This window comes from Bacteroides caecigallinarum, assembly GCF_016902295.1.
In the GTDB taxonomy this organism is placed as follows: domain Bacteria; phylum Bacteroidota; class Bacteroidia; order Bacteroidales; family Bacteroidaceae; genus Phocaeicola; species Phocaeicola caecigallinarum_A.
Map to the genome: position 1 here is coordinate 1 of NZ_JACJLQ010000029.1, position 47,795 is coordinate 47,795.

The window sequence follows — 47,795 nt, forward strand, 5'->3', positions numbered from 1 at the left end:
GGACATTGATGCTTTTGCAAAGAAGCACATGTCCATAAACTGGGTTACAGAACGTACCAAACAGCTTAAAAATGTAGGCTAAATTGGGAACGTTAAACTGGACACCCTAGCAAATAATTCCTTTACGATATCACAGAAGCCAAAGATATCAGCTAATCTAATGCTTTTCTACAGGACACCTACTATACAGGGGATTTGGGATCTGGAAAGCAACTGGGGGGCTAATGTTGGTGTTCGCTACTCATTCTTAAAGGACAATGCTATATTAAGTTTACAATGCAATGATGTTTTTGAGTCAATATATCCTAATACTAAGGTTCGCTTTGAAATCCAAAATCAGGATGTAAATCAGAATGCATATAAACGTAATATCACATTAAGTTTTACATATAAATTCAAGGGATATAAGGATAAAGGTCATAAAGAAGTTGATACATCCCGTTTTGGTATTCAATAATATATCATTCTTGATAGAACTTTTCAATATTCTAAATCAGCCTCATATTGGCTGCGATGCCCACGGCCTCAGTGATGTTTTCTGCGTGTAGTTTCTCAAAGAGTTTCTTCTTGTGAAACTTTACGGTATTGGCATCAATGAAGAGAGTTTCTCCAATCTCCGTGTTCGACATTCCTTTGACGGAGAGCTGGAGAATCTCTTTTTCACGGTCGGAAAGAATCAGTTCCGGCTGTTTTCTCCATCTTCTGCCCTCGAACGAGTAGAAATACCTGTCACTACATGTATGGTCTGAAATAACTACATCTCCGATATTTTTTTCAGGTGAAAGTGAAACTGTACATAGAGCCAGCCATATATCCCCCTTGTCACTCAGCAAGGCAGGTGTCAGTTTGTGGTGGATAAGGTGCGAATGCTTTTCTGATGTGCGGATATGAAAGTTATACTCGATAGACAAGTCAAGTCTTTTTTCTACCGGCTGGTCATAGTAAAACCGGAATCCGGCTTCGTTGATTTCCATAAGACGGTTTATCTCGTCAGACGGAACGACATCAAAATAAAAGGCATAACCTTTCTGTTGCACATCTTCCGGTGAATGACCGCAGAGGAAAAGCGGGTTGGACGATACGTAAAGGAAGTTCTTGCGGTTATAGTCTATGATATACAGACTGTGGTTTGTATTGCGTGCCAGAGCGTTGGCCATGGCAATACATACATCGGTTTTTGAATAATCACTGTCTGGTATTTGTATGTCTGTATTTATAGGGCGAAAGAAATTGTTTATAATATTCTGTTGCATTTGATTCTTTGAGCAAAATAATAAAAATAGATATAATGAAAATACAAAAATAGGAACCAATCCCCTTTATAAAGAAATAGGTTCCTGTTTTTTTTGTGTTCAAATTATTCAGAATGCTTCTTTACGCTTTCCGCTTGTAATAATCAGATATATACCGAGTAGAATGAGCGGTACACTGAGCCACTGACCTATGTTTAGTGTCATGCCTACTTCTTCTGCTACTTGCGGATTTTTGATGAATTCAAGTCCGAGACGTGCTCCAAAGAATATCAGAAGCGAAACTCCTGTTATGAGTCCGATTCGTTTCTGAAGACCGAACTTGTGATATGCCAGCCATGAGAATATAAAGGCTACCGCACAATACAGCATTTCGTATATCTGTGTAGGATGGCATGCTTGTGCCACTCCGTTCTGGTTGTAGAGCTCTTGCCATTCGCGTGAACGTACAAATTCAAATCCCCATGGAAGGTCGGTTGGATAGCCGAATATTTCGGAGTTCATCAGATTGCCGAAACGGATACATGCACAGACCACTGCCACTGCAGGTATCAGACGGTCGAACAACCACCATACGCTTTTGTGTGTAACCTTTTTGGAATACCATATCAGGGCAAGTATCAATGCGAATACTCCTCCGTGACTGGCAAGTCCACCTTTCCATATTTTAAGTATCTCTAATGGATGTGAGCCATAGTAATCCCATTCGTAGAACAGACAGTGTCCCAAGCGTGCTCCTACAACGGCACTTACTATACAGTAAACAAACAGTTTGTCTGCCCAGTCGTCTGGGTGACCTTCTTTCTTGAACAGGCGTGAGCCCATTTCGTATGCCAGGATAAATCCCAAGCCCCACATTAGTCCGTACCATCTCAGTTCTATGGAACCAAGACGTAGAAGTATGGGATCAACGTCCCAAACGATGCTTCCTAAAATCATGTTTCTGAGTTTTTTTGATTTATATGTGCAAAGGAAATAAAAAAATCTCTCTCCCAAAACGAATAGGGAAAGAGATTTTATGGAAAGATTGATAAATAGTCTGATTATACCAGATGAGCGATAAGTTCTTCGCGGTCGCCTTCAAGAAGGTCGATTACCGGAACTTCAATCATTGTGTAGCAGCCTGGCTGCTGACGCATAGAAGCACGTGCCACGCAAACAAGTACCTGAGCAGTAAGAGCTGGGTTGTTGATCTTCATATCAAATTCGAACAGCTGGTTGTGTGTCTTACCGGAAACACCTTTGCGTACAAGGTTTACACCGTGGCCAACATCGTTGAGGTCGTCAACACAAGGAACCTGGATAACGTGTGTTTCGTCGTTTATGAAATATGCGTCCGACTTGATGGATGCTTCTACTGTCTTGAAGTCTGCACCTTCTTCAAGTTCTACATATACCATACGGCGGTGGATACCTGTACCTACAGGGATTGTCATTGACAATGCATCTTTAACACCTGCGATGGCGCGTACGGCAACAGAGTGTCCCATGCTGCGGCCCGGACCGAAGTTAGTGTATGTGATACCTTTTGGAGCGATAGCTTCAAGAAGTGTACGTACTACAGAGTCGCTTCCCGGGTCCCATCCTGCAGCGATGATTGAAACTGCGTTGTGTGCTTTTGCTGTTTCGCCCAATGTGCGGCGCAAAGATGTGATTTGTGTGTGTATGTCGAAACTGTCAACTGTATTGATACCCAATGCAAGGATTTCCTTTGCGTACTGCTCTACGCTGCGTGTAGGAGTTGCAAGAATTGCTACGTCAACGTCTTCAAGTTCTTTGATGTCTTTTACAACTTTATATGGTGCAAGTTCTGCTGGTTTGTTGGCATCACCATTACGGCGAACTACACCTGCAATCTCAAAATCAGAAGCAGCTTCAAGTGCTTCGATTGTAAACTTTCCAATGTTTCCGTAACCTACTACGGCAGCTCTAATTTTTTTCATAATTTTATTGGTGTTTAATTGTTTATTCTTTTCTGTTTTGTTACAAGAAATATATCCTGTATTTTTGACGCTGCAAAAATAAAAAATTAGAATTGTTCTAAAGAGAAAAAGGAGGAGGTTTTTTGAAATATTTCGAGAGTAACTTACAATTTATAACTTTGTTATGCTTATTTTTGCCGTTAAATTATAATTTATAATCAAAATATGATTGAATATATAAAAGGAAAACTTGATGATGTTACTCCTACGATGGCGGTAGTTGACTGCAACGGAGTGGGGTATGGCGTGAATATCTCGTTGAACACATTCTCTGCCATACAGGGGAAAAGTGATGTTAAGCTATATATATACGAAGCTATAAGGGAAGATGCTTATGTACTTTACGGTTTTGCAACCAAACAGGAAAGGGAGCTTTTCCTTATGCTGATAACTGTGTCGGGAATTGGCGGTAATACGGCAAGAATGATTTTATCGGCTTTAAGTCCTTCCGAGTTATGCAATGTGATAAGCTCTGGAAATGAAAAGCTGCTGAAGATGGTCAAGGGTATCGGTCTGAAGACTGCACAGCGTATAATAGTGGAACTTAAGGACAAGATACAAAATATAGGTGTAGAAAGCACCGGAAATGTTTCTACACCTATATCTGCTGCCAATAATGAAATATATGAAGAGGCAGTTGCGGCTTTGACTATGTTGGGATTTGCACAGGCACCGTCGCAGAAGGTTGTCGGACAGATTCTTCATGAAGAACCGGATGCTCCTGTACAGAAAGTCATCAAGATTGCCCTTACAAGACTAAGGTGACGGTGGATTATTCCACAGTCACTGATTTTGCAAGATTTCGTGGACGGTCGACATCCAGTCCCCTGCATACTGCTATATGGTATGCCATGAGTTGTAGCGGAATGGATGTTACCAGAGCGTCCAGACACTCAGGTACCGCAGGCACCGGGATGCTGAAATCGGCAAGAGAGCTGATTACCGTGTCGCCCTCTGTAACAATGGCAACCACTCTTCCGCCACGTGCCTTTATCTCCTGAATGTTGCTCAGAACCTTGTCGTAGAGAGGTGAGTTGGTCGCGATGACCACTACCGGCATTTCGGCATCAATCAGCGCAATCGGTCCATGTTTCATTTCTGCTGCCGGATATCCTTCGGCATGGATATATGAGATTTCCTTAAGCTTCAGTGCGCCTTCCAGTGCTATCGGGAACGAATAACCGCGTCCTAAATAAATGAAATTGCGTGCGTATGTAAACATTCTTGACAGACCGGCTATGTAGTCATTCTGTTTTAGTACCTGACGCATCTTATCCGGTATATCATTTAGTGAAGATACTATTTCTTTGTATTCATCCGGTGAAATAGTTCCCATTTCCTGTGCCAGAGACAGTGCAAACATCAGAAGTACGGTAACCTGACCGGTGAATGCTTTTGTTGATGCCACACCGATTTCTGGCCCTACGTGTATATAAGAACCTGAGTCGGTTGCACGTGCAATGGATGAACCAACCACATTACATATTCCATAAACAAAAGCTCCGCTGTTATGGGCAAGTTCAATCGCGGCAAGTGTGTCGGCTGTCTCTCCGCTTTGCGAAATAGCCATTACTACGTCGTCCGGCAAAATGACAGGATTACGGTAACGGAATTCCGAAGCGTATTCCACTTCTACTGGTATGCGGCACATTGTTTCGATGAGTTGTTTCCCTATCAGCCCGGCATGCCATGATGTACCGCATGCCACGATTATGAAGCGTCGTGCTTTTATGAACTTTTCCCTATGTTCTTTTACGGCCGAAAGCAATATTGACATTGTTTCCGGGTTAAGACGGCCACGCATACAGTCGGCTATACATTCAGGCTGATCGAATATTTCCTTTATCATGAAATGAGGATAGCCTCCTTTTTGCAGCTGTCCGATGTTCAATGCGATAGTCTGTGCCTCATGCGAACATTCCACATTGTCAAGGTCGACAATTTTGATAGGTTCGCCATTTTTAAGAACGGCGATTTCACCATCGGAAAGATATATTACCTTATTTGTATATTCTACTATCGGAGTAGCATCCGATGCAAGAAAATACTCGTCTTCTCCAATTCCAACCACTAATGGACTACTTTTCCTGGCAGCAATGATAGTTTCTGGATGATTGTTGTCTATTACTGCTATGGCGTATGCTCCAATCACCTCTTTTAATGCCAACTGAACAGATGTCAGAAGATCCAGATTTCCTTCTGTTTGGATATAATCAATCAGTTGCACCAATACTTCTGTGTCAGTACTGCTTTTGAATACATATCCTTTATCTATAAGTTTCTGTTTAAGCAGAGCATAATTTTCGATAATTCCATTATGTACTAATGCCAGACGACCACTCATTGAAGTATGAGGATGTGAATTAATTGTACTTGGTTCACCATGAGTTGCCCAACGTGTGTGAGCAATGCCGGTTGATGCTGATATATCTTTTCCTGCTACTGTTTGTTCTAAATCTGCTACTTTTCCTACTGATTTATAAACTTTCAGATCTCCTTTAGTATTTATAAGTGCTACTCCAGCACTATCGTATCCCCTGTACTCCAATTTACGGAGACCTTCTACAAGCACAGGCCATGCCTGACGCTTGCCAATGTATCCTACGATTCCACACATATTTATATACTTGTTTCCATTCATTACAAAAATAAGTATTTCCTGTTTAAAGAATATGTTTTATAATATGTGTATTTTGATTTATTCAAACAGCTTATTATAAATTATAATATAAATACATGCTTTTGATTATAATTTAATTTTATTGTATATGGTATATCTTCGTTTTGTAATCATTGAATGAAGGCTACTATCTTTTTTTAAAGAAACTGAGGCTGAAAGTAATCACAAAAAACATAAATATATATTTTTGCGGTACAAAATAATACATACAAACGAGATTTTAGTACATAAAGAAACCAAAACACAATGAAAGAGAATCATTTTATCAGAGAAAACGCTCCTCAGGGATTGTATAGTCCGGCAAATGAGCATGACGCTTGTGGTGTAGGAATGATAGTCAACCTACACGGCGCAAAGTCGCATGAACTGATAGACTCTGCCTTGAAGGTGTTGGAGAACATGAAGCACCGTGGAGCAGAAGGAGCCGACAGCAAGACGGGTGATGGTGCAGGTATCATGATTCAGATACCGCATGAATTTATTCTTCTACAGGGTATTCCGGTTCCGGAAAAAGGTAAATATGGCACGGGTCTTGTGTTTATGCCTAAGGACAAAGATGTCCAGCAAGACATAATGAGTGTGATGATAGAGGAAATTGAAAGGGAAGGCATGACACTGATGCATGTTCGTACAGTCCCTGTAAATTCAGATATTTTAGGTAAGGACGCGCAAGCTACAGAACCTGACGTGAAGCAGATTTTCGTAACAGCCGGAGCAGATGAACCGGAATTGGAGAAGAAGCTGTATATCATCAGGAAAAAGATAGAGAATAGAATACAACACAAAGACTTCTATATAGTGTCACTTTCCAGTAAGAATATGGTGTATAAGGGTATGCTTACTTCTACACAACTTCGTGAATATTATGCAGACCTTACACAGCCATACTTTACCAGTGCGCTGGCTTTGGTACATTCACGCTTCAGTACGAATACGTTTCCTACATGGAGTCTGGCACAGCCTTTCCGTATGATGGCTCATAACGGTGAGATTAACACAATACGTGGTAATCGTGCTTGGATGGAAGCCAGAGAAAGTGTTCTTTCGTCTGAAAAATTGGGTGATATATCAAAGATACGTCCGATAATTCAGCCTGGAATGAGCGACAGTGCTTCAATGGACAATGTCCTTGAATTTTTCGTTATGTCCGGACTTAGTCTGCCTCATGCGCTGGCGATGATGGTGCCTGAGTCTATAAATGAGAAGAACCCTATCAGCCAGAAGCTTAAAGACTTCTATGAATATCATTCCATACTTATGGAACCGTGGGACGGTCCTGCCGCACTGCTTTTCAGCGATGGAAGATATGCCGGAGGAATGCTTGACAGAAACGGATTGCGTCCTGCCAGATGGCTGGTTACGAAGAACGGAACAATGGTAGTTGCCAGCGAGACAGGTACCATTGGTTTCAACCCTGATGAAATAGAGGCTAAAGGAAGATTGCAGCCTGGAAAGATATTATTGATAGATACACAGGAAGGTAAAATATATTACGATAAAGAAGTTAAGGAAGATCTGGCATCGGCTTTGCCTTATACAGAATGGTTGGCAGCCAACAGAATTGAGCTCGATACTTTGCGTAGTGGACGTAAGGTGGAAAACTCTGTGAAAGATGCAGGAAGAAAACTCCGTATCTTCGGATATACCCGCGAAGACATTGAGCGTACTCTTACTCCGATGTGTGCGGCTGGAGCAGAACCTACAGCATCTATGGGTAATGACACTCCTTTGGCGGTATTGAGTGAAAAGCCTCAGTCGGTGTTCAATTATTTCCGTCAGCAGTTCGCACAGGTAACCAATCCGGCTATCGACCCTATTCGCGAAGAGTTGGTTATGTCGCTCACAGAATATATCGGTGCCGTTGGAAATAACATTCTCAGTCCTAGTGCGGGACACTGCAAGATGGTGCGTCTGCCGCATCCTGTTCTTACAAATACACAGCTTGATATTCTTTGCAATATCAGATACAAGGGGTTCAGCACTGTCAAGCTGAAAATGGTATTCAAGGCTTCGGATGGTGAGGACGGACTTCGCCGGGCGATAGAAAGTCTGTGCAAGAGTGCGGAAGAAGCAGTTGATGCCGGTGCAAACTATATTGTGCTTTCGGACAGGGATGTAGATGCCGAATATGCTCCTGTGCCGTCGCTTGTGGCTGTAAGCGCGGTTCATCATCATTTGATTTCGGTACAGAAACGTGTACAGACTGCGTTGATAGTGGAAAGTGGCGAAGCGCGCGAGGTGATGCATGCAGCATTGCTCCTGGGATATGGAGCGAGTGCCATCTGTCCGTATATGGCCTTTGCAGTGATAGACGGACTGGTGAAGAAGGGCGACGTGCAGCTTGATTACGCTACTGCTGAGAAGAACTATATAAAGGCTCTCTGCAAAGGATTATATAAGGTGATGAGTAAGATGGGTATCAGTACTATACGTTCATACCGTGGAGCTAAGCTGTTTGAGGCTGTAGGTTTGAATTCCGAGGTTATGAGAAGATATTTCGGTACTGACGTGTCTACAATAGGTGGAGCAAGTATCGGCGATATAGCTCATGACTACCTCAGATTCCATCGTTCGGGTGTCGCTATATCTGAAGATGAGGCAGGAGGATTGCTTGATCATATCGGTCTGTTCTCATTCAGAAAAGACGGTGAGCAGCACGCATGGAATCCTGATACAATAAGTCTGCTGCAGCTTGCTACACGCACGGGCAGTTATAAAAAGTTCAAGGAATTTACTGCCAAGTCCGATAAAAAGGAAAATCCTATTTTCCTTCGCGACTTTTTCGGTTTCCGCAGAAATCCTATCAGCATAGATCAGGTAGAGCCTGTAGAAGAAATTGTTAAACATTTTGTTACCGGTGCGATGTCGTTCGGTGCAATCAGCAAGGAAGCTCATGAGGCTCTTGCATTGGCAATGAACAGTCTTGGAACGAGAAGTAATACCGGTGAAGGTGGTGAGGACAGCAGCCGATTCTCTGATATCTATCATGCCGAAGACGGGGATATCAGTCTGTGCAGCAAGACCAAGCAGATTGCTTCGGGACGTTTCGGTGTGACAACTGAATATTTGGTGAATGCCGAAGAAATTCAGATTAAGGTGGCACAGGGAGCAAAGCCTGGCGAGGGTGGTCAGTTGCCGGGATTCAAGGTGGACGAGGTTATTGCCCGTACGCGTCATTCCATCCCGGGTATATCTCTTATCTCGCCTCCACCTCATCACGATATATATTCTATAGAAGACCTTGCACAGTTGATTTACGACCTTAAGAACGTCAATCCGCGTGCGGCAATAAGCGTTAAGCTGGTGGCTGAAAGTGGTGTTGGTACCATCGCTGCCGGTGTGGCAAAGGCTAAGGCTGACCTGATAGTGATTTCAGGAGCCGAAGGTGGTACAGGTGCTTCTCCTGCTTCATCAATGAGATATGCCGGTATTCCGCCTGAGATAGGTCTGAGCGAGACACAGCAGACTCTTGTGCTGAACGGACTGAGAGGACAGGTACGTTTGCAGACCGACGGACAGCTGAAAACCGGACGCGACATTATCAGCATGGCGCTGCTGGGAGCAGAGGAATTTGCTTTTGGTACTGCGGTTCTGATAGTATTGGGATGTGTGATGATGAGAAAATGTCATACCAACCTGTGCCCTGTGGGTGTGGCTACTCAGGATGAAAAGTTGCGTGAACATTTCCGCGGACACTATAAATATGTTGTCAACTATTGCCGCTTCCTGGCCGAGGAAGTAAGAGAATATCTGGCTGAAATGGGATTCACCAGACTGGAGGATATAGTGGGACGTACAGACCTTATCGAAATTGAAGCTTCTGACAAGAAAGGAAAGATGGCAGGACTGGATTTCAGCAGAATCCTGTATATGGTGGACGGCAGTGCGGATATACATCACACTGCAGACAAGCCTCTGGATCTGCTTGGCATAAAGGACAGAGCCATGATAGCCGCAGCAAAAGACGCGTTGGAAGGTGGCAAGCCTGTGGAATTGGAATATACTATTTCGAATACAGACCGCTCGGCAGGCGCAATGCTTTCGGGCGAAGTGGCAAGAAGATACGGTCATGCCGGATTGCCGGACGGCACTATCAACGTGAAGTTCAAAGGTTCGGCAGGACAGAGCTTCGGAGCGTTCCTTACTTCGGGAGTGACATTCCGTCTGGAAGGTGAGGCTAACGACTACGTTGGAAAAGGACTTAGTGGCGGACGTATCTGCCTGTTGCCTCCGTCAGGTTCGCTGTTCGATGCATCGAAGAATACTATTGCGGGTAATACCCTGATGTATGGTGCCACTAAAGGTGAGGTTTATATCAACGGACGTGTGGGCGAGAGATTTGCGGTGAGAAACTCGGGTGCAATAGCCGTAGTGGAAGGAGTTGGCGACCACTGCTGTGAATATATGACAGGTGGACGTGTGGTTGTACTTGGCGATACAGGAAGAAACTTTGCTGCCGGTATGAGTGGTGGTATAGCGTATGTGTGGGATCCTGAGCATAATTTCGACTATTTCTGCAATATGGAGATGGTGGAACTTAATCTTCTTGATGATTCTGCATCACGCAAGGAGTTGAAGGAACTTATCGAACGTCACTGGAGATTTACCGGTTCGAAACTGGCCCGCACTCTGCTTGACGAATGGCCGAGTCATATAGATGAATTCATTCAGGTGACTCCGATAGAATACAAGCGCGTTCTGGCTGAGGAACAGATGAAGAAACTGCAGCAGAAGATTGCGGAGGTACAGAGAGACTATTAATCCTCAGCTCTTAATTTTTAATTATTAATTATTAATTGCCATCATGGGAAATCCAAAAGCATTTCTAAATATACCTCGACAAGAGGCCGGCTACCGTCCTGTTCACGAACGTGTGGCCGATTACAGTGAAGTGGAACAGACACTTAACACAAGCGAACGTAAATTGCAGGCCAGCCGTTGCATGGACTGTGGAGTACCATTCTGCCATTGGGCATGTCCTCTGGGCAATCGTCCTCCTGAATTTCAGGATGCATTGTGCAAGGGCGACTGGCGCAAGGCATACGAGATATTGAGCGCTACAAACGACTTTCCTGAGTTTACAGGACGTATCTGTCCGGCGCTGTGTGAGAAATCGTGTGTACTGAAACTCAGTATCGACTCTCCTGTAACTATCCGCGAGGACGAGGCTGCCGTAATCGAGGCGGCATTCCGCGAAGGATATATCGCGCCGAAGAAATACGAAAGAAACGGAAAGAAGGTAGCCGTAATCGGTTCGGGACCTGCCGGACTGGCGGCTGCAAACCAGCTGAACCGTCGTGGCTACGAGGTTACGGTGTTCGAACGTGACGAAATGGCGGGCGGTCTGCTCCGATATGGAATACCGAACTTTAAGCTTGGAAAGAACATCATAGACCGCCGTATCAGGATAATGGAGGCGGAAGGTATCGTCTTCAAGACAAATTCAGAGATTGACCTTACAAAATTGCCTGAAGGTTTCGATGCATACGCCGTATGTACAGGAACTCCACAGGCCAGAGATCTGGCAATACCCGGACGCGAACTCTCCGGTATTCATTTTGCCATGGAGATGCTGGCTCAGCAGAACAGAGTGCTTGCCGGACAGGAAATTGCGGAGAAGGAGAGAATCTCTGCCCGCGGAAAGCATGTACTGGTTATCGGTGGTGGTGATACTGGTAGCGACTGTATCGGTACTTCACACCGCCAGGGGGCTCTGAGTGTGACTCAGATTGAAATCATGCCTAAACCTCCTGTAGGACATAATCCTGCTACTCCTTGGCCACAGTGGCCAGTAGTGCTGAAAACAAGCTCAAGCCACGAGGAAGGCTGTACACGCCGCTGGTGTCTGAACTCGAATAAGTTTGTAGGCAAAAACGGAAAGGTGACAGCTGTGGAAGTGGAAGAAGTGGAATGGATTCCGGCAGCAGATGGCGGACGTCCTACAATGAAACCTACCGGCAAGAAAGATACTATCAAAGCAGACCTTGTTCTGTTGGCAATGGGATTCCTGAAACCGCAGATGCCGGAACTTCCTAAGAATGCGGTTGTAGCCGGTGATGCCGCTACAGGTCCGTCGCTCGTAGTGAAGTGTATTGCTGCCGGACGAAAGGCAGCTGCAGAGATAGATAAGATGTTTTAAGTTTTTTTAGTTTATAAGTTTTTTAGTTGGTTGATGAACTCACAAACTTAAACCCCAAACCAACGGTCAACGAAGTTAAACTCACAAACTTAAAAACTCACAAACTCACAAACTCAAAAACTCAAAAAATTATGTGTGGTATAGCATGTATCTTCAATATAAAACAGCAATCGCCTGAGCTGAGACAGAAAGCTCTCGCTATGGCGAAACGCATACGCCACCGCGGACCGGACTGGAGCGGAATATATTGCGGTGGTTCGGCCATTCTGGCACACGAACGTCTGTCGATAGTCGATCCTCAGAGTGGGGGACAGCCATTGTTCTCGCCGGACAGAAAACAGATTCTGGCTGTTAATGGTGAAATCTACAATCATCGCGACATACGTGCCGATTTTGCCGGAAAGTATGAGTTCCAGACCGGAAGTGACTGCGAGGTTATCCTTGCGCTGTATCGCGAGTATGGAATTGATTTTATAGAGAAACTTAGTGGAATATTCGCCTTTGCGCTTTATGACGAAGAACGCGATGAGTTTCTTATAGCGCGCGACCCTATAGGCGTGATACCTCTCTATATAGGACGTGATGCAGACGGTAAAGTGTATTGTGCAAGTGAATTGAAAGCTTTGGAAGGAATGTGCGACGAATATGAGCCATTCCTGCCGGGACATTATTACTGGAGCCGTGAAGGCAAGATGCAGAAATGGTATAAACGCGACTGGACAGAATATGAGGCCGTTAAGGACAGATATTGCGAATCTGAAAATTCTTATCAGTCACAGGTGGACGATGTCCGCACTGCCCTTGAGGACGCGGTGAAAAGACAGCTGATGAGTGACGTCCCATACGGTGTATTGCTTTCGGGCGGACTTGACTCGTCTGTTATCTCTGCCGTAGCGAAACAGTTTGCCGACAAACGTGTGGAAACAGACGGAAAACAGGACGCATGGTGGCCACAGCTTCATTCATTTGCTGTAGGACTTAAGGGAGCACCCGACCTGGAGAAGGCCCGTCTTGTGGCAGAACATATCGGAACAGTGCATCACGAAATAAACTATACCATTCAGGAAGGTCTAGACGCTATCCGCGATGTGATTTATTATATCGAGACTTACGATGTCACAACAGTGCGTGCGTCCACTCCGATGTATCTTCTGGCAAGAGTCATCAAGTCGATGGGTATAAAGATGGTGTTGAGCGGCGAAGGTGCCGACGAGGTGTTCGGAGGATATCTGTATTTCCACAAGGCGCCGGATGCGCGTGCGTTCCATGAAGAGACAGTCCGCAAACTTTCAAAACTACACCTTTATGACTGTCTGCGTGCTAACAAGTCACTTTCTGCATGGGGAGTGGAAGGAAGAGTTCCTTTCCTAGACAAAGAGTTCCTTGATGTGGCAATGCGTCTGAATCCGGCTGTCAAGATGTGTCCTGGTAAGGAGATAGAAAAGAAGGTAGTGCGCGACGCGTTCTCATCACTTCTTCCTCAGGAAGTGGCATGGCGACAGAAGGAACAGTTCTCCGACGGTGTGGGTTATTCATGGATTGATACTCTGAAGGCAATAACTTCCGAAGCAGTATCAGACGAACAGATGGCACACGCGGCAGAGCGTTTCCCTATCAATCCGCCTCAGAATAAAGAAGAATATTATTATCGCAGCATATTCGAGGAACATTTCCCAAGCGAGTCTGCAGCAAAATCAGTTCCGAGTGTTCCGAGTGTAGCCTGCTCTACAGCAGAGGCTTTAGCTTGGGACGCATCGTTCAAGGGAATGAACGACCCTAGCGGACGCGCTGTGGCTGGAGTACACGAAGCAGCGTATTGATTTCTTTCTAACAACTCTAAAAAAAATGAACATCAGATTTACAAAAATGCATGGTGCCGGCAATGATTATATCTATGTCAACACCATTCAATATCCGATAGATAATCCGGAAGAAGTGGCTGTGGAGTGGAGCAGATTTCACACCGGAATTGGTAGCGACGGACTTGTGCTGATTGGGGCATCGCAGATAGCGGATTTCAGCATGCGCATATTCAATGCGGACGGTTCGGAAGCCATGATGTGCGGTAATGCAAGCCGCTGCATAGGCAAATATCTGTACGAGGAAGGACTGACTGCAAAGACAGAAGTGACGCTGGAAACCCTTTCAGGAATCAAGATTCTGAGACTCCATCTCTCGAAAGATAATCATGTGGATGCCGTAACAGTCGATATGAATGTTCCTGAAGTTAAAGGAAAAGTTCAGTTAGGCGACGGCTATGGCTATAAGGAAGGAATCTCCGTATCAATGGGAAACCCACATCTTGTGATATTTGTTGATAAAATATCTGATGTGGACATCAACACTGTAGGACCGGCACTGGAGAAACATCCTTTGTTCCCTAATCGCGTGAATGTGGAATTTGCACAAATCCTTTCAAATGGCGATATACGCATGAGAGTATGGGAACGCGGTTCCGGAATTACAATGGCATGCGGCACAGGAGCATGTGCTACGGCTGTGGCTGCGGCATATACCGGCAAGTGTGGCAGAGAATCATCAGTTATAATGGATGGTGGAACACTTAAGATTAAATGGGACGAAACAGACGGACATGTATATATGACCGGACCGGCTGTAAAAGTCTTTGATGGAGAAATAAACATATTATAAGTTTTTTAGTTTTTAAGTTTGTCAGTTGGTTGATGCAGACAAACTCATAACCAACGGTCAACGAAGTTAAACTCATAAACTCACATGGCACAAATAAACGATAATTTTTTAAAACTGCCAGGCAGTTATCTTTTTTCGGACATAGCACGAAAGGTCAGCAGTTTCAAGGTTGCAAACCCGGATATCGATCTTATCCGACTTGGGATAGGCGACGTCACACGTCCGCTTCCCGAAGCATGTATCAAGGCTATGCACCGTGCCGCTGATGAACTGGCTTCATCGGCAACATTCCACGGATATGGTCCGGAGCAGGGTTATGACTTCCTGATAGAAGCTATAATCAAAAACGATTTCGAACCACGCGGAATAAAACTTTCCAATCATGAAGTGTTCGTCAACGACGGAGCAAAGAGTGATACCGGAAATATAGGCGACATTTTCAGTCGTGAGAACAGTATTGCCGTTACCGACCCTATATATCCTGTCTATATCGACAGTAATGTTATGGCCGGCAGGGCAGGAGTACTGGGCAGTGACGGATGCTGGAGTGACATTACATATATGCCTTGTAACGAGGAAAACAATTTTGTTCCGTCTCTTCCGGGAAAACGTACAGATATCATATATCTGTGCTATCCGAATAATCCTACCGGTACAACACTTACCAGAGACGAGTTAAAGCAATGGGTTGACTATGCCCTTGCAAATGATTCGATAATATTTTTCGATGCGGCATACGAGGCGTTCATTCGCGAGGAGAATGTTCCGCATTCAATATATGAGATAGAAGGAGCCAGACAATGTGCTATAGAATTTAGAAGCTTTTCTAAGACTGCCGGGTTTACAGGAGTACGTTGCGGATATACCGTAATTCCTGACGAGGTTACAGCCACTGCTGCCGACGGAACGAAAGTCCAGCTCAACAAATTGTGGCTGAGACGTCAGTGTACAAAATTCAATGGCACCAGCTATATCACCCAGCGTGCTGCCGAAGCAATTTATTCGCCTGAGGGCAAGGAACAGGTAAAAGCCAATATAGACTATTATCTGGAAAACGCACGTATAATGCGCGAAGGTCTGAAGAAATCCGGAATGACAGTTTTTGGAGGAATAAATTCTCCGTATTTATGGCTCAAGACTCCTGAAGGAACCGGATCGTGGAAATTCTTTGATACTTTGCTTGAGAAAGCCCATGTAGTAGGAACACCGGGTGTAGGCTTCGGTCCGTCTGGTGAAGGTTTCCTTCGTCTCACAGCATTCGGAAAACGTGAGGACTGTATAGAGGCTATGCAACGTATTGAGAAATATATATAAACATTCCACTTAATGTTCTTCTCTTGATGGGAGAACGTCAATTACAATCTGTTTTGGTTTTATATGTATTTAGTAGGAGGCGGGACTGCAGCGATGTAGTTCCGCTTTTTTTATATACGGATTGCTCCTGTTTCATCCTTTTATATATTTTCCTGTTTCATCCTTATTCGTACCGATAAAAAAACGTGGGCAAATTTAAAATAAAACGTGGGCAAGTTTTAACTCGAATGTGGGCAAGTTTTAGTTCGAATGTGGGTACGTTCCCGGATTGAATGTCCCCGTGTCATCTGACGCATTGATTTGCGTTGTAAAAAATGTTTCATCTTGATGCAAAAATGTTGCATGAAACATTTATTATTGCGTATGAAACATTTGTTGCAAGCTTCTTTGTTATACCATTATATATTTGCAAAAGAATTTTAAAACAATTATTAATAATCTAATTAATTTAATGCGTATGGAAAGCATAAAGAGAAAATTTCTTATTGCGCTCTTCTTATTTATATGCATAGTCATGCATGCGCAAGATTTGGTGGTTCAGGGAACGGTCATTTCTGCCGTTGATAATTTCCCTGTAATTGGAGCAACTGTAGTGGAGAATGGTAATAATACCAACGGTACTATTACTGATTTTGACGGTAAATTTACGTTGAATGTTGCTTCCGGAAGTTCAATCACTGTTTCTTTTGTCGGTTTCAAGACAGTTACTCTTAAAGCTGAAAGCATGATGAACATTGTGCTTAATGAAGATTCAGAGGTACTTGAAGAAGTTGTGGTAACGGGTTATACCACTCAACGTAAGGCAGACCTTACCGGTGCTGTTTCTGTTGTCAGTATGGACGAAATCTCAAAACAGAACGAAAACAATCCCATGAAAGCTCTTCAGGGAAGAGTTCCTGGTATGAATATTACAGCTGACGGTAACCCAAGCGGTTCAACAACAATCCGTATCCGTGGTATCGGAACTTTGAACAACAATGACCCTTTATACATTATTGATGGTGTGCCTACAAAGGGTGGTATGCATGAGTTGAATGGTAACGATATTGAGTCTATTCAGGTGTTGAAAGATGCCGCTTCTGCTTCAATCTATGGTTCGCGTGCAGCAAACGGTGTTATCATCGTAACAACAAAGAAAGGTAAGGAAGGTCAGATTAAAGTTAATTTCGACGCTTCGGTATCTGCTTCTATGTACACAAACAAGATGGAAGTCCTCAATGCCAGAGAATATGGTCAGGCTATGTGGCAAGCTTATGTAAACGATGGTCAGGATCCGAATACAAATGCTTTGGGATATTCTTATAATTGGGGATACGACCAGAATGGTATTCCTGTATTGCATGGAATCAGCATGTCACGTTTCTTGGATTCTGCGAATACTGTTCCTTCTGCTGATACAGATTGGTTTGACGAAATCAGCCGTACCGGTGTAATACAGCAATACAATCTTTCTGTAAGCAATGGTTCTGAGAAAGGCTCGTCTTATTTCTCTTTAGGATACTATAAGAACAATGGTATTATAAAGACTTCTGATTTCGAACGCTTTTCAGCTCGTATGAATTCAGATTATAACTTGATTGAAAACATCCTTACTATAGGAGAGCATTTTACTGTCAACAGAACTTCTGAAGTAGTAGCACCTGGTGGTTTCTTGCAGAATGTGTTGCAGGCCAATCCGTCTTTGCCTGTATATACTACCGAAGGAGAATATGCAGGTCCGGTAGGTGGTTATCCTGACCGTGAAAATCCGGTAGCTCGCCTTGAGAGAAATTCTGATACAAAATATTATTATTGGAGAATGTTTGGTGATGCATACATCAACCTTAATCTATTCAAAGGATTTAATGTTCGTTCTACTTTTGGTATCGATTATTCTCAGAAACAACAGAGAATATTCACATATCCTATCACTGAAGGTAACGTAGCCAATGACAAGAATGCTGTTGAGGCAAAACAGGAACATTGGATGAGATGGATGTGGAATGCCGTTGCTACTTATAACTTCGAAAAAGGCAAGCACAGAGGTGATGCTATGATTGGTGTTGAGTTGAATAACGAAGACAATACATGGTTCTCTGGTTATAAAGAAGATTTCTCAATTCTGAATCCTGATTTCATGTGGCCTGATGCCGGAGTAGGTACAGCACAGGCTTACGGTTCTGGTGATGGTTATTCATTGGTATCATTCTTTGGTAAATTCAACTATACATTCGATGACAAATATCTGGCTTCATTGACAGTACGTAGGGATGGTTCTTCAAGATTCGGTAAGAATAATCGTTTTGCAACTTTCCCTTCTGTATCTTTGGGATGGCGTATGAGTCAGGAAGAATTCATGAAAGATATTGAATGGCTTGATGACCTTAAAGTGAGAGCATCTTGGGGACAGACTGGTAACCAGGAAATTTCTAATACTGCACGTTATACTCTTTATGTTCCTAACTATGGTGTTACAGAATCTGGAGGACAGAGCTACGGTACTTCTTATGATATTGAAGGTACAAACGGCGGAAAGACTCTTCAGTCAGGATTCAAACGTAATCAGTTGGGTAATGATGATATAAAATGGGAAACTACTACTCAGACTAATATCGGTATTGACTTCTCATTATTCAATCAGCAGGTATATGGATCTTTGGACTGGTTCTATAAGAAAACTACTGATATCCTTGTTCAGATGGCGGGTATCGCTTCTATGGGAGAAGGTACTACTCAGTGGATTAATGCCGGAGAAATGGAAAATAAAGGTTTCGAATTCAATATCGGTCATAGAAAAACATTCGACAACGGATTCAAATATGATTTCAATGCTAATATCTCTACTTATAGAAACAAAATTACTGCTTTGCCTATCACTGTAGCAGCTAACGGTACATTCGGTGGTAACGGTGTAGAAAGTGTCATCGGTCATGCAAATGGTTCGCAAGTGGGTTATGTGGCAGACGGAATATTCAAATCACAGGAAGAAGTTGATAATCATGCAGTACAGGAAGGTGCCGGAGTAGGACGTATCCGCTGGCGTGACTTGGACGGTAACGGTGTAATCAATGAAAAAGACCAGCAGTGGATCTATGATCCGACACCTGCATTCAGCTACGGTTTGAATATGTACTTCGAATATAAGGATTTTGATTTCACAATGTTCTGGCAGGGTGTACAGGGTGTTGATATCATCAGTGACCTGAAGAAGGAAACAGACTTGTGGAGCGGTTTGAATATCGGTTTCCTGAATAAGGGTAAACGTCTTCTTGATGCATGGACTCCATATAATTCTTCATCAGATATTCCTGCATTGACAAGAAGTGACGTTAATAATGAAAAGAGAGTATCAACATACTTCGTTGAAAACGGTTCTTTCCTTAAATTAAGAAATATACAATTAGGTTATAACTTGCCAAAATCAATATCTCAGAAGTTTAAGGTAGACAGATTGAGATTGTACCTTAGTGCACAGAATGTGCTTACTATCACAAGCAAGGAATTTACAGGTGTAGATCCGGAAAACCCTAACTACGGTTACCCTATCCCTATGAACTTGACATTCGGTATCAACGTTGGTTTCTGATTCTGAGGAATAATTTTTATAAAACATAATAATTTACAAACATACACTTATGAAAACATATATAAATATATTCATTATAAGTTTAATGTTACTATCATCAGGTTGCTCTGATTTCCTTGACCGTCACACCCCTCAAGGTACGATAGATAATGAACAGCTTAATAACCCAGAATATGTAGACAATCTGGTGATTTCTGCATACGCTATATGGATTTCAGCCGAGGATATAAATTCATCATTCTCAATGTGGAACTATGATGTTCGTTCAGACGACGCTTATAAAGGCGGAAACGGTACAGAGGATGGTGACGTGTTCCATAACCTTGAAGTTTCACAGGGTATTATGACTACTGCATGGAACATCAGCGATATGTGGCAAAGACTTTATAACTGTATCTCTCGTTCAAATGCCGCATTGCAGTTGCTCGATCAGATGGATGAAAACACTTATCCTCTCAAACAGCAGAGAATAGCGGAAATGAGGTTCTTGCGCGGACACGGACATTTCCTCTTGAAACAGCTTTTCAAGAAGATTGTAATTGCTAACGATGAAAATCTTTCTCCTGAGGAATATAATAATCTGTCTAATACTGTTTATACTAATGATGAAGGCTGGCAGCAGATAGCTAACGATTTCCAGTTTGCATACGAAAATCTTCCTGATACTCAAGCAGATAAAGGAAGACCTACAAGAGGTGCAGCAGCTGCTTATCTTGCAAAGACTTATCTGTATAAGGCATACAGACAGGATAATCCGGAAACAAATGAAGTTACAAGCATTAATGCTGAGGACCTGAAAAAGGTCGTGGAATATACTGAGGCTTCAATCATGAATGCAGGTGGTTATGACTTGGAAAGTGATTTCCATAATAATTTCCGTCCAGAACCTCAGTATGAGAACGGCAAGGAATCTTTGTGGGCAATGCAGTATTCTATCAATGATGGTACTACAAACGGTAACTGTAACTGGTCTACAGGTCTTATTGTACCTAATATTCCTGGCGTAACTGATGGAGGTTGTGATTTTTACAAACCAAGTCAGAATTTGGTAAATGCTTTCAAGACAGACAATAACGGTCATCCGCTGTTTGATAATTTCAACGATGATGATTATGACATGAGTGTAGACAATGCGGACCCTCGTCTGTTCCTTACTGTAGGTATACCAGGACTTCCTTATGAGTTTAATCCTGAATTTATGATGGATAAATCATCAACATGGAGCAGAAGTAATGGACTTTACGGTTACTATGTAACACTTAAACAGAATGTTGATCCAGAAAGTGAATATCTGGTAAAAGGTTCTTGGTGGGGAACTCCTATGAATCACATAGTATTGAGATATGCAGATGTATTGCTTATGAGAGCCGAGGCTTTAATCCAGCTTAATGACGGAAGAATTCAGGAAGCTATTGATCTGATTAATCGTGTAAGAAATAGAGCTAAGGCTTCCACTGCGATGATAGCTAATTATCCTTCTGAGTACGGAGTGAAGTATGATGTAGAACCATATTATGGTACATTCACACAGGAAGAGGCTTTGGAGAGACTTAAATTTGAGCGTCGTGTTGAATTGGCCATGGAGTCTGATAGATTTTTCGACCTGGTTCGTTGGGGTGAAGCTGAAAGAGTTCTTAACGCATATTATGCAGCGGAAGCAGAGGTTTGTACAATATATTCAAATGCTCATTTTACTAAAAACAAGAATGAGTATCTTCCTATACCTTTTGCTCAGATAAGTGCCAGCAACGGTATTTATGATCAGAATTGCGGAGGTTGGTAATAAATATTTTAAAAAGAGAATGATTATGAAAACATATATAAATAAACTGTATCTATTGTCCTTGGCATTGTTCATGATTGTTGTGTCTGGGTGCGATAATAATGAGAATAAAAGTCTTTCATTGGATGGAGACACATTTATCAATAAAATTGTTCTTGACGACCAGTATGAAGGGGTTATAGACAATAAGAACGCCAGTATAACCATAGGTGTTCCTTATGCATACGATACAGAAGCTATGACTGTCAGTCAGTTGGAATTGTCGGAAGGAGCAGAAGCTACAATAAAGACTGGTGATATAGTGAATTTCTCTTTTTCACAAAGCGTACGTGTTGTTAATGGGGATGCTTTTTTTGATTATACAATAAATGTAAAGCATGATGAGGCAAAAATATTATCATTTAAGCTGAATGGATATATTGGAGTTATAAATCATGAAACAAATGTTATAACAGTAAGAATTCCTACTTCCGAAAATATTTCTTCCCTTACTGCAAATATTGAGATGAATGAAGGAACTGTAATTGTTTCCCCGGAAAACTACAGCAATTTGGACTATTCCTCTCCTGTGGAATTTGTGGTTGAGAACAACACAGCTAGAACTACTTATACGGTTTCTGTAATACAATCAGATGCTGCAGAAGTCCTTTATGTAGGTTTGGCAGAGAATGTTGAATCTTTAAATTCTGAAGAAAAAGAGGCTGCAAACTGGATGCTTTTAAATGTTCCTTCCTCACAGTATGTTTCGTTTGATGATATTGCTAAAGGAGTTGTAGATTTAAGTTCATGTAAAGTTATGTGGTGGCATCTTCATATTGACGGCGGAATAGACAATATGGATAAATTTGATCAGAATGCAGCTTCTTCACTGACTGCCATACAGAAAATAAAGGATTTCTACGAAGCTGGCGGTAGTTTGTTGCTGACTAGGTTTGCTTCCTATTATGCCGTAAAATTAGGTGCTACATTAGATGGAAATAATCCTAATAATTGCTGGGGACAGGTTGAAGAAAGTGGTGAAATAACTTCCGGACCTTGGAGTTTCTTCATTCAAGGTAATACGGAACATGCTCTTTATCAGAATCTTGTAATGAATTCTGGAGAAAGTGATAAAGTGTATACTTGTGATGCAGGATATAGAATAACTAACAGTACCGCACAATGGCACATTGGTTCCGATTGGGGTGGTTATCCTACAGAAGCTGATTGGGAAATTCTACACGGAGCAAAAGCTATTGGAAATGGAGGTGACGGTGCTGTTGTTGCTTGGGAATATCTTCCAAATAATGGTAGAGGCGGTATCGTATGTATAGGCTCAGGATGTTATGACTGGTATTCTTATGGAGTTGATGCTTCGGGCGATAGATATCACGGTAATGTGGCTAAATTAACAGAAAATGCAATCAATTATTTAAAGGGTGAATAATCAAATCTAAAAGGTTATGAAAAATATGATATATGCTTTACTATTGGCTTCTATGGCAATGTCATTTGCAAGCTGTGACGATGAATCTCCAGTCCTTACACAAAAGGACTGGGATGGTACAACAAATTACTTCTCTTCAACCGATGAGAAAACTTTCGGAACGTACTATCAGCCTTATGTAGGTTATGTAGGTGACCCGATGCCTTTCTACGATCCGGTTGCGGGAGACTTCAAAATTCTGTATCTTCAGGATTTTCGTCCTAATCCTGAATATACTTATCATCCAATATGGGCTGTTTCGACATCTGATATGTCTTCTTATACATCAATGGGTGAATTAATACCATACGGCTCAAGAACAGATGCTGATGCAGCAATAGGTACTGGTTCAACTATTTATAATGAAGGAAATAAGCAGTATTATACTTTTTATACAGGTCATACATCTGCACAAGAAGTTATAATGCTTGCTACATCATCTGATTTTAAGACATGGATCAAAGATAAGACTTTTTATCTTCAGGGGGGACAATATGGATATGATGTAAAAAACTTCCGTGATCCTTTTGTGTTTAAAGGTGATGACGGAAAGTATCACATGATAGTATCAACAATGAAAAACGGTAAAGGGTCTTTAGTTGAGTTTTTGTCTGAAGATTTGATAAATTGGCAGGATAACGGAGTTTTCATGACTATGATGTGGGACAGATTCTATGAATGTCCGGATATCTTCAAAATGGGTGATTGGTGGTACATGATATATTCTGAGAAACACTCTGCTATAAGAAGAGTACAATATTTCAAAGGACGTACTCTTGATGAATTAAAGAATTCTACACTTAATGACAATGCTGTTTGGCCTGATGCTCATGAAGGCTTTCTTGATTCAAGAGGGTTTTATGCAGGGAAAACAGCTTCTAATGGTACTGAAAGGTATATTTGGGGATGGTGTCCCACTAGAGAGGGTAATAATAACACAGCTGTAGGTGCTGCACCTGCGGAACCGCAGTGGGCAGGGGCTTTGGTTGCTCATAAACTGATCCAACATGAGGATGGAACCATTACACTTGGTGCTATTGACGGTATATCTGATAAATATGCTAAAACATCAGAAATTAAAGTTATGGCTCAATCAGAAGAAGGTGTTCAGATTAATAATGAAACATATTCATTATCCTCTGGCGGTTATGTATTGTTTAACAGACTTAATGTACACAACAAGATAACATTTAAGGTTTCGGTCTCTGATGCCTCAGACAAGTTCGGATTTTCTTTATGCCGTGGTACTGATTCAGACAAATTCTACAGCATGGTTATAAATCCGGAAGGAGAAAGTAAGAAAAAACTGAATTTTGAGGAAGAAGGAAATTTGGGAATGGGATTTATAGCTGGTGCAGACAGCTATACGTTCGAATCACCTGCCGACAATACATATAATGTTACAGTCTTTACGGATAATTCAGTGTGTGTAGTATATATCAATGATGTTCTGGCATATACTAACAGAGTATATGGCATACAGAAAAATTGTTGGTCTATCAACTGTTATGATGGAAATATTTCTGTCAGTGATTTGAAAGTAATGTATTATTAAATAGACTATAATTAATTATTGCTGTTCGTTCCGTGCTGTTTATCTTTATTATGTTTAGGTTTTTTTTAGATAAACAGCCGCAGACGGCAGTTGTAGCTTGTTTCAAAGTCTAAAACTTATTAATCTAAAGGACATGAGAATAATATTTGCACTATTGGCTTTTTCGCTTTTTTCTTCAGTCTCATATTCTCAGTATAATGAAAGTTACAGGTCTGTTTATCATTTTGCTCCCAAGAAAGGTGGAATTGGTGACCCGTGCGGATTGATTTATAATAAAGGAAAGTTTAATTTGTTTTGGTGGGGTAGAGCTTACACTGAAGATTTTACGACTTATAATGAAACTGCTTCCAGAGCAGTAGTAGGCGATGACAACAGTTTTATGTATTACACCGGCTCCTGTGTAGTCGACAAGAACAATACAGCGTCGTTTGGCAAAGACAAGGTGATTGCTGTCTATACCATGGCAAATAAGAAAAATAAAATCCAGTCGCAGGGACTTTCAGTAGAAGGTGATGACGGATTGATGCATTATTATGAAGGCAATCCTGTGCTTGATATAAATTATGAGGATTTTCGCGATCCTACGGTCTTCTGGTATGAGCCGGAGCAGAAATGGGTAATGGTGATAGCTTTGCCTATAGAGAGAAAAATCAGATTCTATTCTTCAGCAGATTTGAAGCAGTGGGATTGGATGAGTGATTTCGGACAGTTGGGGTCGTGCGAGAATATATGGGAATGTCCTGATATCTATGAGTTGCCTTTGGATGGAGATTCCAGCAATAGGAAATGGGTACTGATGACATCTGTTGGTCCTAATAAAGGACAGTATTTTATTGGTACTTTCAACGGTAAATCTTTCGAGTTGGACGAAGATTGCAGAGAATTTCTGCTTGAAGGTAAAGGACTCAAAGGTGATGTCTTTGCAGATTTCGATGCGAATGACTATGGAGATTGGAAATACAAAGGTGAGGCATTCTGGATGTCGCCCCGCAGAAATAACACTTCTGCTCATCTTGGCTCGGGTATGGCTTCGTCATACGGTGGAGGTGATAGAATGAAAGGAACATTGCTTTCTCCGGAGTTTGTAATATCATCGACGGCAATTAACTTTCTTATTGCCGGCGGAAATCATCCCGGAAAGACATGTATTGATTTGCTTGTCAATGATTCTGTAGTAAGAACAGCTACCGGCGGCAATTCTTCATATCTGAAATGGAATGGATGGAATGTTTCAGACTATATTGGAAGTAAGGCCAGAATAAGGATAAATGACGATTATGACGGCGAGGATTTCGGTTTTATCAGTGTTGACCATATAATGTTCTCTGACGAGCTGATGACTAACAATATGGAGCATGCCTTATGGGTGGACGAAGGAAGTGACTTCTATGCTGCCAGAGCTTTTAAAGATTATGACGGTACACTTGATGAAACTGTATGGATGGGGTGGATGAATAATTGGGATTATGCCAGGGGCGAAATACCTGCCTCCAGAGGCTTGGGATTTTGGTCTATTCCGCGCACTATATCTTTAAAGACATATCCTGATGGAGTACGCATGGTTCAGAAACCGTTTGACAAACTGAAGAAACTGCGTACAAATAAAAAAGAATACAGTGGAGTAGTCCGAAAAGGCAGTATGGCAATACCGTCTTTCGTTCCTGAACAGAATGTATACGAGATGGATGTGACATTTACTCTCACTGAGCCCGATGTGATAGGTCTGAATCTTTGTACAGGCGACGGTCGCAGCCTTCCTGTAAGATATGACTCAAGGGTTTCATTATTGACTGTCGACAGAACCAGCTGTACTTCGGAGGATATCCCGAGATTCAGTCGTAAGATGAACGGACATATTCCGCTTGCCGACGGCAAACTCAGACTGCATATTTTTGTAGATAAGTCTAGTGTAGAGATTTTTGCCGGTGACGGAAAATTGGTTTTCTCTTTACTGACTTTCCCCGGTGATAATCAGACAGGAGTAGAATTATACTCCGAGAATGGAAATACTGCTAAAGTCAGTCTTAAGGCCTGGAATATAAAAAGTGTATGGAATAAACAGTAAATTTGTGAATTAACTATTATTAGAATAAATATGAATAGCATGAAAATCACAGCCCTTTGCGTGTCGCTTGCATTCTCTTTGGGGATACAGGACGCGAATTCAGCAATCAGGGTTAAAAATCTTGGTAACGAAAATAATTTCGTTTACATCAGTCCGGAGAAAAAGTTTCTGCTGATTCCGGTGGAAGACTCTGCACCGGAAGGAGAGATAGATTTTGTATATCAGAACAGCAGCCTGACAGAATACGTTCAGAAGGTGCGTCTATCTCGTGGCAAGACTGATTATTATGTACCGGTTGACTTGTCACAATTCGACAAGGACAGTCTTATTATGATAGTCAGGGGTGTTCCTTCGAACTCTGTTTGTTGGAATGATATAAAAGAGTCAGACGATATGTCGATTAGTGTAGAGAAATTCCGCCCTTCATATCATCATACCCCAGCATACGGATGGATGAATGACCCTAACGGAATGTTCTACAAGGATGGAGTCTATCATCTGTATTTCCAGTACAACCCTTACGGATCAATGTGGGGAAACATGCATTGGGGACATTCTACTTCTACTGACCTGGTGAACTGGAAAAATGAAGGTGTTGCAATTGCTCCCGATGCCATAGGAACAATTTTCAGCGGCTCGTGTGTGGTTGACCATAACAATACATCTGGCTTCGGCGAAGGCGCTGTGGTGGCATTCTATACTTCAGCAAAACAAACTCCATGGGGTGACTGCCAGACACAGAGTATGGCTTATAGTCTTGACAATGGTAAGACATTTATTAAATATGAGAATAATCCTATTTTGACATCTTCAGAAAAAGATTTCCGCGATCCGAAAGTGTTCTGGTATGCACCAAAAGAACATTGGGTAATGATGCTTGCCGTAGGTCAGCACATGGAAATTTATTCTTCAAAGAACCTGAAAGACTGGACGAAGGAAAGTGAATTCGGCGAAGGACATGGATGCCATGGAGGAGTATGGGAATGTCCGGATCTGGTAGAACTCCCGGTAGAAGGTACTAAGGAAAAGAAATGGGTGCTTATATGCAATATCAATCCTGGAGGTCCTTTCGGCGGCTCGGCTACACAGTATTTTGTAGGCGATTTTGACGGCAGCACTTTTACAAACAATTATCCTGAAGAAACCAAATGGATGGATTACGGCAAGGACCATTATGCTACAGTGACATGGAACAACGCTCCCGACGGCAGATGTATAGCCATAGGATGGATGAGTAACTGGCAGTATGCAAACAATGTTCCGACACTTCAGTACCGCAGCGCAAACACCATAGCCCGCGATTTGTCTCTTTTCAAACAGAATGGAAGTGTATTCCTGAAATCGGAGCCTTGTAAGGAAATGGTTGAAGCAAGAAAAGATGGCAGACAGATAAAGGCAGTAAATGTAGCCAAAGCTGAAACAATATCACTGTCACCACAGAGTGGTAACGGAGCTTACGAAGTAGAACTCTCAATCAATCCGGGCAAATCAAAAGAAGTATCATTCACTCTTTCAAACGGAAAAGGAGAGAAAGTCCTGATAACATATGATACGGTGAAAAAAACTTTAGCAATGGACCGTTCGAAGAGTGGTGAAGTATCTTTCAGTAAAGATTTCCCTGCAGTGACAGAAATGCCTGTAAGCAAATCCAAGGAATTGAAGCTTCGTCTGTTTGTCGACAAGTCCAGTGTAGAGGCTTTTGTCAATAATGGAGAATTCGTTATGACAAACTGTGTGTTCCCGTCAGCACCATACGATATGATTACATTTGAAAGTGACGGCAATAGGTATAAGGTTAAAAATATAAATATATATCAGATAAAGTAATATGGCTACAGTAAAACTAAATAAATTAATTCCCGTGATGCTTTGTTTCTTCGCCATGGGTTTTGTCGACCTGGTGGGAATAGCATCCAATTATGTGAAGGCAGATCTTGGCTTGAGTGATTCTCAGGCCAACATCTTCCCTTCCTTGGTATTCTTCTGGTTTCTTATATTCTCGGTGCCGACCGGAATTCTGATGAACCGTATAGGCCGTAAGAAAACAGTACTGTTAAGCCTTGTTGTAACATTTGCTTCATTACTTCTGCCAATATTCGGCGACAGTTACATGCTGATGCTCTGTTCATTCTCCTTGTTGGGTATAGGAAATGCCCTTATGCAGACATCATTGAATCCGCTGTTAAGCAACATTATAAGTGGAGATAAACTTGCCAGTTCCTTGACATTCGGACAGTTCGTAAAAGCCATAGCTTCATTCCTGGCCCCTTACATAGCCATGTGGGGAGCCACTCAGGCAATGCCAAGTTTCGGCTTGGGATGGCGTGTGCTTTTCCCCATCTATATGATAATAGCCGTAATAGCTGTTCTCTGGCTTTCTGCTACACCAATAGAAGAAGAACGTCCTGACAAGGCATCCGGTTTTGCCGATTGTCTTAAACTTCTTGGTTCACCTTTTATTCTGCTTTGTTTTGTCGGCATAATGTGTCATGTCGGAATCGATGTAGGAACTAATACCACTGCTCCTAAGATATTGATGGAACGCCTGGGTATGAGTCTTGATGAGGCATCTTTTGCTACTAGCCTTTATTTCATCTTCCGTACCATCGGTTGTTTTTCGGGTTCAATAATCCTTCAGAAGGTTTCTGCACGTTCTTTTTTCCTGATAAGTGTCCTCTGTATGCTTGCTGCCATGGTTGGACTGCTGACTTCTGATGCCGATTCAGTGATATATACTTCCATAGCATTGATAGGTTTCGGCAATTCAAATGTCTTCTCAATAATCTTCTCCCAGGCTTTGCTATCAATGCCTGAAAAGAAGAACGAGATATCAGGTCTGATGATAATGGGTCTTTTCGGTGGAACAGTATTCCCTTTGTTTATGGGATTTGCCTCTGATGCAGCCGGTCAGGACGGAGCGGTAGCTGTAATGGCAGTAGGAGTGATTTATTTATTGATTTATACCATGAAACTTAAAAAATAACACATTATGAATGATTTAGTAGTAGGAATGGGTGAAGCACTATGGGATGTGCTTCCTGAAGGAAAGAAATTGGGTGGTGCCCCTGCAAACTTTGCATATCATATTTCACAGTTCGGTCTTAACAGCCGTGTAGTGAGTGCCGTAGGCGATGACAAATTAGGTACTGAAATATTGGAGAACTTCCGCGAGAAGAAACTTTACGGAATAGTTGAGACAGTTCCTTATCCTACAGGTACAGTGCAGGTGGAACTTGATGCAGAAGGTGTTCCATGTTATGACATAAAGGAAGGTGTTGCATGGGATAATATTCCTTTTACACCAGGACTTGAAGATCTTGCCCGTCATACACGTGCGGTATGTTTCGGCTCTTTGGCGCAGCGTAGCGTCGTATCGCGTGAGACAATAAACCGCTTCCTCGATGCCATGCCCGAAGGTGATGATATACTGAAGATATTCGATATCAATCTCCGCCAGGGATTTTACACCAAGGAGATACTCTGCAATTCATTCCGCAATTGTAATATTCTGAAAATAAACGATGAGGAACTTGTGACTGTGAGCCGTATGTTCGGCTATCCTGGTATTGACCTTCAGGATAAGTGTTGGATTCTCCTGGCCAAGTATAACCTGAAGATGTTGATTCTGACATGTGGAGTGAACGGTAGTTATGTATTTACTCCAGGCAGTGTTTCTTTCGTAGAGACTCCAAAGGTTGTTGTTGCCGATACTGTAGGAGCAGGTGATTCGTTTACCGCCACATTTGTAGCTTCCATCCTTAAAGGAAAGTCAGTACGTGAGGCTCACGAACTTGCAGTAAAAGTATCCGCATACGTATGTACACAGAACGGCGCGATGCCAGTGTTGCCGGAAGTATATCTCGACTAGTTTTCAATAGGCGTTCAGATTTAAAATATTATTAAGACGGCCGGTGAACACTGTTTGTTGAATGTTCATCGGCCGTTATTGTATGTTTATTTTTTCTTTAATACATCCGTAGGATTCTCCCCAAAGAACTCTTTATAGCATTTGGTGAAGTATGATGGCGATGAGAATCCCACTTCGTATGCTATTTCAGATATACTTTTTTCGCTTGAAGTCTTTATTATAGCATTTGCCTTATTAAGCCTTGCTATCCTTAACAATTCGTTAGGTGTATATCCTGTCAATGCTTTAGCCTTTCTGTACAATTGTACGCGGCTGAATCCTATCTGTTCTCCCATTTCTTCTACGCTGAAATCAGCATTGCCGATATTTTCTTCAATCAGACGGCGCAGTTTTTCCACAAACCCCTTGTCCGCATCTGCCAGAGGAGTGGTATTTGCCAAAGTCTTGTCCCCGAAGAAATCCTTCAGCCTTTTACGGTTATCTATCAGATTATGTAGTCTGGCCATCAGAAGTTCAGAACTGAATGGCTTGGAGATGTATGAGTCCGCACCACATTCATATCCTTTTATCTTCTGTTCGTCCATTGAGTATGCGGTAAGCATCATTACAGGTATATGCGATGTGCGTGGCTCGGCTTTCAGACGTCGGCAACATTCCATTCCATCCATTACAGGCATCATTACGTCGCATATTATTATGTCCGGTACATTGGCTATCGCGAGTTTCATACCTTCGCTTCCGTTGGCGGCTTCGAGAACTGAATATTGGTTGCACAGAAGAGATCTTACGTATTCCCTGACATCCTGATTATCGTCAATCACAAGCACTATGCCTTTCGATACATCTTTCTTGCCTGCATTATTACTCTCTGCCTTAAGACTTTCCTGATCTGCCATAACTACAGCACCTTCTTTAAGGTTGGTAAGGAGAGCTTTACGGTCAACACTTCCCGTTACTGTTCCATCCTGTTTTACAGGGATACTGATAGTGAATACAGTGCCGCTGCCCTCCGCGCTTTCCACACTGATATTGCCATGATGCATTTCCACGAACGCTTTGACAAGTGCAAGGCCGATACCGGAACCGGCATGGTGAACGTCTATCTGATAGAAACTCTCGAAAATGTGTTTCACGTGTTCGGCAGGCATGCCTACGCCCGTATCAGAGAATTTCATGGTGATTCTGTCGTCTCCCTCTCTGCACACCGAAATGTTTATACTGCCGTTTTCCGGTGTGAACTTGAAGGCATTCGAAAGAAGGTTGTATGTTATTCTCTCCATCATTTCCGCGTCGGCTATTACATTGTAGTCGCCTTCTTCGGCATTGAACCGGAATGTAATGTGTTTTCTGTACGCAAGCGTCCTGAACGCCTCTGCCCATTCTTTTACGCAGTCTCTGATGTCGAATTCCGAGAGATGCATGTCCAGCTTCCCGTTTTCGAATTTACGGAAATCCATAATCTGATTGATAAGCCTCAGAAGGACGGTAACGTTCTTGTTTATAATGCCCAGCAGAAACTTTTCGTTGTCGTTAATATTCTCGCTTTCCATAAGTCTTTTCACCGGGTCGGCAATGAGGGTAAGCGGGGTGCGGAAGTCGTGCGACACGTTTGTGAAGAAAGACAGTTTTGCTTTTGTCGCCTCTTCAAGTTTCCGCGATAGGTCGATAAGCTGGTCGCGCTGTTCCTCCAGCTGCTGTTTCTGCCTGGAAAGTTCCGCGTTAAGCCTGATTTTCATCCAGTATGCCCTTACAACAAAGAACAGCAGTACCGCAAGCAGGATTGCTATAACGATACACGCGTAAAGGAACATTTTCTGCGATGAATATCTCATGAGGAAGGCATCAAGCTTCCTGTTAAGGATTTCTATTTTCCCGTCCAAAGTCTTGATATGCGATGTCTGCATCTGCATTATACGCGCGTTTCCTGCATTTACCAGAGCAGATGAAAGCAGATTCTCTCTTTCGAATTTTTTCCCCTGAAGAATGTCCATTGCCACTTGTATGGCTTTGTCGCCCCCTGTAGGATAAATGAATGTCGCGTCCAGAACACTGTCTGTCACCAGCTCAACACCAAATTTCTCGCCTGCCAGCGCGTCAACACCTACAAACAGCATTTCCTTTTCCCTTCCGGCTTTTCTGGCCGCCTCGTATGCGCCGGATGCCATACGGTCATTTTGTGCGAAGACTAAATCAATCTCTTTATGTCCGGACAGAATGGAGTCGAACTTGAATTCCGCATTGGCTTTAAGCCATGCCGCGTCTGCTGTTGCTATTATTTCAATAGAAGGAAAGTCTTTCAGCACGTCGTTCATTCCTTTCTGCCTTTCCAGTGCAGGAGTAGAGCCTTTCAGTCCGGTAAGTTCCACAATCTTGCCTTCACCGTTCAGCCTGTCCGCTATATATGTTCCAATCTGTTTCCCTATGAAATAGTTGTCGCCGCCCACGAAAGCGGTATATTTGTCCGAGGTTATTTTTCTGTCCACGAGTACCACAGGAATGCCATTGTTGAACGCTTTTTCCACCACGGGAGTAATAGCTTCAGCCTCGTTTGGCGAAACGATGAGCAAATCCACTCCTTTTGAAATAAAATTATTTATGGCCTTTATCTGCTCGTCGCTATTGTCCTTAACGGTATTGATGTCCACCTTGAGGTTAGGGTAGAACAGAGCCTCACGTTTTATCTCTTCGTTCATGCGGGAGCGCCATTCGTCGTCGCTACATTGTGAGACTCCTATAATAAAATCATACTTAGATCTTGTGCATGACGAAATAAATAATAACAGAAAAAATGAAATGGCTATATAGATATAGTCTGCGATATGTTTGACTTTGCTGTGTTTCATCTTATTGGTTTAGGTATATTGATTTTATATTTTACGGTCTTTCACGCAAAAGTAATCAATATATGCAATATTTACAAATGTCGTTGGAGTGGTGATGTTTCTCTGAGTTACTATGATTTTCTCACAAACAGTATTCATTATACAATCTTCCAATCTGAGATTGTACCTGTCTCTGAAGAAAAACTTGCTCCTATTTTGAAAATTTTACGTCCATCCAAAATATATTCACGAGCATAACCTTTATTTTCAATCTGCTCAATGGCCTCAACTGCCGTACCGTCAAGTTTGAATTCAAATATATATATGTACTTCGGAGTTTCTACTATACAATCTACTCGCCCTTGGCTCTGCTGTTTTTCTGTGTAAACTGTATAAACACTAATCAGTTTCATAATAAGATAAAAGGTATAGTGAAAATATCTTTCCTTTTCCCTTTCATTATCTTTTCTTCTCATGGAATAAGGAATGCTCGAAAGAAACGAAGTGAACAGTGGTTCCAACTTCTCTATATTCCCGGCACGCATAGCATCAAGAACGTCAAAAATCCATCCTGTAATTCTTTCACCCGGCTGGAGGTAAGAAGTTGCAATCATAGTAATAAAACCATTTTTAACTTCATTGTTCGGGAAGTCTAAAAGGAAGCGGTTCCCAAACTCTTCATATCCTTTTATCGTAAGGTATCCACTCTGGTAAATCATTGGCAAAGGCATTTCCACATCAGCCTTATAATCAATAAATTCTTCCTGACGATAATACTTTCCAGTTAATTCATTTATATTTTCATTAAAATGGTTCATTAATCTGATTAGATACGTAGGCGTTCCTGTCTTGAACCAGTAGTCTTCTATGCTTTTACTATCAAGAGCATTCAACAGGCTGAAAGGATTATAGATGTCTGTCATCTTCTTGCTGAAATGATAGCCGTCATATTGCCTTTTCATTTCTGCAAGCATAAAATTATAATCACAGTTATATATTTCTGCCATCTCTTCAACTGGCTCCTGAAAATATGTTTCAAGTTCTTTTTGTGTAATGCCACACAATGTTTCGTATCTGGCATCCATACTGATATCCTTAGGCTGGTTGAATCCACTAAATACACTTACCTGAGAGAATTTGGTAACACCTGTAAGAAGCACAAACTGAAGATGCGAATCTGCACCTTTGAATACAGAATAGAAAGCTTTTAGTATATTCCGATGACGGTCTTCAAGGAATGCATCAACGTCAAGGACATCAAGAATCGGTTTGTCATACTCGTCTATAAGGACAACGGAACGTAATCCTGTCTGCTCATGAGCGGCACGAAGTACTTCTACAAAACGGTCACCTATTCCAAGCAAACCACTTCTGTCAGGTAATCCATACTTAAGCTCCCACTCGGTAACATAAAAATTAAGCTTCTGTTCTAAAGTTTCTTTCTCAGTAAAATTTGTACTGTTGAAGTCCACATGGAATACAGGATAAACATTCCAGTCCTTTTCCAACGAAGCAATCTTAAGCCCATTGAAAAGCTCTTTTCTTCCCAGGTAGTAATTCTTAAGAGTTGATACAAGAAGACTTTTGCCGAATCTCCTTGGGCGACTCAGAAAATATATTTTCCCTTCATGTGCCAGATTATAAATCAAATCCGTCTTATCCACATAAACATAACCGTCTTCGATAATCTGTTCAAAACTCTGTATTCCTATAGGATATTTCATAAGCCTAATACTTTATCGTTTTTACCCCACAAGCAAAAAATCCAATATTATTTTTTATCAAGATATATTACATGCAGTGTAAGATTTTTCACAAATATAATGCAAACAGAGTGAAGAACAAAAAGGAAACGTAGTTTTTGCTGCGTTTCATCTTAATGGATTAGGCATATTTGTGTTTATTCTACGGTCTTTTACTCAAAAGCAATCAATAAATACAATGCTTACGATTAGACGATTAAAATTGATTTTTTATACAAAATCAGCCTGTTGAGTTAAATATTTTCCTATATTTTTATGAATGGAAAACTTTAACCTCAATAGGCTGATTATAAATGCGATTTCAAATAGTTTTATCTATTAAAAATGAGCATATTGACTTATCAATTTTGGTCACTTGAAGAAATCTGAGAGTTATTCTCTATTTCTGAAATAGGTAATTGATAAAGGAAATTACGATCTTCCTGCTCGTGTCTAAATTTTGCAGCAGAGAAATGATTGTTGTTTTCTGCACCCCAAGTTTCATCTGTACGGTCAACTGGAATATTCAAACGACGGTTGTCAATATATTCCAGACCTTCACCCCAAAACTCAACACGTTTCTGATATATTATTTCCTCAATCAAATCAGCTTTGTTGCTAAATGTATATTCATAATCAGGTTGACGGGTTTTCATAAATTCATTGAGTTCTTTTACAGCTTCGTTAGATCCCTGATGAGCCAAAGCTTCCATTTTCATGAAATATGCTTCTTCCGAACGCAAGTAAATATAATCACCTAATTCCCATCCTGCAAATACTCCTGCCTTGATGTTTTCACGACCTGTTCCGATAAACTTCACAGCCTGATATTCTACTGCTGCAGGTGATTTGGTGTCACGTAGCATTGTAACACGCTTAATTGTACCGTCTTCACCTTTAACGTCAGTTCCTGTAGAACGATCACAACAGAACCATTTCAAACGAATATCATTATCAGCAATACGGTCTACCAGCGGTTTGAAGGCAGCACGCCATACTCCGATGCCGGCATATCCATCACCATAAGCATCCATCTGAGAGAAATAAGACCTATATATTCCAGTATTATCTGCTGTAATGTCACAACCATATACAACATCAGGCAAGTTTATATTACTGAATCCCTGTAGTAAATTATCTTCACCTTTCAATATATCAAAATTGTCTATTACTACTTGTGCATACTCTATAGCCTTATCCCATTCTTGAGTAACCATATATGCACGAGCCAAATACATGGCTACTACACATCCGTCCATGTCAGTAGGTGAAGATGTATGCTCCATACCTAATTCTTTAAACAAATTGAAAGATGTAGTAAGGTCTTTCTTAATCTGTTCATCTATTTGAGCAACAGTAGCACGAGGTTGGTCTCCTTCTGTCTTTTCTGTAATAAGTGGAACACATGGAGATTGGGAATAATCATATTTTGATCCACGTCCCCACTTGGTTCCATCTACACCTGTATAGTAAGAATACTGATACAGATATGTCAGGTACAAGTAAGCATAACCACGGAATCCCATAGCAATAGCTCTATATCTCATATTAGCCGGATCAGTGCTTTCAGGATCGATAAGTTTTAGAATATTATTGGCATTCGATATTACTCGATAGTATTCTTTCCATCTGTTATTTGTCGGTGTATAATTCTGCTGCCAGTAATCTATCATATAATGATAGAGACTCATTGCGAAACGACCGGTCATAATCATATCATTACCCATCAGTGATGTCAGATAGTCAAAACTCTTCTGGCCGAAATAATTATGACTCATATCTGTGTCAACATAACTTTGCATGTCAGAATACATACCTGCCACTGCTGCCGAAAATGTCTTGTCCGGATCCTCCTGAGCCACACTGCCCAGTTGATCTTCTGTTAAATAAGCGGTAACGTCAGCGTCTTCAAGACACGATGTAAACAGGCCTCCGGCAATAAGTGCCTGTATCATATATTTCATTATCTTCATATACTATAATATATTTTTAAGTTAGAAAGAAAGGTTTATACCTCCAGAAATTACACGCATTGGAGAATATCCACCATAACTGCTGCTTGCACCAGCCATAGAAACGCGAGGATCAAAACCTTGACGTTTAGACCATAGTGCGAAGTTATCTGCGGTTACATAAATCCTCATTTTCTCAACACTTATTTTTTTCATCAAGTTCTTAGGCAATGTATATCCCAAAGTAATATTACGTATGCTGAAATAGCTTGCCTTTATCAGATTAAGATCTGATGATTGAGTAAATGAATTACCACTATCATTTGCATTCCAGATAGGTAATTTACCTTTTCCTGTTTCCGGATTGAAAGTATCCCACATATCTTTATTATGTCCTACATAGAATGATTGACTCATGCCATCCAAGTAAGAATAGTCATAAGCATAACCACCAATCTGGAAAGCTGTAGCTATAGAAAGATCAATACCTTTGTAAGAGAATGTAGTATTCAAACCACCATTAAAATCAGGCAGTGCAGATTTACCAAGGAAATATTTAGTTGCATCTGCATAAGTAGTAGTTGTTGTACGACCTACTACTTCATTGTTTTCATTTAGCTCATCTTTATACCACATTGGCTTGCCTTCTTCATTCATACCTGCATACATGTAAGTATAGTATTCATAACGGCTTTTTCCTTCTCTTAAATTGAACAAGCCATCGGTAATACCATCTTTACGATTCTCTTCAGGCAGTGTCAAGATACGATTCTTATAGTGAGAACCCACTACAGATACAGTCCATTTCAAGTCAGGTCTGTTGAAGATGTCAACATTCAAATCAAATTCGATACCTGCATTTTTCATCGCACCTAAGTTTTCCCAATTATATGGACGTCCAGCCGTAGAGAAAGCTACAGGACGTTTGAACAACATATCGTCTGTTCTACGGTAGAAATATTCGAATGAACCATATACTCTGTCAAACAAGCGGAAATCAGCTCCTACGTCAAAAGTGTTCTGTTTTTCCCAAGTCAAGTCCGGATTACCATAAAATACAGGTGAATATCCCAATTCAGAACCATTCCAAGTAACTTCGTATTGATCCATGTAAGGAGTATAGGCATAACTATATCCTGAAAGGATGTTTTCATTACCTTGAGTACCGTATGATGCACGTATTTTCAAATCGTTAAGCCATGATTCTGTACCATTCATAAACTCTTCCTTGCTGATACGCCAAGCACCTCCTACTGACCAGAAGTTACCCCAGCGATTCAAGAAACGTGATGTACCGTCACGACGGAAAGCAGCAGAAAGATAATATTTATTATCGTAGTCATAGTCTGCCATAACAAAATATCCTTCTATATTATGGTCAACTGTATAACTGTCGATGTATTGCATCTGACCACCATTTACCAGTTCAGGATTATTAGGATTGAAGAAATTGGTTTTCTGTCCTTCCAGATATTTGAATTCATATTTATAAGCCTCATGGCCCATTTTTGCAGACAAATGATGATTGCCAAATGCGTTACTATAAGCCAAAATCTGGTTAAAGTTTGTAGTAATTGTGTTATAACTACCTTTTGTACCACGACCACCAAAAGACTGTCCATCACCTATTAAAGGTGTATAATAAGTAGTTGAACTGTTGTTGGTAAAATCATAACTGTAGTTTGCAGTAAATTTAAAATTCTTCAGGAAAGATATTTCTATATACGAACGTGAAGTCAGATTGTTATATACATTTTCACGGATATCTTCATTCATGTTTGCTATAACATTCTGATTGGTTGCAGTAGGGCGCTTCCCTGTACCGTCTGTTTCACCATTTCCGGCATCGTACATAGGTTCTCCGTTCTCATAATATTTCATATTTCCTTCTGCATCATAAGCATGAACCGGGTAGATTGGAGCCCAAGAACGTGCTACACTAAACGGATTGGACGCTAATCCGGCCCCTTCCTGCACTCCGTTCTGTGTGGTTTTTGAGTAACCAACATTTGTTCCTACTTTCAACCAAGACTTCAGTTGAGAATTAATATTTGCACGAGCTGTAAAACGATTATAAGAAGAACCTAATACATAAGAATCGTTATCCAAGTATCCCATAGATACATAATAATCAGTCTTATCATTACCGCCTGATGCAGATACATTATACTCCTGACGGAAAGCATTATTAAATAATGCGTCAGCAAAAGTGTCATTATAACGAAGACGAGCATTTGTGTTTAAATTTCCGTCCGGTGTCACCAAGTATTCTCCTTCAGGAATGATGAAAGCATTGTAATTTCCTAATTCGCTCAACAACAATTTACTAGCTTCCAAATTTGCGTCTTCAATTGACATTCCACTTGCCCATTGAGTGTTACGAATACCGTACCATGTCAAACGATAAAATTCTCCTGGATCAGTAACCATATTGTAATCCTTATAAGCACGCTGAGTCACACCCCATGTACCGTTAAAGTTTATAGATACCTTATCCTTACTTCCGCTTTTAGTTGTAACCATTACTACTCCACCTGCAGCACGCGAACCATACAAAGAGTTTGACACTGCATCTTTTGATACGTTAATCGAAGCAATATCTGCAGGGTTTATATCAGACAATCTACCGTTAAAAGGCACTCCGTCAACTACAATCAAAGCTTCATTGCTTGCCGATAGAGAACCAATACCACGTAATACAATACTAGCATCGCTTCCAGGCTGACCTGTTGAACTTACTATTTGCAGACCTGCAACAGTTCCTTCCAAGGCATTTGTTACAGAAGTCGCTTGTGAGTTACTGATAATTTCTTTCTTAACACTACTGATAGAACCGACCAAGTCTTGTTTACGTTTAGTACCATAAGCAACGACTGTCACTTCGTCCAATAGCTCCGAGTCAGAATGCAATTCCACCTTAACAATCTTTTGAATTGCCACTTCCTGTGTTTTCATTCCGATGAATGAAATTACCAGAGTTCCGGCCGAACTTGGAACGTTAGTAATAGTAAATTTTCCATCAATATCAGTCACAGTACCTACTGTAGTACCTTTAACTAATACAGATGCGCCCACTACAGGTAAACCATCCTCGTGAGAAGTGACAGTACCTGTCACTTTAGAGACCTGAGCGTTTACCAGACCTATGCCAATAAACAGGCAGGTCATTAACAGCATCAATTTTCTTTTCATAAAAATCTCTCTTAAAGTTTAACTTTACATTAATAAAAATTTGTTCTCTCTAACAGGCCGCAAAAGTACTAATAAATTTTGAATATTTATCTCTTTTTTCAAGCAAAAAGTCGTCAATCCCTGCTTTTTAACACTTAAATTGACAAATTTCTTCTAAAAAAGCAAACGGTTACATGTTTTACATCATAAAAAAAGCATTTTGATAGTAATCTTGGCTTTAATTACAATTCGATAGTTAATAATATCGCTTATTTTATTCCTTGAAAGATTATATGACACTATATTCATCATTTATAAATCAAAAAGTATTATGCCGAAAATTTTTTTTAAACTAGTTCTTAATCGTGAAAATAACCTAAATGCAAACTCTACGGCTATGGTGGAAATAGAAGCAAAGCTACTTTCCAACAAAGTTTACTTGCCTACAAATGTATTTCTAAAACCTAAGTATTGGAATGTCAAGAAACAGGAAGTAATGCCTTCACACCCTAATCATGAGTTATTAAATAGGTTTCTGGAAGAACATTTACTAAAATTAGAGTGGAAAGAACTTCAGATGTGGAAAAATAATACTCCACTGACACTTGAACAATTAATCAATACCGATATTGAAAATACTAATATAAATGATGGAGCATTTATAGATTTTTGCAAGGAATATATCAATACCAGCAGAAAAAGAAATAGTACAAAAAAGAATCTTATGACAACTGTAAAACTTATAAACATATTTGACTCTGGTACGTCTTTTAGAAGTATAACATATGAATACATAATGGAATTTGAGAAGTTTCTGACTTCAAGAAATTATAAAATTAACACTATAATAAAACATATCAAGCATTTAAGAAGCTTTTATAATGAAGCAATAAACCAAAAATTAATAAAAACCGATGAAGACGCATTTAGAAGATACAAAATGTTAAAAGGTGAGTCGAAATATACATTCCTTCTGCCTGAAGAGCTTCATAAACTGGAAACTTTGTCTTTGTGTGGAAAGAACAGGAAAATGCTACATACGCTAGATGCCTTTCTATTCTGCTGCTATACGGGACTAAGATATTCAGACTTTTGTTCGTTAACTAAAGAGAATCTAATCAATATTGATAATAAATTATGGTTAATGTATAAATCTGTAAAAACAGAAGTCGAAACCAGATTGCCCCTATATCTTCTTTTTAATGGTAAGGCTATGTCCATATTAAAGAAGTATAGCTGCGATATAGGCTCTTTCTTTAAGATTAGTTCAAACTCCAGTATAGATAAAGAGCTGAAGAGGATAAAAGTGTTGGCAGGAATTAATACACATATTTCATTTCATACGGCCAGACATACAAATGCAACTTTACTTGTATATAAAGGTGTAAATATTACTACTGTACAGAAATTGCTAGGACATAAAAACATCCGTACCACCCAGCATTATGCTGACATTCTTCCGCAAGGTATTGTGAATGATCTGGAAAAGAATGCTTGAAAATATTATTAGATCAATGTTTGATACAATACAGGAAACGACAAAAGTCTTGAACTAGATTATTATATATAAATAGGTGTATCCAATGTTGTATATACCTTTTTACCTGTAAACTTGGCCAGGAATAACAGCATAAACTGACAACCAAGTTCAGTACACTTAGAACGTGCCCACATTTAATCTAAAACGTGCGCACGTTTTATTTGAAACATGCCCACGTTTTTTTCGAGGTATGAGAATGTAAGAAAACGTACAATAACTGTCGAACACTAAACATTTCTTTCTAATACTTTACGCTTCAAAAGATTTAGTTGTCTTATGCAGGATTCAATATAAAAAGAGGTGTAATACGAGTATTTCTAACATAGTGAAAAATAGATATACTATTTATATAAATATTTTGTAAATAAGTAAAAGTTCGGCCGGAACTCTGGTTATTTCGTTCATTGGAATGAAAACACAGGAGGTGGATATCAAACCGGTAGTAAAAGTATCACTTCATTCTGATACAGAGGTGCTGGATGAAGTTATGGTTGTAGCTTATGGTACAGCACGTAAAGAGTCTTTTACAGGTTCTGCAGAGGTTATCAAAGCTGATAAAATAGAAAAAAGACCTGTTGCCAACGTTACAAAAGCATTGGATGGTATGGTAGCAGGTGTACAAACTACATCGGGTTCTGGACAACCGGGCTCAGGGGTCTCAGTTGTTGTTCGTGGTTTTGGTTCTATAAACTCATCACAGAATCCATTGTACGTTGTAGATGGTGTACCTTATGATGGTAATATTTCTGCTATCAATCCTAATGATATTGAATCTATGACTGTATTGAAAGACGCATCAGCTGGCGCTCTATACGGTTCACGTGGTGCTAATGGAGTCGTTATGATTACTACCAAAAAAGGAAACTCAGGTAAAGTTAAAGTTAATTTGAAAGCTAATTGGGGCGTTTCTTCTAGATCAATTCCACGTTATGAGACTATGGATGAAGCTGGTTATTTGGAAACAGTATACCAATCATATAAAAACGATTTGATTTATAATGATGGTATGTCTCCATCAGATGCGTCTGTATTGGCCCTCCAAAATATGAAAAGTGGTGCTACTGCTATCTTGGGATTAAATGAACAGTATAATCCATTTAATTATTCTATTACAGAACTTATCGACCCAACTACTGGAAAAGTACGTAGTGATGCTTATTTAAAATATTCAGAAGACTGGATGGATGAAGCTATGGATAAAAGCCCTTTACGCCAAGAATATAATGTTTCATTCAATGGAGGTAACGAGAGAACTAAATATATGTTCTCTATGGGTTATCTTGATGAAGAAGGTTTATTGAAGACAACAAGCTTCAACCGTCTAAATGGTCGTATGAATATCAGTACAGATGTTACTAACTGGTTAAAAGCTGGAATGAATGCCAGTTATTCGAGAAATGAAAGTAATACTGCTGTAGAGAATTCTTCTGGTTCATCAAACGTTTGGTATACAGCGCAACTGATGGCACCTATTTATCCTGTATTTGAAAAGGATGCAAACGGTTCTACAGTTATGGATAATTTAGGTAATCCTGTGTTTGATTACGGCTCTAATCGTCCTGCAGGTGCAAATGCAGACTGGAATACAATTGCTACATTATATGATGATAAATACTCTACAACAAGTGACAACTTAAGTGGACGTATGTTTGTAGACTTGGGCGATTTGAAAACTGGTCCGTTACAAGGATTGAAATTCTCTGTAAATTATGGTTTTGATATTGTAAACTCTGCAGGTATGACTTATTATAATCCTTATAATGGAAACTCTGTTTCTGTAAAAGGTACAATACAGAAGGCCGTTGCAAGAACTATGAGTTATACATTCAACCAATTATTAAGTTATGATAGAAAATTTGGAGTACATCATGTTTCTGCTATGGTTGGTCACGAGTTCTACAAATATAACTACCAGTATCTAGGTGCATCAAAAACAGGCTTCCCATTTGGTGGATTATATGAATTGGATGCTGCGACTACTATCACTAGTGCATCTTCGTATCAGCACAATTATGCTGTAGAATCAGTCCTGTCGCGTTTTGCATATGACTATGCGGACAAATATTATTTGTCTGCGAGTTTCCGTACTGACGGTTCTTCTAGATTTCACAAGGATAACCGTTGGGGAAACTTCTGGTCTGTAGGAGCAAATTGGCGTATTTCGCAAGAAGAGTTTTTAAAAGATGTTTCTTGGATTAACAATCTATCAGTTAAGGCCAGCTATGGTGTTCAGGGTAATGATAATCTAGGAACATATTATGCATGGCAGTCATTCTATGATTTAGGATACCCAAATGGAAATATGAGTGGTGTTGCATTGTCATCACTTGAAAACAAAGACTTGAAATGGGAAAAAAATGGTAACCTGAATGTAGGCCTAGAAGGTAGATTTTTTGATTGTTTATCTGTTGGTATAGAATGGTATAGCCGTAAAACTAGTGATATGTTAATGTCATATCCTATGGCTACATCATTAGGTTTCGATGGATATAACAAGAATATAGGTAGTATGCGCAATACAGGTTGGGATATTACATTAAATGCCGACTTAATCAGAACAAATGATTTCAACTGGAATCTTACTTTAATGGGATCAACCGTTAAAAACAAAGTGTTACAGCTTGCTGACAAACCCGAAATCATCTCTGGTAGCTACATCATTCGTGAAGGTGAAACATTAAATTCATTCTATACAGCAAGTGCAGCCGGTGTTGATCCAGCAACTGGTAAGCAACTATACTGGGCTTGGGATACAGATGAAAATGGTGTAAAAGGTGAAAAATATATTACTGACAATCAGGCAAAAGCTACTGCATGTAAAGAAATTCAGGGCAGTCGTATTCCTAATTTATATGGATCATTCACTAACAGTTTTAAATACAAGAACTTTGATTTGAGCGTTCTGTGCACTTATTCTATTGGTGGTAAAGTCTTAGATGGTGTATATAATACATTACTTTATGGTAACTATATTGGTCAGGCAAAAAGTAAACATCTTGAACGCGCATGGAAACAACCAGGCGATATTACCGACATTCCTAGAATTGAAATAGGTAAGAGCTACATTATTACAGATAACAATTTGATTAATGCATCATATTTGTCTATCAAGAACATTACATTAGGATACTCTTTACCTTCCAATTTGATCAAGAAACTGAATATGGAGAATATCCGCATCACAGCAACCGGAGACAACCTGGTACTATTCAACCATTTGAAAGGTATGGACCCACAATACAACTTCACTGGTGGTACAAACTTTGGATATGTTCCTGTTAGAACTATTTCATTCGGTATAGATGTTACATTTTAATGATTAAAACTATAGAAATAAAATGAAAAAGAATTTATTATATATCTTTTCACTTGCAGGTTTATTGACATTTAACTCCTGTGCAGATGAATTGAATACAGAACCAACTGATAAAGTTTCAGGAACTCAAGTTTTCGAAGATGCCAATAGTGCAGAAGCGGCAATAAACGGTGTATATAGAATGTTATACGTTGCCGGATGGAGTGCAAACTGGGGTTCAGAGAACTGTGGACAAACAGCAATCCAGTTGCTGGCAGACTTAATGGCAGAAGATCATTTGATGTATAGCCAGGGACAAGGCTGGTTCTATGAAGATTACAGACTAAATGTACATGGAGATTTTTCGAATACTTCAGGTCGTTCATATTCTATTTGGAACTTCTACTATACTATAATCAGTAATCTGAACTATATCATTGCTTCCGAAAATACAATGGGAGGTGATCCAGCAGAAGTCAAAAGAATAGTAGGTCAAGCATACGCTATGCGTGCATATAGCTATTTCTATTTGATACAATTATATCAGCAGACATATAAAGGTAATGAGGATAAACCAGGTGTTCCTGTATATACTGAACCTACAGTTGCTGGTTCCGAAGGAAAACCTCGTGGTACTGTTCAGCAAGTATACGACAGAATTAATGAAGATTTAACTAAAGCTACTACTTTATTAAAAGATCTTGAACAGAAAGATATTTCTCACGTAGATTACTATGCAGCTCAAGGTTTTCAGGCCAGAGTTTCATTGGTACAACATGAATATCAGAAAGCTGCCGATGCTGCAGCAGAAGCACTTAAAAAGCCAGGACTCCAATTGGCAAGTGTTGAAGATTTAGGTGGAAATAATAACGTAGACGTTTCGGATGTTATGTGGGGTATGAAAATTATAGCAGACCAATCTAGTGGATTTGCAAGTTTCTTCTCGCACATGGACGCTGATGCCCCTGGTATGTACGGATCGAAAGCACCTCAATGCATTAGCACAGGTTTATATAAACTTATACCAACTACAGATACACGTTTAGCATGGTTCCGGGGTGCACTGAGTGAAGATGAAGAGGTTGCTGGAACATCTAAAATCAGCTATTGTCAGTTAAAATTCAAAATGGCAGATTATACAACTCGTACAGGAGATTATATACTGATGAGAGCTGAAGAAATGGTCTTAATTAAGGCAGAAGCAGAATGTCATTTGGAACAATACGCTACAGCTCGTAACACTATAAAAGAACTAGGTACATTACGTGATAATGGTTTTGAAACAAGATTAGCAGGTAGAACAGATTCTAATTCTTATAATTCTAACACTAACTCAGCATTAGTAACGCTGATGGATGAAATTTTATTCCAACGTCGTGTTGAATTGTGGGGTGAAGCAGGTAGAATATTTGATTTGCAACGTCTCGGTCTAGGTTATAACCGTAAATATGAAGGCTCTAACCATACAGAGACTGTTCAAACAAAGAATACTGAAGCTGGTTCTCCATTGTTTATTCTTCCATTACCTCAATCAGAAATTGACGGTAACGAGAACATAACCGATGCTGATCAGAATCCGATAGTACAATAATTTAATGCACAAATAAAAATGAAAAAAAATATATTATATTGGAGTTTAAGCCTTTTATTAGGTACAGCAACTTTCACTTCGTGTAATACAGATGCTGAAGGTGCAATGTACGAAAATGGAACAGGTGTAAGTTTTGCTTCAACGACAATGTCTGAAGAAGTTTCAACAGAAAACGAAGGTAAAATTCTTGTTCCTATATACAGATCAAACACAAATGCTAATTCAGAAGTACAAATTTCTATTGATGAAAGTACTGTAGCTGAAAACATATTCACACTGAGTTCGTCGACTGTAAAGTTTGATGAAGGAGAGAATGTTTCTTATATTGAATTAAACTTTGATCTAAATTCACTGGGTGCTACAACTACATACAATATCACTTTAGGAGTTCAGGATGCATCACAAGTATCCATATCAGGAGAGGGAAGTATAAAAGTTACTGTTAAAAGACAGTTGACATGGGCATCTTTTGGTACTGGGCAATTTACTTCTGAGTTTTTTGGTCAAACTTGGCCACAGACAATAGAAAAAGCTGCTGAAGGTAATATTTATAGATTAGTAGACTGTTATGTTGAAGGATATCCTATCGTATTTTCATTAAGCGATGATGGACAGGAACTTGTTGCGTGGGATATACAAGCTACAGGTTATACTAATGCAACTTATGGAATGGTGTATTTTGCAGCAACAGGTATGACGCGTGAAGGTAATATCTTACGTTTCCCAATGCAGGGAGTTGTAGAATATAATGGTGGTTGGGGACTGTTATATCAAGGATTTACAGAGATATTAGAGTTGCCTGCTGAATAATCAAGTAACAATCAAAGGATTTCATAAAAAAATGAGGCTATTACAAAAAGATTTAGCCTCATTTTTTTATGTGGGTACGCTCGGCATGAGTATTAGCTAACGGGTGCAAGTCCCCAATGAGCCCTAATAGCGGGAATCATATAGCTAAAAGCAAGGGTGTCCATCGTGAGGTGGAATCTGAAGGAAGCTGGCGGCAAACATCTGGTCTGACGAACAGAAACTTCATATAAGGCATGTGACCGTGGGCAAGGTTGCCCAACAAACCAAAGCCCTATCGCTATTCGGAACGGTTAATGTAGATGAAGCAGACATAAGATGGAAAGTTAATACCCTTATCCGAGGAGATCTCACGGACGCATGAGAATAGAGAAAAAAAATCGAAATCAGCGGAGTAAAGCTTGCCGTGAGAAGTCAGCAGAAGTCATAGTAGCAAACGAGCCGATAGGTTTGTGAAGGACTGAACCTAATAATTAAACGATAGTAATAGAAACATACCTAATGAAAGAACGAATGCAGAAAACATTATCCGAAGTTAATGACTGCCCTCAAAGAGA

27 protein-coding genes are annotated in these 47,795 nt (G+C 40.5%); 19 read left to right on the forward strand and 8 right to left on the reverse strand.

Features of this window, described 5'->3' with window-relative positions; all coding sequences use genetic code 11:
• Positions 1 to 97: 97 nt before the first annotated feature.
• Positions 98 to 457 carry an outer membrane beta-barrel protein gene (locus H6A27_RS15590; RefSeq protein WP_420867854.1) on the forward strand — a complete coding sequence of 120 codons (360 nt, stop codon included), beginning with the start codon at positions 98 to 100 and terminating at the stop codon, positions 455 to 457.
• Positions 458 to 488: 31 nt separating this feature from the next.
• Here the strand turns inward: H6A27_RS15590 and H6A27_RS10355 are convergent, their stop codons facing one another.
• From H6A27_RS10355 to H6A27_RS10365, 3 genes are all read right to left on the reverse strand, one after another.
• Positions 489 to 1,253: a helix-turn-helix transcriptional regulator gene (locus tag H6A27_RS10355; RefSeq protein WP_204508621.1), complete on the reverse strand. Its 765-nt coding sequence runs from the start codon at positions 1,251 to 1,253 to the stop codon at positions 489 to 491.
• Between the two features lie 108 nt (positions 1,254 to 1,361).
• Positions 1,362 to 2,186 carry a prolipoprotein diacylglyceryl transferase gene (lgt, locus tag H6A27_RS10360; RefSeq protein WP_204508642.1) on the reverse strand — a complete coding sequence of 275 codons (825 nt, stop codon included), beginning with the start codon at positions 2,184 to 2,186 and terminating at the stop codon, positions 1,362 to 1,364.
• A 107-nt stretch (positions 2,187 to 2,293) separates the two neighbouring features.
• Complete coding sequence (locus tag H6A27_RS10365) at positions 2,294 to 3,193, reverse strand: diaminopimelate dehydrogenase (protein WP_204508622.1); 900 nt, start codon at positions 3,191 to 3,193, stop codon at positions 2,294 to 2,296.
• Between the two features lie 204 nt (positions 3,194 to 3,397).
• On the opposite strand from H6A27_RS10365, the gene ruvA reads away from it, so the two are divergent.
• Complete coding sequence (gene ruvA / locus H6A27_RS10370) at positions 3,398 to 3,997, forward strand: Holliday junction branch migration protein RuvA (protein ID WP_204508623.1); 600 nt, start codon at positions 3,398 to 3,400, stop codon at positions 3,995 to 3,997.
• Positions 3,998 to 4,004: 7 nt separating this feature from the next.
• Here the strand turns inward: ruvA and glmS are convergent, their stop codons facing one another.
• The gene (gene glmS, locus H6A27_RS10375; RefSeq protein WP_204508643.1) at positions 4,005 to 5,849 is read right to left on the reverse strand and encodes a glutamine--fructose-6-phosphate transaminase (isomerizing); all 1,845 of its coding nucleotides are present in this window, start codon (positions 5,847 to 5,849) and stop codon (positions 4,005 to 4,007) included.
• 309 nt (positions 5,850 to 6,158) lie between these two features.
• Between glmS and gltB the strand changes: the two genes are divergently transcribed.
• The 13 genes from gltB to H6A27_RS10440 all read left to right on the forward strand — a co-directional run bounded on the left by gltB (position 6,159) and on the right by H6A27_RS10440 (position 30,318).
• Positions 6,159 to 10,673: a glutamate synthase large subunit gene (gene gltB, locus H6A27_RS10380; RefSeq protein WP_204508624.1), complete on the forward strand. Its 4,515-nt coding sequence runs from the start codon at positions 6,159 to 6,161 to the stop codon at positions 10,671 to 10,673.
• A 43-nt stretch (positions 10,674 to 10,716) separates the two neighbouring features.
• Positions 10,717 to 12,051, forward strand: coding sequence for a glutamate synthase subunit beta (locus H6A27_RS10385; RefSeq protein ID WP_204508625.1), 1,335 nt, complete (start codon positions 10,717 to 10,719; stop codon positions 12,049 to 12,051).
• 131 nt (positions 12,052 to 12,182) lie between these two features.
• Positions 12,183 to 13,871, forward strand: a complete 1,689-nt coding sequence (gene asnB / locus H6A27_RS10390) for an asparagine synthase B (RefSeq protein WP_204508626.1) — start codon at positions 12,183 to 12,185, stop codon at positions 13,869 to 13,871.
• A 25-nt stretch (positions 13,872 to 13,896) separates the two neighbouring features.
• Entirely contained in the window at positions 13,897 to 14,703 is an 807-nt protein-coding gene (dapF, locus tag H6A27_RS10395) for a diaminopimelate epimerase (protein ID WP_204508627.1), read from the forward strand.
• An 84-nt stretch (positions 14,704 to 14,787) separates the two neighbouring features.
• On the forward strand, positions 14,788 to 16,017 hold the full coding sequence (locus H6A27_RS10400; protein WP_204508628.1) for an LL-diaminopimelate aminotransferase: 1,230 nt from the start codon (positions 14,788 to 14,790) through the stop codon (positions 16,015 to 16,017).
• 514 nt (positions 16,018 to 16,531) lie between these two features.
• The gene (locus H6A27_RS10405; RefSeq protein WP_420867853.1) at positions 16,532 to 19,582 is read left to right on the forward strand and encodes a SusC/RagA family TonB-linked outer membrane protein; all 3,051 of its coding nucleotides are present in this window, start codon (positions 16,532 to 16,534) and stop codon (positions 19,580 to 19,582) included.
• A gap of 49 nt (positions 19,583 to 19,631) precedes the next feature.
• On the forward strand, positions 19,632 to 21,365 hold the full coding sequence (locus tag H6A27_RS10410) for a RagB/SusD family nutrient uptake outer membrane protein (RefSeq protein ID WP_154043379.1): 1,734 nt from the start codon (positions 19,632 to 19,634) through the stop codon (positions 21,363 to 21,365).
• 25 nt (positions 21,366 to 21,390) lie between these two features.
• Positions 21,391 to 22,791 (forward strand): DUF4960 domain-containing protein, encoded by a 1,401-nt coding sequence (locus tag H6A27_RS10415; RefSeq protein ID WP_154043378.1) that lies wholly within the window; start codon positions 21,391 to 21,393, stop codon positions 22,789 to 22,791.
• Positions 22,792 to 22,807: 16 nt separating this feature from the next.
• Complete coding sequence (locus tag H6A27_RS10420) at positions 22,808 to 24,385, forward strand: glycoside hydrolase family 32 protein (RefSeq protein WP_204508630.1); 1,578 nt, start codon at positions 22,808 to 22,810, stop codon at positions 24,383 to 24,385.
• Between the two features lie 133 nt (positions 24,386 to 24,518).
• The gene (locus H6A27_RS10425) at positions 24,519 to 26,450 is read left to right on the forward strand and encodes a glycoside hydrolase family 32 protein (RefSeq protein WP_204508631.1); all 1,932 of its coding nucleotides are present in this window, start codon (positions 24,519 to 24,521) and stop codon (positions 26,448 to 26,450) included.
• Positions 26,451 to 26,489: 39 nt separating this feature from the next.
• Positions 26,490 to 28,277 (forward strand): glycoside hydrolase family 32 protein, encoded by a 1,788-nt coding sequence (locus tag H6A27_RS10430; RefSeq protein WP_420867855.1) that lies wholly within the window; start codon positions 26,490 to 26,492, stop codon positions 28,275 to 28,277.
• Position 28,278: 1 nt separating this feature from the next.
• Positions 28,279 to 29,433, forward strand: a complete 1,155-nt coding sequence (locus H6A27_RS10435; RefSeq protein ID WP_204508633.1) for an MFS transporter — start codon at positions 28,279 to 28,281, stop codon at positions 29,431 to 29,433.
• Positions 29,434 to 29,439: 6 nt separating this feature from the next.
• On the forward strand, positions 29,440 to 30,318 hold the full coding sequence (locus H6A27_RS10440; protein ID WP_204508634.1) for a carbohydrate kinase family protein: 879 nt from the start codon (positions 29,440 to 29,442) through the stop codon (positions 30,316 to 30,318).
• Between the two features lie 86 nt (positions 30,319 to 30,404).
• Here the strand turns inward: H6A27_RS10440 and H6A27_RS10445 are convergent, their stop codons facing one another.
• The 4 genes from H6A27_RS10445 to H6A27_RS10460 all read right to left on the reverse strand — a co-directional run bounded on the left by H6A27_RS10445 (position 30,405) and on the right by H6A27_RS10460 (position 40,026).
• On the reverse strand, positions 30,405 to 33,161 hold the full coding sequence (locus H6A27_RS10445; RefSeq protein ID WP_204508635.1) for a hybrid sensor histidine kinase/response regulator transcription factor: 2,757 nt from the start codon (positions 33,159 to 33,161) through the stop codon (positions 30,405 to 30,407).
• Between the two features lie 137 nt (positions 33,162 to 33,298).
• Positions 33,299 to 34,864 (reverse strand): ATP-binding protein, encoded by a 1,566-nt coding sequence (locus tag H6A27_RS10450; RefSeq protein WP_204401636.1) that lies wholly within the window; start codon positions 34,862 to 34,864, stop codon positions 33,299 to 33,301.
• A gap of 380 nt (positions 34,865 to 35,244) precedes the next feature.
• Positions 35,245 to 36,855, reverse strand: a complete 1,611-nt coding sequence (locus H6A27_RS10455) for a RagB/SusD family nutrient uptake outer membrane protein (protein WP_204508636.1) — start codon at positions 36,853 to 36,855, stop codon at positions 35,245 to 35,247.
• Between the two features lie 21 nt (positions 36,856 to 36,876).
• Positions 36,877 to 40,026, reverse strand: coding sequence for a SusC/RagA family TonB-linked outer membrane protein (locus H6A27_RS10460; protein ID WP_204508637.1), 3,150 nt, complete (start codon positions 40,024 to 40,026; stop codon positions 36,877 to 36,879).
• A gap of 310 nt (positions 40,027 to 40,336) precedes the next feature.
• Here H6A27_RS10460 and H6A27_RS10465 point away from each other — a divergent pair, with 310 nt between their 5' ends.
• The 4 genes from H6A27_RS10465 to H6A27_RS10480 all read left to right on the forward strand — a co-directional run bounded on the left by H6A27_RS10465 (position 40,337) and on the right by H6A27_RS10480 (position 47,241).
• Entirely contained in the window at positions 40,337 to 41,503 is a 1,167-nt protein-coding gene (locus tag H6A27_RS10465; protein ID WP_204508638.1) for a site-specific integrase, read from the forward strand.
• Positions 41,504 to 41,909: 406 nt separating this feature from the next.
• Positions 41,910 to 44,861, forward strand: coding sequence for a SusC/RagA family TonB-linked outer membrane protein (locus H6A27_RS10470; RefSeq protein ID WP_338083602.1), 2,952 nt, complete (start codon positions 41,910 to 41,912; stop codon positions 44,859 to 44,861).
• Between the two features lie 22 nt (positions 44,862 to 44,883).
• Positions 44,884 to 46,431 carry a RagB/SusD family nutrient uptake outer membrane protein gene (locus H6A27_RS10475; RefSeq protein ID WP_204392608.1) on the forward strand — a complete coding sequence of 516 codons (1,548 nt, stop codon included), beginning with the start codon at positions 44,884 to 44,886 and terminating at the stop codon, positions 46,429 to 46,431.
• A gap of 18 nt (positions 46,432 to 46,449) precedes the next feature.
• Entirely contained in the window at positions 46,450 to 47,241 is a 792-nt protein-coding gene (locus H6A27_RS10480) for a hypothetical protein (RefSeq protein ID WP_204508640.1), read from the forward strand.
• The last annotated feature ends 554 nt before the right edge of the window (positions 47,242 to 47,795 follow it).

Coding starts and splice junctions, on each gene's coding strand:
- H6A27_RS10355 (WP_204508621.1), bottom strand. CDS start 1,253: ATGCAACAGAATATTATAAACAATTTCTTTCGCCCTATAAATACAGAC.
- H6A27_RS10365 (WP_204508622.1), bottom strand. CDS start 3,193: ATGAAAAAAATTAGAGCTGCCGTAGTAGGTTACGGAAACATTGGAAAG.
- ruvA (WP_204508623.1), top strand. CDS start 3,398: ATGATTGAATATATAAAAGGAAAACTTGATGATGTTACTCCTACGATG.
- glmS (WP_204508643.1), bottom strand. CDS start 5,849: ATGTGTGGAATCGTAGGATACATTGGCAAGCGTCAGGCATGGCCTGTG.
- gltB (WP_204508624.1), top strand. CDS start 6,159: ATGAAAGAGAATCATTTTATCAGAGAAAACGCTCCTCAGGGATTGTAT.
- H6A27_RS10385 (WP_204508625.1), top strand. CDS start 10,717: ATGGGAAATCCAAAAGCATTTCTAAATATACCTCGACAAGAGGCCGGC.
- asnB (WP_204508626.1), top strand. CDS start 12,183: ATGTGTGGTATAGCATGTATCTTCAATATAAAACAGCAATCGCCTGAG.
- dapF (WP_204508627.1), top strand. CDS start 13,897: ATGAACATCAGATTTACAAAAATGCATGGTGCCGGCAATGATTATATC.
- H6A27_RS10400 (WP_204508628.1), top strand. CDS start 14,788: ATGGCACAAATAAACGATAATTTTTTAAAACTGCCAGGCAGTTATCTT.
- H6A27_RS10405 (WP_420867853.1), top strand. CDS start 16,532: ATGCATGCGCAAGATTTGGTGGTTCAGGGAACGGTCATTTCTGCCGTT.
- H6A27_RS10410 (WP_154043379.1), top strand. CDS start 19,632: ATGAAAACATATATAAATATATTCATTATAAGTTTAATGTTACTATCA.
- H6A27_RS10415 (WP_154043378.1), top strand. CDS start 21,391: ATGAAAACATATATAAATAAACTGTATCTATTGTCCTTGGCATTGTTC.
- H6A27_RS10420 (WP_204508630.1), top strand. CDS start 22,808: ATGAAAAATATGATATATGCTTTACTATTGGCTTCTATGGCAATGTCA.
- H6A27_RS10425 (WP_204508631.1), top strand. CDS start 24,519: ATGAGAATAATATTTGCACTATTGGCTTTTTCGCTTTTTTCTTCAGTC.
- H6A27_RS10430 (WP_420867855.1), top strand. CDS start 26,490: ATGAAAATCACAGCCCTTTGCGTGTCGCTTGCATTCTCTTTGGGGATA.
- H6A27_RS10435 (WP_204508633.1), top strand. CDS start 28,279: ATGGCTACAGTAAAACTAAATAAATTAATTCCCGTGATGCTTTGTTTC.
- H6A27_RS10440 (WP_204508634.1), top strand. CDS start 29,440: ATGAATGATTTAGTAGTAGGAATGGGTGAAGCACTATGGGATGTGCTT.
- H6A27_RS10445 (WP_204508635.1), bottom strand. CDS start 33,161: ATGAAACACAGCAAAGTCAAACATATCGCAGACTATATCTATATAGCC.
- H6A27_RS10450 (WP_204401636.1), bottom strand. CDS start 34,864: ATGAAATATCCTATAGGAATACAGAGTTTTGAACAGATTATCGAAGAC.
- H6A27_RS10455 (WP_204508636.1), bottom strand. CDS start 36,855: ATGAAGATAATGAAATATATGATACAGGCACTTATTGCCGGAGGCCTG.
- H6A27_RS10460 (WP_204508637.1), bottom strand. CDS start 40,026: ATGAAAAGAAAATTGATGCTGTTAATGACCTGCCTGTTTATTGGCATA.
- H6A27_RS10465 (WP_204508638.1), top strand. CDS start 40,337: ATGCCGAAAATTTTTTTTAAACTAGTTCTTAATCGTGAAAATAACCTA.
- H6A27_RS10475 (WP_204392608.1), top strand. CDS start 44,884: ATGAAAAAGAATTTATTATATATCTTTTCACTTGCAGGTTTATTGACA.
- H6A27_RS10480 (WP_204508640.1), top strand. CDS start 46,450: ATGAAAAAAAATATATTATATTGGAGTTTAAGCCTTTTATTAGGTACA.